We start from the raw sequence: 57,671 nt of genomic DNA on the forward strand, positions 1-57,671 counted from the left end.
GACGAGGACGGAAACCCGACCAACATCGACCTAACCGCGGCCGTGGAGGCCGTGGAGACCGTCACGACTCTGGTGGACAATGGCGATGGAACACTGAGCTATACAGACGAGGACGGAAACCCGACCAACATCGATCTAACCGCGGCCGTGGAGGCCGTGGAGACCGTTACGACTCTGGTGGACAATGGCGATGGAACCTTTGCTTATGCGAATGAGAACAATGTAAGTACAAATTTTAATACTACTGCTAAGCCAATAATTGTAACAACCGATGAGAGTTTCGATATTGATGTATCCCATTATACTATAATTTTAAACGATACTAACCCTCCTAGTACAGACTTAAACGTTGATATTGTCAACCTTCCTGCAGCTAATGACACTAGTATCGATTTTGGAAAAATTTTTATAATAAAAAATAATAGGCAGATTGATGTAAATATTAATATTGAAAACTCAGTCACGCAACCTGACTTTATATTAAATGGAGGAACAAATGAAGCCCTTTGGATCCAAACGGATGGGAATAACTGGTACCAAATCAACTAATGAAACCCCTCCTCCACATAGCGTTTTTGTTATCGGTCAGCTTTGGGTTGGCCCAAAGCGGTCTGTACAACAGCGGCAACTTCAGCGTGCACAACAATGCCAACATTGGTCTGCACACCGATTTTATAAACGATGCCAACTTTGACCAAACCAATGGACTGGTCGGTTTTTATGGTAACCGTGCCATCATTGTTTCCGGGAGCATTCCCCCAACCCTTTGGGACACGGAGATTATGATGGACAGCAACGTGTTTTTACAAAATCCCGTCATGGTCCGGAACAACGTCAATTTTATTGATGGCAATTTCCTGACTCCGACCAACATACCTGCGGTGAACCTCAGTTTTATGGACCAAGGTTTTTTCACCGGAGAAAGCGATGCATCCAAAGTAACGGGCTTTGCCGCCATTAACAACCGCGATGTATTTTCGTTCCCCGTGGGCGACCCGGAGCAGCTACGACCTTTAACATTAAACTCACAAAGCACCACACCTTTGGCCGTATGCGCCTATTTTTTTGAGGACCCCTCCGCTCCTTCCTCTATTTTGGAAAGTTTTGACACCGAAGAAAAAGTACAGGACATCGGAACTGTTACCGATCGCGAATTCTGGGTCTTACAAAGCGATGTGCCCGCACGAGTGACCATTTCGTGGAACACGAGGAGTGCTTTGGGCACCATTCCCAATGCCACTTTGGAATCCATTATTGTGGTGGGATGGAGCAAATCGTCCAACCAATGGGTGATTATCGGCAACGCTGCGATTAGTGGTGACCTTACACAGGGTTTTGTTACTTCCGAAACCTTTGTGCCCAGCAATTATGCGGCCATTACCTTTGGTACCATTCCCCTGCCCACGGATACCTTTGCCGTGGAAAACCCCACCTTGGGCAACTACTTTTTGAGTCCAAATGGCGATGGCACCAACGATTTTTTGGTGATTGACGGCATGGAGGAATCACCGAACAACAGTTTGCGTATTTTTAACCGATACGGACAAAAGGTTTTTGAGAAAGTAAACTACACCAACGATTTTTACGGCCTTGCCAACACGGGAACCTTGATCACCAACCAAGCTTCAGGTCTGCCCGAAGGTGTTTATTTTTACCTGGTCACCTTGGATGATCTGGAACTGGAGTATTCCGGTTTCCTTTTCTTGGACCGATAGCAGTCACCTTATTTCATTTCTACTTGAATACAAAAACTCACTTATTTGGATTCCCATTTTCATGGGAATGACGACTTCAAACCCCTACAATGACATCGGGGAATGCTTTTTCAATTAAAAATACTTCTTAACTTGGTGAAAAATCTGAAAAAAAGTGGTGTGACCAAGAGTTTCCATTCTAAGGTTGCCATTCTGAATGTATCGTAGCGAAATGAAGAATCTTTTTGATTCCCGTGAGATTCCGCTCTTTGATTTCGACAGCGCTCAATCTTACAGTTCGGAGTGGTAGGTTTTTAAATTAATTGGAACCTGGGCAGCATCCATAAAAATTACATCAATGAAAAGAAGGACTTTTATTAAAACTGCTTCTGCATCAGGCCTGGCCTGTACCATCCCTCCCATTTTACCCGATTTTTATGGCCCGGATTACTCCACGGCCGAGCTTATGGGCAAAGCGGATATTGAACTCTTTGGCGAGGGCATCAATTTAAAGGAAGAGGCGTACAAGTCCTTTTTGGAAATGAAAAAAGCGGCCTATTCCGATGGTTTTGACATTAAAATAGTATCCAGTTTCAGGGATTTTTACCATCAAGAGCGCATTTGGGAGCGCAAATATCTAAGCTATACCGAAGAAGGTATGGCCCCTTTGGAGGCTATTGACAAGATTATTGAATATTCCACCATTCCGGGAACGAGCAGGCACCATTGGGGCACCGACATCGATATTATCGATGGGTTCCCCAAAGTATCGGGCGATGTGCTGGATTCCGAAAAATTTGAGACGGGCGGTCCTTTTGAAGGACTCAAGCTTTGGCTGGACGAAAACTCGACAAAATACGGCTTCTATCTTGTCTACACCAACAATCCCAGAAGAAGAGGGTTTAAGTACGAGCCCTGGCATTACAGTTATGCGCCCATATCCATTCCCATGCTAACGGCCTACCGTAAGCTCAACATTTTAAAGTTGATGCAACAAGAAAGGTTTCTGGGCAAAGAACATTTTACCGCTGGTTTTATAAGAACCTACGTTCAGGACAATATCTTGGACATAAACCCTGTACTGCTATAACGGTTTTTTTGTATCTTCAACTTACCAGTACACTAGCCCATGAGAATCGGAAGAGGAAGTTGGAGGATACGCATCCTGATCGGTTTGGCCATTGTTGCTTTTGCCTTTATTCGTAGGTGCAGCAACCAAGAAGAAAATCCCTATACCGGTAGAACCCAGAACATAGACATGACCACGGAACAGGAGATTGCCATTGGGCTGCAAGCTGCTCCGGAAATGGCGCAGCAGCACGGGGGGCTCTATCCGGACGAGCGTATGCAGGCTTTGGTGGACGCCGTGGGTAACAAACTGGTGCAAAATAGTGTGGCCAAGGAAACCCCTTATCAATACGAATTTCATCTTTTGGCGGACGACCGCACCATCAATGCCTTTGCGCTGCCCGGCGGACAGATTTTCATCACTTATGCCCTGTTCTCCCAACTCAACGAACCACAACTTGCCGGTGTCTTGGGCCATGAAATCGGCCATGTGATCGGCAGACATTCTGCCGAACGCATAGCCGAAAGCAATTTTTGGCAAACCTTGGCCACGGGCGCTTCGGTCGGTGGCGATATGGGCGGTTTGGTTGCGGGCATCGGCCAAAACACCCTTTTAACCAATGGCAGGGGCGACGAATTGGAGAGTGATGAACTCGGCGTATTATTTATGATAGCGTCCGGGTACGACCCCAATGAGATGATAGCGGTCATGAAAGTATTGAAAGCGGCCGCAGGACCCAACAGGGTTCCCGAGTTCCAAAGTACCCACCCCGACCCCGAAAACCGTATTGAAAAGATAAAGGAAGCCATCGAAAAATATTCAGGTCGATAGAATTGGTGGTTTATCGATAAAAAAAGGAGATTGGCTTAATTTCCGTACCTTTGGGTAAACGGCCCAAATCCTACTAAGTTTCTCTTAATCTTTTTGTTATGCAATAAAAAGAGAGAACATATGGGAACACTATTACATTTTAAAGACCTCTATTTAGAGGCATTTGACGATTGCAAACCTAGCTTTGTAGTGCTCTTTTTAAAAGGGTATTCTATATTTTGCGGGGTCATGCTTGTTATGGCCCTATATGCATTTTTGTACCGGGCTTTTACCGGCTTTGAATTTTAAGTCAAGAGGGCCATACTCTTTTGCAAGAACACTAATATATGAAATGAAAAAGGGCCCATCCATTGGATGCGCCCTTTTTCATTGGAATAAACTCCCTTTCTATTTTTTCATAGCAGCTTCCAACACGGCCTGTGCCTCAGTGGCGTTGGACAATTTGGCATATTTCATGGCGGTCATACCCCCGTCGCAACGTTTTTTAAGGTCTGCCCCATGATCGATAAGTACTTGTAATACTTCGACCTTGTTGTAACGGGCCGCGTAATGGATAGGTGCCTTGCCCAAAGATTTTTGGTTGACGTCCTCTCCAAGTTCAATGAATTTTTTAACCGTCTCTACATCGCCCTGCATTACAGCCTTGCAAAAACTGCTGAGCTCATCCGGGCTTACCATTTCAATGGAGGTTCCAAAATCGTTTGTTTTTAGTTCGTTGGCAGAAACGCCGCTTAGGGCCAACAAGCAAACTGTGGCCACTGTAAAAATTGTTTTTTTCATGATGAATTGTTTTTGATTAATGAATTTACTTCTCATAAAAATAGACTTATCAAAACATGTGATGTTACACGATTAACAGTTAAATAACGAAACTTTAACAATCTTTCAATTTTGTCGTAAAATTATTAACAAGTTCATAATTAGAATTTTAACAAAAAACTAGGGCATCCAACCAGATCACTTTATTTTTGTGGTACAATATTTCACTATGAACAAAAAGGTTATTCTCATGATTTTGGATGGTTGGGGAAAATCCCCAGATCCAAAGGTTTCGGCAATTGAAAAGGCCAACACTCCATTTATCGATTCACTATACACAAAATACCCAGATGCCGATCTGCACACCGACGGAATGAACGTTGGATTGCCCGAGGGACAGATGGGAAACAGTGAGGTAGGGCACATGAACCTTGGCGCGGGAAGAATCGTGTACCAGGATCTGGCCAAGATCAACAAAGCCGTAAAAGAAGACACCTTAAAAAAAGAAAAAGTACTCCAAGATGCTTTTGAATATGCCAAGGCAAACCATAAACCGGTCCACTTTTTAGGCTTGGTGAGCGATGGTGGGGTGCATAGCCACATCGACCACTTAAAGGCCTTGATCAAAGCCGCCGACGAAAGCGGTGTGGAAAATGCTTTTGTACACGCTTTTACCGATGGTCGGGATGTAGACCCAAAAAGTGGTAAAGGCTTTTTGGTGGATCTTGATAATTACTGCTCCGACAAGAAGACCAAATTGGCCACAGTTATTGGCAGGTATTACGCCATGGACCGTGACAAAAGATGGGAGCGTGTAAAAATGGCCTATGATGTTGTCGTAAATGCAGCAGGAGAAAAAATACAGCATATTGGTGAGGCCATGCAAAAAAGTTATGATGACGGTGTTACGGATGAATTCATCAAACCCTTGGTTTTAACCGATGCCAATAATGAGCCCCTTGCCAAAATCCAAGATGGGGATGTTATTGTTTTCTTCAATTTTAGAACAGATCGTGGCCGTGAGCTGACCCAAGCCTTGAGCCAGCAGGATTTCCATGAGCAGAACATGCACAAAATGGATTTGTACTATGTTACCATGACGAATTATGATGATTCTTTCAAAGGAATCAAAATCATATTCAACAAAGAGAACATAAAAGATACCCTGGGTGAGACCCTTGCCAAAAATGGTAAGAAGCAAATCCGCATCGCCGAAACCGAAAAGTATCCGCACGTTACCTTTTTCTTCAATGGGGGCCGCGAAGAACCTTTTGAGGGAGAACAGCGTATTCTTTGCCCGTCACCCAAAGTAGCCACCTACGACCTTCAACCCGAAATGAGCGCTTACGACATTCGCGATGCCATTGTCCCTGAATTAAAGAAAGGGGAAGCGGACTTTGTATGCCTCAATTTTGCCAATCCCGATATGGTCGGGCACACCGGGGTTATGGAGGCTGCCATAAAAGCCTGTGAAACCGTTGACCAATGTGCCAAAGATGTGATAACCGCTGGACTGGAAAACGGCTATTCCACCATAGTGATTGCAGATCATGGAAACTGCGACACCATGATCAACCCAGATGGTAGCCCCAACACGGCGCATACCACCAACCCGGTTCCGCTTATTTTGGTGGACAACGACATAAAAGAGGTAAAAAGCGGCGTTTTGGGCGATATCGCTCCTACCATTCTTAAATTATTGGGCGTTCCCCAACCCGAATTAATGACGCAAAAACCATTGGTGTAGACAAACATTCCTTAAAATCCCCAGAATCAATTTATCTTTGCGGCTATGATTCATGTAAAAACAGCTGAAGAAATTGAGTTGATGCGCGAGAGCGCTTTGGTGGTATCCAAAACTTTGGGCCTCTTGGCCAAGGAAATAAAGCCCGGGGCCAGTCCATTGAAATTGGATAAAATGGCCGAAGAATTTATTCGGGAACAGGGAGCCGTACCCGGTTTTTTGGGGATGTACGATTTTCCGAACACCTTAAATTGGAGTCCAAATGCCCAAGTGGTACATGGTATACCAGGCAGTGAACCCTTAAAGGAGGGCGACATTGTTTCCGTGGATTGTGGAGCCGTTAAAAATGGTTTCCACGGAGACCATGCCTATACTTTTGAAGTGGGTGAAGTTGCTGAAGAAACCAAAAAACTGCTCAAGGTTACCAAAGAATCGCTTTATATAGGCATAAGGGAGTTTAAACTGGGTAATCGCGTAGGCGATGTAGGCTATGCCATTCAAAAATATACAGAAGACCATGGGTACGGCGTGGTACGCGAATTGGTAGGTCACGGTCTGGGCCGAGAGCTCCACGAGGATCCACAAATGCCCAACTACGGCAAAAGAGGCCGTGGCAAAAAGTTTGTAAACGGTATGGTTGTCGCCATAGAACCCATGATCAACATGGGCACAAAACGCATAAAACAATTAAAGGATGGTTGGACCATACTTACTGCCGATGGCAAACCAAGTGCACACTTTGAACACGATGTAGCCCTTGTGGAGGGTAAACCTGAACTACTATCCACCTACCAATATATTTATGATGCCCTGGGGATTACCAGCGACGAAGAGGATGAGTTCCGTAGTAAGAAATTGGTGCTTTAAATAAGTTCTGATGTAAATTCGTCAATTCGGGTGATTTTTGGGAGTGAAACGTTCAAAAGTTTTATCGAGAATTTGAAAAGCGGCCCTCAATCCACAGTTCTCGATACTTTTTCCTGAAGGAAAAAACCCGAACTGACCTATTGTTTGACTCAATAGGCAGTCTAGGTGTACAACAGGCATTAATCATTTTATCCGTGTCAAAAATATTTAAATACTTCCTTAATCTAATTCCCAGACCCTTACTTATCCGATTAAGTTATTGGGTACGCCCGTTGATTGCCTTTTCCCTAAAGGGAAGCTCATATACCGACCCGATTGACGGTAAATCATTCAGGAAATTTTTGCCTTATGGTTATGAGGCCCCGAGGGAAAATGTACTCTCCCCTTCTACCCTTTCGTTGGAAAGGCATCGATTACTGTGGCTGTACCTGAAAAACGAAACGGATTTCTTCACTAAACCGTTAAAGTTGCTTCACTTTGCCCCGGAACAAGCCTTTTACAAACGCTTTAAAAAGTTGAATAATTTGGAATACACCACAACGGACCTCAATTCACCTTTGGCTGATGTAAGGGCTGATATCTGCAACTTACCTTTTGATGACAATACCTTCGACGTGATTTTATGCAACCACGTCTTGGAACATATTCCCGATCACACCAAGGCCATGCAAGAACTCTATCGCATCATGAAACCTGGAGGATGGGGCATATTTCAAATTCCACAGGACTTGAATCGGGAAAAAACCTTTGAGGATGATTCCATTACCGATAAAAAAGAAAGAGCACGCATTTTTGGGCAGTATGATCATGTCCGGATATACGGACGGGATTATTTTGACAAGCTTCGCAGTATTGGATTTGTGGTTGAAGAGGTGGATTACACCAAAAAAATCCCAAAGGAAACGGTTGAAAAGTACAGATTGGCGAAAGGTGAAATTATTCCAGTGGTCAGGAAATGATCAATTCTTGACCAAAGCCCCAAAACCCGGCGTAAAAAACTCCTGTGTCTGCCCATTTTCATCCAAATAGATGATGTAGGCTTCCAACTCCCCATGATTTTCAAGCACTTGTTTGGAATCTTCCAGGTCCATCACCATAAAGGTTGTTGCAAACGCATCGGCAACAGCACAGGTCTTTGCCACAACACTTGTGGCCAGTACATTGGAATTTTTGGTGTATCCTGTCTTAGGGTCTATGGTATGCACATACTTTTCCCCTGTTTCAGGGTCTACCCTAAATTTTCGGTAATTGCCAGATGAGGCCATCGCTACATCTTTCAAGGAAACTATCTGTTTTAGCTGACGACCGGTTTCCGCCTGCGGATCATCTATACCAACGGACCATTGTTTCCCCGAATCAAGGTTGGTTCCCTTGGCGAGAACCTCCCCACCAACTTCCACCAAATAGTTTTTGATGCCCTTTTCATCCAGCATGGCCCCCAATCGGTCTATGGCATACCCTTTGGCCACGGCATTAAAATCAAAACGGATGGACGGATGGGCCTTTGTAATGGTATTATCTGCGTTCAATTGTACCTTTTCCCATCCTACGTAACCCAATAAGCTATCCACACGTAGGCTATCAAGCTCCAACTGCTCGCCCGGGCCAAATCCCCAAGCATTGGCCAAAACACCCACAGTGGGGTCAAAATAGCCATTTGAAGCTTTGTGAACCTTACTTGAAACTTCAAATACCTCTTTGAACATATCATCCACGACAATAGTGGAGTCACCCGCATTGATCTTGGAAATATCGGATGAGGGAATATAAGTGGACATGGATTGGTTCAGCACTTGAAAAACAGAGTCTATCTCCTGTTGATAGTCCAACTCCCCATCAGCAATGTAAATGATGGAATAGGTGGTCCCCAATGCATTGCCCCAATTCTGGTTTTTGACGTGTTCCTTTGGCGTACAGTTTAAAAAAAGTACGACCAATCCTAAAAACAATACTTTATACTTCATTTATATTTCAATTAAACCTTGATAGTCCACCACATATTCTTCATCCAAATACAACGGTTCGGTCCTGTCCACGGCATTGGAGAGTCCGACACCAGCAAAATAGGTTCTGGCCTCGAATTTCTCCGCGTGATTCTTTACGGTACGCATCAATTCTTCATCATACTCCCTTGGGTTTAGGGGGAATTCCACATTCCTAACCACTATAAAATGCAACACCTTTTCCTTTAGGCACACATACTGCGGGTTTTTCTTGAGCTTACTGTTAATGGCCATAAATTCAAAACCATCGGCCTCAAGCTCGCGCCCCACAATGTTCATGGCCAAGTTGTGCAGTTCCTGTTCTTTTAATTCTCTTCCCATAGCTAACAAAAAAACCGATGCATGAGCATCGGTTTGGTTTTATTCCTACCTCTCGACAATGCTCGAGGTGATAATCAATTTCTGGTTCTATCCTCCAAAGTCGTCGAACCTGATATTCTCATCTGGAATACCAAAATCCTCTCCCATTTTCTGTACGGCTTTGTTCATCAAAGGTGGTCCACAGAAATATAGTTCTATATCCTCTGGCGTTTCATGATGGTTCAAATAGTTATCGATAACACAGTTGTGAATAAACCCAACAAAACCATCCCCTTCTTCATCATGGATGTCTTTCTTCACCTTCCAATTGTCCTCTTCCAGCGGTTCTGAAAGTGCCATGTAAAACTTGAAGTTGGGGAATTCTTTTTCCAATTGCTTGAAATGGTCGATGTAGAACAACTCCCTTTTGGAACGTCCTCCATACCAATAGGTAACTTTTCTATCGGTTTTCAAAGTTCTGAACAAGTGGTACAAGTGCGAACGCATTGGAGCCATTCCGGCACCACCTCCTACGTATAGCATTTCGGCATCGGATTCATTGATGAAGAACTCACCAAATGGACCTGAAATGGTCACGGGGTCGCCTTTTTTCAAACTGAAAATATAAGAAGAGGCAATACCTGGATTTACGTCCATCCATCCGTTCTTGGAACGGTCCCATGGTGGGGTGGCAATACGGACGTTCAACATAATCTCCCTTCCTTCTGCAGGGTAAGAAGCCATGGAATATGCCCTTTCCTCGGTTTCGGGATTTTTCATGACCAATGGCCATAGGTTGAATTTGTCCCACTCCGCTTGAAATTTGTCCGGAGTTTCGTGCTCCTCTGGGTGGGCTGTAATATCGATATCGGAATATTTTACCTCACATGGTGGAATTTCAATCTGGATGTATCCGCCTGCTTTGTAATTCATTTCCTCTGGAATCTCAACAACAAACTCCTTGATAAAAGAGGCCACGTTATAGTTACGCACCACTTTGGCATTCCATTTTTTAATACCGAACACCTCTTCGGGAATGGTAATTTCCATATCCTGTTTTACCTTGACCTGACAGGCCAAACGAGCGCCCTCGCTCAACTCCTTTTTGGAAAAGTGCGGGGTTTCGGTAGGCAATGCTTCGCCTCCACCTGAAAGTACGTGGCATTCGCACTGAATACAGGTTCCACCTCCACCACAAGCGGATGGGAGGAATATTTTTTGGTTACCCAGGGTGGACAACAGGGAGCCTCCCGAGCCTACCTCCAACTCCTTTTCACCATTAATGGTAATCGTTACAGGACCGGATGGGGATAGTTTCTCCTTAGTGAACAGCAATAGCGCCACTAAGACTAACAACAAAACAAGAAATGCTACTACGGTAATTAGAATAGTACCCCCGGTACTTGCGGCTAATATCATCTTCTATCTGTTTATGGCTTCGTTATAAGAGACTGCTTCTTCCTTATCCTCAATCTCTTTTTTAATTTCTTTTTCTTCTTGGACTTCTTGGGCCTCAACGGTTGTGCTTTGGGTTTCCTCTGGTGGTTCGTTGTCTCCTGTGAGCATGCCTCCAAAGCTTTGGAACCCGATTCCCATTAAGCCTGTGATTATAAAAGTGATTCCCAAACCTCGCAGTGGCGCGGGCACGTTCGAATATCTGATCTTTTCGCGAATGGCCGCAATGGTCAAAATAGCCAAGAACCATCCAATCCCCGAGCTTACCCCATAATTCAAGGCCAACCCAATATTAGGGATATCCCTTGTCTGCATAAACAAGGAACCCCCCAAGATGGCACAGTTCACCGCAATCAAAGGCAAGAAAATACCCAAGGAGTTGTACAGTGATGGCGAAAATTTCTCTACCACGATCTCCACCAACTGCACCATTGTGGCAATGGTTGCAATAAATAGAATGAACGATAGGAAACTAAGGTCGTAATCGGCGTATTCCGGGCCTAACCAAACCAAGGCTCCATCTTGCAGCAAATATTTATCCAACAACCAGTTTAAGGGCACGGTAACGCCCAACACGAATATTACGGCAGCTCCCAATCCTACAGCTGTAGAAACCTTTTTGGATACGGCCAAGTAGGAACACATTCCCAAAAAGACCGCAAACACCATATTGTCTACGAAGATTGATCTAAAAAATAGTTCTAAATGCTCTAACATGCTTCCTTAGTTTATGCTTCTTCAATTAATGCTCTATTTCTGGAGCGTTGCACCCAAATAATGATTCCCACAACAATCAATGCCGCAGGTGGTATGATCATAAATCCATTGTTTTCGTAACCGATGGAGTACAATCCAGTTTTTGCGATGGGATCCCCCAATACTTTGAACCCGAAAAGTGTTCCAGAACCAAGGAGTTCCCTAAAGAACCCTACTATGACCAGAATGATCCCATATCCTAGAGCGTTCCCTATTCCATCAAGAAAAGCTCTGCGGGGACCGTTTCCTAATGCAAAAGCCTCAAAACGTCCCATAATGATACAGTTGGTGATAATAAGGCCGATAAATACCGATAGGGTCTTACTTAGGTCGTAGGCAAAAGCCTTTAATACTTGATCCACAATAATAACCAAGGCGGCAACCACGACCAACTGTACAATGATCCTGATTTTTGATGGGATGATATTTCGTATGAGCGAAATTACCACGTTACCCACTCCCATTACAAACAATACGGATATTGCCATTACCACCGAAGCTTTTAGCTCCGCGGTAATTGCCAAGGCGGAACAGATACCCAATACTTGAATGGTGATAGGGTTGTTATCCGCTAACGGGTCTTTTATCAGATTTGCATCTTTTTTTGATAGTAGCGCCATATTAATTGGATCTAATGGTTTGTAAATAGGGTTTGTAAAGCTTCAGGCTCTCTTTGATCATTGCGGTTACCCCATTACCGGTAATGGTAGCACCTGCCAAAGCATCTACTGCGTTATCTTCTTTATTGTTGTTCAATGGATCGTTGTTCCCTTTTGCTACATTAACACCTGCATAGGTATTGCCGTCCATAACGGATTCCCCCTTGAAGTCGTCCATAAAAAAACGTTGGTTAATATTGGAACCCAGTCCAGGGGTTTCTCCCTTATGATCAAAAAAGACGCCTTTTATTTCCATGTTCTCATCCAAGGAAATATATCCCCAGATCGCATCCCAAAGTCCTTTACCGTACATGGGGATGATATAGAATTTTTCCCCGTCCTTTTCACCGATCAACAAGGGAAGTTCTGCGTCCTCCCCATTCTTGGCTTTTGCTATTTCTTTCTGTACATCGATTAGGTAAGCATTCTCTTTTTCCACTGCTTCGGAACCTTTCAATACCAACTGGGAAGTTATGAATTTGGAAAATTGCTCTTCAACTGTAGTCGTTGGTACAAAGGAAACATCTCCATCGCCCTCATTTTGATCGACCCCCATGGCATAAAGGATGTTTTGTTGCTTTTCGAAGCGTTCGTTCTCATCAATCCTTGGTTTAAGGCCAGATGCAACAAAAGCCAGTAGCGATCCCACAACAACAACCATTAAGACCGCAAAGATTACAGTGTAGCTATTTTTTTCTGTATTGATTGCCATAATTAAGCTGTTTCCGTTTTTAATGAATCAACCTCATCCGATGTTTTTGGATATATGGTCGCTGTCTTAAATCGTTTCAATCTCTTTCTAATGTTGCCCCTTACCACGTAGTGGTCAATGGTAGGTGCGAATACGTTCATCAACAAGATGGCCAAGAACACACCTTCTGGATATCCTGGGTTGAACACCCGGATCATTACGGACAGGAACCCGATAAAGAATCCGTAGTACCATTTTCCTTTATTGGTCTGAGCACCTGTAACAGGGTCCGTGGCCATAAATACAATACCGAAGGCCAAACCTCCCACCAACAAATGTTGCCAGTAAGGGAAACTCATCAAGGCATAGAACTTACTGTACTCGGGCAACCAACCGGCATCTACAATGCCATTGAATATAAGCCCCATAACCAGAGCACCTACAACGGAACTTACCATAATTCTCCACGAGGCAATTTTTGAGAAAACCAAGAAAAGCCCCCCCAATATGATCAACAGGGTCGATGTTTCCCCAACGGAGCCGGGGATAAATCCGTAGAACATATCGGCCAGTGAATAACTATAGTCCGACCCTTGGGCCAATGAGCCAAGGATGGTTTCCCCTGAAATGGCATCTGCGGTTCCAGCTCTTTCCACAGCTTCGTGGACCCATACTTTATCCCCGCTCATCCATGTTGGATAGGCGAAGAACAAGAATGCGCGTATGGTCAGGGCAGGGTTCAATATATTCATTCCGGTACCACCGAAAACTTCTTTACCGATAACGACACCAAAGGCCACGGCGATGGTCAACATCCAAAGTGGGGTGTCAACGGGCACGATCAATGGAACCAACATACCTGTCACCAAATAACCCTCTTCCACTTCATGGCCCTTGATTACAGCGAACAAAAATTCGATGGCCAAACCAACACCGTAGGATACGATCACCAAAGGTAAAATGGTGGTGATCCCCACCAAAAAGTTATCCCATGTCAAAAAGTGTTCAAACAGATCAAAGCTCTCAGGAAAACCATTGATGGCGGAGTAATGTTGATACCCTGCATTGAACATTCCAAACAGCAAACAAGGCACCAAGGCCATGATCACCGTGTTCATGGTACGTTTTAAATCATCCGCGGCTCGAACATGCGACCCGGAATGGGTTGTTTCGTTCGGTGTATAGAGAAAAGTATGCAGTGCATTAAAGGCAGGGGCCATTTTTTTGCCCTGATACTTAAGTTTTAACTGATGTAATTTTTCTTTCATGCCCATATTATCCAAGTTCTTTTTGCAACAAATCCAATCCTTCCCTGATTATTTGTTGGTGCGGTTGTTTTGATATGCATATGAATTCCGTCAAGGAGAAATCCTCGGGAGCCACTTCGTAGAGTCCCAATTGCTCCATTTCATCCAAATCCTTTACCATACAGGCCTTCAAAAGTTGAAGTGGGTATATGTCCAGAGGAAAAACCTCTTCGTACCTGCCCGTTACCACAAAAGCCCTGTGCTCTCCATTGGTATTGGTGTCCAAATCATATTTTTTGTTGGGCTGTAGCCAAGAAAAGGTCAATGCCCTTGTAGACGAAATTTTATTGAACACTGGCTTGTTCCACCCAAAAAATTCGTAATCGTCCCCTTCTGGAATGGCGGTAACCGTATTATTGTAAAAACCAAGATGTCCCTCAGTACTGGTTTTAGTACCTGTAAGCACATCCCCGTTTATCAACCTAAACCTATCTTCCTTTACACCACTTGCATATAAAAAAGTGGATATTTCGGCTCCGATTTTGGTCTTATAGTATTTTGGCTCCTTGATAACAGACCCTGCCAATGCCACAATGCGCTCCGCATTGAACTTACCTGTCAACAACAGCTCACCCAACATCACAAGGTCCTGTGGGGACAACGTCCAGACCACTTCACCTTTGTTCACGGGGTCAATCTTATTGATTTGCGTACCCACCAAGCCCGCTGGATGGGGGCCGGAGATTTTGTGCAGTTCTATTCCTTTAATATCATTGAAAGGCGATCTGCTCGATTTACCGACAGACACATGGATTTTACCCGGTGTAAGCTTGCTAAGACCCATTATCGCTGCTTGAATCTCCTGTTCCTTGTCCTTTAGGACAAAGTCTGGGTCCGCTGCCAATGGCGCCGTAGCGTATGCCGAAACAAATATCGCTTTTGGGGTTGCACTTGGGTCGGCAATTACATCATAAGGTCTTTGTTTAATGAACGGCCATCCTCCACACTGTAAAAGGTAGGATTTAATGGCCTCACCATCTGCCGTATCCAAATCCGGCACCTTATTTATAACATAATTTTGCTCTTTGTCAGCAAGAATCTTTAATGTCAAGATTCTTCTTCTTGCCCCCCTAACAATTTTCACAAGCTCTCCGCTTACCGGGGAAACAAAGTGCATGTCTTCGTTGTTCTTGTTATAAAAGAGGGGTTCGCCCGCTTTTATATCTTCCCCTTGTTTTATCAACATTTTTGGAGTGATTCCGTGGAAATCATCTAGGTTTAGGGCGTATACGTTACTGGTAACAGCTTTGGAAATAGTCTGCTCTGCCGCCCCGACGAGGTTGATGTTCAACCCCTTTCTAATCCGGATGTCTTTAGACATATTGTTGTAGACCTTTTGTTATCAAAATCGGACGCAAATTTAGCACTAAAAGGATTGTTTTCATAATAATTAACCATAAAATTGGGTTTATGCCGAGCTTAATTCCCCAGGCATACTTTTTGTTTACCTTTACCCTAAAATTATGCCCTTGATGCGTTTTACCTTCATATTGTCTCTTTTAGGTTTGATTACCACTCCGGCTTTTGGACAGGTTATGGAAGAGGTAAATCCACCGGAAAACATAAAATCAGTGGTTTTTAAAGGTCCTACCGAAGATCAATTTCCTGTGATACGGCTCGGGGAATCAATGACTTTGGAGTTCGATGACCTCACCGCCAACGAACAGGATTACTATTATAGGATTGTCCATTGCGATTACGATTGGACCCCTTCCCAGTTACTAAAATCCCAATACATATCCGGGGCGGACAACCAACGGATTATTGACTACGAAAACAGCTATACCACCCTGCAGCCCTATTCCAATTACCGGCTCACCATCCCCAACAACAATGTTAAATTAACCGTGAGCGGCAATTTTGTTCTGGAGATCTACAACAGTTATGGCGATCTCCAATTCTCTAGAAGGTTTGTGGTATATCGGGATGCCGTTTCCGTTGCAGGCGCAGTAAAAAGGTCCCGGGATTTCAACTTCATCAATACAAAGCAGGTGGTACAGTTTACTATCAACACAGCTTCCTTTAACGTGGTCAACCCAAAAAAGGAGGTAAAAGTAGCCATCATACAAAACCATCATTGGCCCACGGCATTATACAACATTAAACCCCAATTCACTATCGGTACGGAGCTGGTTTACAAATACAACGAGGAAACCAGTTTTTTTGGCGGCAACGAATACCTAAACTTCGACACCAAGGATCTTCGCTCCCCCAACTTTGCCATATCCAATATTGAAATGAGGGATGTGTACCACCATTATTTGTTCACCAACGAATACCGGTACGACAAAGAATACACCTACTTTCCTGACATTAATGGCGATTTTGTTGTTAGGACGCTTCAAGGGGAGGATGTTTCCAGAGAGGCCGAATATTCCAAGGTCCATTTTAGCCTGCCCTACACCAACCAAATAGGCCTCGATAATGTTTATGTGATCGGAAAGTTCAACAATTATGCACTCGGCGATGGGAACAGGATGACGTTCAACGAATCAACCGGGAAGTTTGAAGCCACTTTGATGATGAAACAGGGCTTTTACAATTATAAGTATGTTGTACAAAGGGAAGATGGTACAATTGAACCCAACCTGGTGAGCGGCAACTTCCACTTTACGGAGAACAACTACTTGATCTTGGTTTATTACAGAGATTTTGGGGACATGTACGATAGTATAATAGGTATAGGGTCCGTAAACTCAAGGAATATCAGTAATTAATTATCTTTAGCCCTAAATCCTTAAAAAAGGTATGGCGAAAAAAGATGGTTTGATCACCAAAGGTCGCTACGAACTAAAGTTTAGGGGCGTAAAATGTCTTAACTGCGGGCACCCGCTCGACATAAGCGACAAGTACTGCCCTAATTGCTCACAGGCCAACAGTACCAAGAAATTAACCCTCAAAGACTTTATCGACGAGTTTTTCTCGGGCCTGATCAATTACGATTCCAGGCTAATAAAATCACTCTCGGCCCTTTTACTTAGACCCGGAAGGATTACAAAGGACTACGTAAATGGCAAAAGGATAACCTACACCAACCCTTTCCGGTTTTTGTTGAGTTTGGCCTTTATCTATTTTTTGATGTTCGCCTACAATTCCAATTTCACCAATCTGGATGAAGCAGCCAAAAATTTTGACGGCAACATTTATGATGGCTCCCCATTTAAATTCGATATGGACTCCGGAGATCTTGAAGTAGACAGCGTTGTCCTCGAAAAGCAATCCAAAAAGGCACAAAGAGCCCTGGATTCCTTAAAAAAGGTAAATCCCGGGGTTTTGGTCGGTATGCAAAAATTTGATTCGATTAAAGCGGTAGACCCCGAACTTTCCCAGCAATTGAAATACTTGGATTCTTTGGGTGTTTTTGTGAACGGGGCACAACAAAAAGTAAAAAAGAAAGACTCCTTTATGGACGCCGACCCAACGGGCTACTTTAAAAATCTCGAAAAAGAATCGGGCATAGGTGGGTTTTCCAAAAAAGTAGAGTTTTTTAGGCATGTGATCAAAAAAGACACCCTTTTTAACTTTGAAGAAGCTGAAACCAGATACAACATAGGCAAAACCTGGACCAATAGAATGGCATTTAACTCCGCAAACAGTATTTTAAGGGCAATAAGGGAACCGGGGAGCTGGGTAAATAGAACCATATCCAAACTTCCTTTCGTCATATTTTTCTTTATGCCGGTGTTCACAGTCTTCATTTGGTTGGTTTACATCAGAAAAAATTATACCTACACCGATCATCTTATTTTTAGTTTCCACAATCAGTCCCTCTTGTTTATCTTGCTCATCCTTAGCCTCACATTGGATACCATATTCAATATAAACAGCTCAGGAATCTTTCTGTTGATTTTTGCCATATACCTGTATAAGGCCATGCGAAAATTCTATGGACAAGGAAGATTTAAAACCATTGTGAAATACATCTTTCTGAACACGGTATTTATGATTCTGGCCTTTTTTACGATCATAGTCACGTTTGCGGGAAGCGGTTTAACCTATTGACAGTTATGTTTACACAGGTAACAAAAGGAATTAAAATATCGGTACGCACTTCTTTCGAAGGAACCTTCTTTAAAAACTATAAGGTACATTATGCATTTGGGTACACCATAACCATAGAGAACCTTAGCAAGGACACCGTTCAGCTCACCGCCAGGCACTGGGATGTATTTGATGCCCTCAAGGACATGGAGACCATTGACGGAGAAGGTGTAATTGGCAGAAAACCCGTTATAAAACCGGGTAAATCGCACACCTACAGCTCAGGCTGTCTCTTGGCGTCACCCGTAGGGGCCATGCGCGGCCATTATCGTATGGTCAACTTTACCAATTCAGAAGAATTCGAGGTCGAGATCCCCACATTTAAGTTTGCAGCGCCCTTTGCCATAAACTAATTGGCGTCATTTTATTTTCGGTTTCTGTTTCATTACCTTTGATAGAATTGTACAACTCTAAAAAAACATTTCTATGGGAAAAGGATTTTTTCAAGTTCCAACTGCATACAACGAACCTGTACTGAGCTATGCTCCGGGTTCACCTGAACGAGAAGAAGTACTAAAACAATATAAAGCGTTTTATAATGACAATGTGGACATTCCACTTTACATTGGAAGCGAGGAAATAAAAACGGGCAATACCCGACCATTATCCCCTCCCCACGACCACAAACATGTAATTGGGCAATACCACCTTGCTGAGAAGGCACACGTGGAAAAGGCCATCGCCAATTGTTTGGAGGCCAGGGATGCTTGGGCCAATTTGACCTGGGAACAACGCTGTGCCATTTTTTTAAAGGCCGCCGAACTGATTGCCGGACCTTACCGCCAAAAAATGAACGCTGCCACCATGTTGGCCCAGTCCAAAAATATTTATCAGGCCGAGATCGATTCTGCCTGTGAGATCGTGGACTTTCTGCGCTTCAACGTAGAATATATGTCCCAGATATACAACGAACAACCGGAATCTTCCGAAGGAGTATGGAATCGCGTGGAATACCGTCCCTTGGAAGGCTTTGTATACGCCATAACCCCGTTCAACTTCACGGCCATTGCAGGGAATCTTCCCACCAGTGCCGCTATGATGGGCAACGTGGTGGTATGGAAACCTAGTGACAGCCAAATTTATTCCGCAAAAGTGATTGTTGATGTGCTCAAGGAAGCTGGACTGCCCGATGGGGTAATCAACGTAGTTTACGGAGACCCGGTCATGATTTCGGATACGGTGTTGGACAGCCCTGATTTTTCAGGAATCCATTTTACCGGTTCTACCCATGTTTTCAAGAATCTTTGGAAACAGATCGGAAACAATATCCACAAGTACAAAACTTACCCCAGGATCGTTGGCGAAACGGGCGGAAAGGATTTTATAATTGCCCACCCAACAGCAAAGCCCCAACAGGTGGCCACCGCCATCAGCAGGGGCGCTTTTGAGTTCCAAGGGCAAAAATGCAGTGCGGCCTCCAGAGTATATCTGCCCAAATCCACTGCCGATGAAATTTTGGAGTTGGTAAAAAAAGACATTGCCTCCTTTAATAAACCAGGTTCCCCAGAGGACATGGGTAATTTTATTACAGCTGTGATCCACGAGGGCTCTTTTGATAAATTGGCCAAATATATTGACAAGGCAAAAGCCGATAATGATGCTGAAATAATCGCAGGGGGTAATTATGATAAATCCGAAGGGTATTTTATAGAGCCCACGGTAATATTGACCACGAACCCACAGTACGAGACCATGTACACAGAACTTTTTGGTCCCGTGGTCACCATTTACGTTTATGAGGACAAGGATTGGAGCGAGACTTTGAAGTTAGTGGATGGAACATCGGAGTATGGCTTAACGGGAGCTGTACTGTCCGGAGACCGTTATTCCATTGACGAGGCCACGAAAGCTTTGCAGAATGCCGCAGGGAACTTTTACATTAACGACAAGCCCACCGGAGCCGTTGTGGGACAACAGCCTTTTGGCGGCGCAAGGGCATCGGGAACCAATGACAAGGCGGGGTCCATGCAGAACCTTCTAAGATGGGTTTCCCCTAGATTGATCAAGGAAACTTTTGTTACTCCCGAGGATTATAGATATCCATTTTTGGGATAAAACAAAAAACACCTATTTTAAAGGCCGTCATTACAACATGACGGCTTTTTTGTTTAACCTAACTTATTTAACCCATGCCCAGACCCTATATTTTGGCAGAAACCAACTGGAAACATTTAAAAGACGAATCTATTGACCTTGCTATATTGCCTTGGGGCGCTACCGAAGCACACAACTACCACCTCCCCTATGCAACCGATGTTATCGAGGGAACGTCCATTGCCGAAGCCTCCGCCAAGATTGCTTGGGAACAGGGCAGCAAAGTAATTGTGCTTCCTACGATTCCGTTTGGGGTAAATACGGGTCAACCGGATATTTACTTGGACATGAACCTGAATCCAAGCACGCAATTTGCCATTCTAAAAGATATTCTCACAGTTTTGAATCGTCAGGGCATAAAAAAATTTATGATCCTAAATAGTCATGGCGGCAACAATTGGAAAGCCATTATCAGGGAGTTGGGGCTACTTTTTCCCGATATGTTCCTTTGCGTTACCAATTGGTTCAACCTTGGAAATGAATCAGGGGTTTTTGACAAGCCCGGCGATCACGCCGGTGAGATGGAAACCAGCCTTATTCTTCACCTAACGCCAGAACTGGTATTGCCCAAAGAAGAATGGGGCGATGGAAAAGAATTCAAAAACAAGATTAAGGCCTTTTCCGAAGGATGGGCTTGGACAGAACGTCCTTGGTCAAAAATAAGCGAGGATACCGGTGTAGGCGACCCCAGCAAGGCCAGCAAGGAGAAAGGCGAGGTGTTCTTTAACCTTATCTGTGCCAAAATGGGACAACTTTTTGTTGATATTGCCGAAGCCGACACAAACGACCTTTACCAATAAAATGGGCCATAAACGCAAGTTCCGAGTCTTCTTTTTGATTCCACCTGAGGTACAACTTTTGGATTTTTCCGGTCCTGCTCACTTATTTTATGAAGCGAAAGAGTATGGAGCTGACTTCGAAACTCATTATTTAAGTTTGGACAAGAATTTACACCAGTTGTCAAGCGCAGGTATATCCATGGGTAATTTGGAATATTTTGGGCTTCATCAACTAAATAAAGAAGACCTTTTGTTTATTCCAGGTTTGGAATCTCATTTATTACTATCCCAACAGTTCAAAGAAAAACACTCTTTATTCTTTGAATGGCTCAAAACGCAAAACCAAACCGGTGCTAAAATCTGTTCGGTCTGCACGGGAGCCTACCTTATGGGAATGACCGGTATTTTAGATGAAAAGGAATGCACTACACATTGGAAGTACATTGAAGATTTTAAGAATAGATTCTCCAAGGCCATAGTCCTGTCCGATCGATTGATTGTAAAAGATGGAAATATCTACTCAAGTGCCGGCGTTTCGTCGGGCATAGATTTAGCACTTTATATTATTGAAGAACTCTTGGGACCGGTTTTTGCCTCTAAAATCGCCAAAGAAGTGGTCATTTATTCGCGACGTACTCCAAAAGACCCACAGTTAAGCGTTTATCTGCGCTATCGGAATCATTTGGATAATAGGATCCATGTGGTTCAGGATTTGTTGTCACAGAATCTCGAGAACAAAGTAAAGGTGGAAACCCTTGCGGAAATGGTTCACATGAGCCGCAGGAACCTTACTAGACTATTCAAAAACACCACTGGGACAACTATTGGGGATTATTTAAACCAATTGCGCGCCGAACGTGCAACAGAACTACTTTCCAATGGCTCAAAAGTGAGTGTCGCCGCACAAGCCTGTGGCCTTAAAAGTAGCAACCAATTAAGAGCTTTATTAAAAAAGAATCCAGAGATAATTTCCAAAAATTAAGAACAAGACTGTCCCTATACTGCGCACAATTGTCCTTTCAGAATGCTGGTGACCTTTCTAATTTTGACCGAATCATCAATCTTGGAAAAATGAAACAGTTAACACTTATCATATTTTGCCTTATCTCCGTAATGACCATGGCCCAAAATAACACAGAATACAATACCAAGTATATATGTCCACCATGCGACAGCAGCTGCGATGACATAACCCATGATTCACCCGGCGTTTGCCCTCATTGCAACATGCCTTTGGTAAAAAAAGAAATGTCCAAAACCATTGCCTTTTACCTTCAAGATGGTGTGGAGGTTTTGGATTTTTCTGGACCTATGGAAGTTTTTAGCTATGCCGGTTACCGGGTATTTACGGTTTCTGCAACAAAGGACCACATCAAATCACAAGGTATTTTAACCGTGGTGCCGGACTATAGCATTGAAGATGCACCTAAAGCTGATATTTTGGCTTTTTTTGGCGGAAACTCCCAAGCGGCTTCCCAAAATAAGAATGTTATTGATTGGGTTAAAAACCAAGAAGACATCAATTATTATTTTTCGGTTTGTACAGGAGCGTTCGTACTCGCAGAAGCTGGTATTCTTGATGGAAAAATCGCAACAACCTTTCACAATGCACTCTACGATTTAGAAAACAATTACCCAAAAATAGATGTCCGAAAAAATGTGAGGTATGTTGACAATGGAAATGTGATTACCACAGCAGGAATTTCCGCCGGTATAGATGGTGCTTTGCATTTAGTTGCCAAACTTCAAGGCATCAATGCGGCCAAACGTACTGCCTACTACATAGAGTATGATAACTGGGATATGGGCAATGGGCTCCTATTATCGGAATCAAATCCATACACCAACCAAAAGCATGAAGACTTTTTTAAGGATTTCGAGGGCATTTATCAATACAAAAATGACACTACCTTCAATTTAAAATATGACAGGAGCCAAGGAAATTTATTGGCAGAAATCGACCATATGTTTTACCCTATATATCATGAAACCGATGATCTTTTCTCTGACGTAAGCAGTGAATATGTAGGGTTTATAAGAAATCCTTCCGGGGACATAATAGGCTACCAGCTGGAGAAAAATGGTAAAATATTCAAGAAACTCGATTAATCCAGAACTTAAGAAAATATACACTTACCGATCTTATATCCAACTAATTAAAACGAGATTAGTCAATAAATAGACAATTTATATGTAAAATTAACGTTAACTAATTGTAAATTAAACGTAATCTACTTAATTTTATATTACTAAATCAGTTAGTTATGACAGTTAACATCAATGCATGGGTGAAATCGGCGATTAAAAAGTATGGGCAATTATGGCAATATGCCAAGGACTACGCCAGAAAGTGTAGATTGGTATACAAAAGAATGTACAGTATTTAATTTAACCCTTGAACTTCTGGGGTAAGTACACTACTTTTTTAGTCTCAAAGAAATCCTCTTCAAAATACTCGTTTAAGTCAAAGATCTGAACGGTTTCATAACCCTTCAATTCTTCCGTAAGGTCACCGCCTTTAAGGTAAAGTATGCCATTTTTACGCTGATGGGCGGAATCCTTTTTAATCTTCCCTTTGGTCCAGTGCACAAATGTTGGCATCGCAGCCACTGCCCTGCTTACAATAAAATCATATTGTCCGGGAATTTCCTCCACACGGGAATGATGGGCTTCAACATTCTTCAATCCAAGCCCTTCCACGACTTCATTGACAACTTTTATTTTTTTGCCGATTGCATCAACAAGGGTAAATTTTACGTTTGGAAATAATATGGCCAAGGGAATGCCCGGAAAGCCTCCGCCCGTACCCACATCCAAGATATGGGCACCTTCGTTGAACACCTGAACCTTTGCAATGCCCACAGAATGAAGAACATGGCGCAAATAGAGCTCATCTATATCTTTTCTGGAAACCACGTTGATCTTCTGGTTCCAGTCTTGGTACAACGCCTCCAACTTTATAAACCGTTGCCTTTGCTCGTCGTTGAGTGTCGTAAAATATTTAAAGATGAGTTCCGCTTTCATGTTCCAAACATTAATTTTGTAAAATTAATACTTTTACAGACCTTAACACCGTTCTAACAAAACGTTGTGACTCTAAAAAAGCAATTTAGTTACCTTTGTAAAAATAATTTTTATGGATAATAATACCATCCGGTTTTCAAGAAGAGATTCCGCACAATTTTTCAGGACACTCAACAAGAGAGTAAACGAATACTTCAAAGAAAACAACCTCAAGAAAACCGGAAACTGGAAACTTCACTTGAAAACCATTGTGATGTTTGCCATTTTTCTGACCCCCTACTTTTTAATATTGACCTTAAACCTGCCTTTCTGGGGCTATCTGCTACTTTCCATCACCATGGGTGTAGGAATGGCCGGGGTGGGAATGAACGTAATGCACGATGGAAACCATGGCGCTTACTCCAACAAAAAATGGGTGAACAAGCTAATGGGAAGCAGCATCTACATTTTGGCCGGCAACGTTTACAACTGGCAAGTTCAGCACAATGTACTGCACCATACGTACACAAACATACACGAACACGACGAGGACATGGAAGCTGGAAGAATCTTAAGATTCTCCAAACATGCCGAATGGAGAAAACATCATAAATTCCAACATTACTATTCCATTTTGCTATATGGCCTATTGACCTTTAATTGGGCAATAACCACGGATTTCCAACAAATGTACCGTTATATGAAGCGGAAATTGAGCTACGGAAAACTACCTAATCCAGTAATCAACTGGAGTACATTGGTTATAACAAAAGTGATCTATATTACCATTTGGATTGTTCTCCCGTTGATTTTTGTCGATATTGCCTGGTGGCAAGTATTGCTTGGGTTCTTTATCATGCACTACGTTGCAGGAGTGATCCTGAGTGTGGTTTTCCAATTGGCACACATTGTGGACCACGCAGAAACCCCTTTACCGGACGAGGAAGGAAACATGAAGAACACTTGGGCCATTCACCAATTGTTCACCACCGTGAATTTTGGCACTAAAAACAGAATTGTAAACTGGTTTACCGGGGGATTGAACCATCAGGTGGAGCATCATATCTTCCCAAACATCAGCCACATACATTACACAAATATTTCCAAAATTGTGAAACAGACTGCTCGGGAGTTCAATTTGCCTTATCACGAATATAAAACTACCAGAAAAGCTATAATTTCGCACTTCAAACACTTAAAGGAGCTAGGTAAAAAACCTACGCTTCAATATCAGTAAAAACGAAGTACCAATGAGCAACCACTTATCTGACAGGATCAAGAACATGTCCACGTCAGCAACTTTGGCCATGGCTGCCAAAGCACGGGAATTACGAAATGAAGGAAAGGATATTATAGGTTTGAGCTTGGGGGAACCCGACTTCAATATTCCTGATTTTATCAAAGATGCCGCAAAGCAGGCCATCGACGAGAATTATAGCAGCTACACCCCTGTTGATGGGTATGCAGAGCTAAAAACAGCGATTTCAAACAAATTCAAAAGAGATAACGACCTTGATTATGGTTTGAACCAAATTGTGGTATCCACTGGAGCGAAGCAATCGCTGTTTAATGTGGCCATGGTGGTTCTTAACCCAGGCGATGAAGTAATTCTCCCAGCTCCGTATTGGGTCAGTTACAGCGACATCGTAAAATTGGCCGAAGGTGTGCCCGTAGAGGTTCTCACTCAAATCGACACCGATTTTAAGATGACACCAGCGCAATTGGAGGCTGCCATAACCCCAAAAACAAGAATGATCTGGTTCAGCTCACCATGCAACCCCAGTGGTTCGGTGTACAGCAAGGAAGAATTGGAAGGTTTGGCCAAGGTATTGAAAAAACACCCCGATATTTATGTGGTTTCGGATGAAATCTACGAGCATATCAATTTTGCAGGCGGCCACGTAAGCATTGCCGGCATTGATGGCATGTACGACAGGACCATTACCGTAAACGGCGTATCCAAAGCTTTTGCCATGACGGGATGGCGTATCGGGTATATCGGCGCACCGGAGTGGATAGCTAAAGGCTGTACCAAATTACAAGGACAGGTGACCAGTGGTGCCAACGCCATTGCGCAGCGTGCCGTAATCACCGCATTGGAGGCCCCAGTGAGCAAGATCCAATTTATGATCGACAAGTTCCATGAAAGAAGGGACCTCGTACTTGGACTTTTGGGAGAGATAGAAGGATTTAACCTCAACGTGCCCGAGGGTGCATTTTATGTGTTCCCCGATATTTCGGCATTCTTTGGAAAAACCTTGAACGGTGTTACCATTAACAACGCTTCAGATTTTTCACTATACTTGTTGGAGCATGCCAACGTGGCCACGGTTACCGGGGAAGCTTTCGGAAATCCTAATTGCATTCGTATATCCTACGCAGCATCGGAAAAAGAATTGAAAGAGGCCATTGCCCGAATTAAGGCCGTGCTTTAAAAATATGAAGATGTCATACTGAAGCTGTTTCAGTATCCCACCATAAATCGACTAAAACCTCTTGTTTACTTCAAGAGGTTTTTTTATTAGGTCTTTTTCCAGAAATATGGGGTAAGCAAAATCAGTACAGTGAACAGCTCCAACCGGCCCAAAAGCATTAAAAAACTACACCACCATTTACCTGCCGCAGGAAGGCTGTTATAATTGCTGACCGGGTTTAAACTGCCCAAAGCGGGGCCTACATTACCCAGCGAAGAAGCAGCCCCCCCAACGGCCGATACAAAGTCCAATCCCAAGAGGCCCAGCACCAACGAACCTATAATAAAGAGCAGCATATACAGTACAAAAAAAGCTATCACATTGTAAACAATATGCTCTGTAACCGTTTTTTGATTGTAGCGAACAGGTATGATGGCATTTGGGTGCAAGGTCCTCTTAAATTCCAAAATACCGTTTTTGATGATCAATAAGTGTCGCATAACCTTGATTCCTCCCGCTGTTGAACCCGCCGAGCCTCCGAGGAACATTAAACCAAAAAAGAAAACGGTCAAAAATGGGGTCCATGAGGTAAAATCCGCAGAAACAAATCCCGTTGTTGTAATCACTGCAACCACCTGAAACAAACCATGCCTAACGGTGCTTTCCACTTCTCCCAGTACCATAGGGTGAAAATCGGATACGGGCACATCTGCCCTAAAATAAATACCCAAGGCAACAACAATGGTAAAGATCACCACAAAACCAAGGTAGTACTTGAACTCTTCATCCTTTAGGATGCGTTGCACCTTTCCTGTTAATGCAAAATAGCTGAGCACGAAATTGCTTCCTGCCAAAAACATGAAAAGAATTACAATGTATTGAATCAAAGGTTGATCGTTCCAAAAGGCCAAGCTCGCATTTTTGGTGGAAAACCCTCCTGTTGACATAGTGGCCAGTGCATGATTGATGGCATCGAAAAAAGACATTCCAGCAAACTTTAGCAGCAAGGCCTCCAGCACTGTATATCCAAAATAAATCAACCAAAGCCTCTTAGCCGTATCGGTAATTCTTGGGTGAAGTTTATCCCCTCCGGGCCCGGGCGCTTCTGCGGCGAACAATTGCATGCCACCAATACCCAAAAGTGGTAAAATGGCAATGGCAAGTACAATAATTCCCATACCCCCGATCCAATGGGTAAGGCTCCGCCAGAGCAAAATTCCTTCGGGCAAGGCTTCTATATCATCCAATATTGAAGCTCCCGTAGTGGTGTAACCCGACATGGTTTCAAAAAAAGCATCGGTAATGGAGGGTATTGCTCCGGAAAAAAGATAGGGCAACATCCCAGAAATAGACATTACGATCCATCCGAATGTCACCACGATATATCCTTCTTTTTTTTGGACCTCCTTTTTATGGCCCCGTGTGTAGAACATGGCCATCATCCCAAAAAGCATGGTCACAATGGCGGCCAACATAATTTCCATGGTGGCACCATCTTTATATATGCCACTGGCAAGTGCTGCCAAAAGCATAAAAGAGCCATTGCAAAGCAACAAAAGCCCCATAATATGAATAATGATCCGTGTATTGAGCTTCATTATAGGAACAACTTTTCTATCCTTGGTATGGCTTTGGGCAAGCAGCAGACCACTACCTTGTCCCCTTTGGCAATCCTAAAATCACCCAACGCAATAACTCCCTCTCCGTTTCGGATAACACCACCGATACTTGCCTCTCTAGGGAAATTAAGATCCCTGATCAACTCACCATTTACCAAGGATGTAGCCTTTACTTCAAACTCTAAAATTTCGGCATTTAAATTGTTGAGACGGGTCAAGGCGAGCACCTCCCCTTTCCGGATATACCTAAAAATGCTGTTTGCGGCAAGGAGCTTCTTATTGATCAAGGTATCCACACCAATGGATTGGGACAATTGGAAGTAGTCCATATTCTCGACCAAGGCTATGGTTTTCTTGATTTTTTTGCTCTTGGCCACCAAACAGGACATTATATTGGTCTCGGAATTTCCCGTAACGGCAATAAAGGCGTCCATGGATTCCAGATTTTCTTCCTCCAACAGCTCTACATTGCGCCCGTCCCCATTTATTACAAGGGCATGGGGCAATTCATCCGCAATGTCAAATGCCTTTTCCTTGTTTTTTTCAATAAGTTTTACATTGAATTTTTTGTTGCAGAGATCCCTTGCCGTTTTATACCCCACTTTACTGCCTCCGAGAATCATCACATTTTTAATTTCCTGTTTTTGCATTCCGGAAAGCTTGTACAGTTCTTCCACTCCCTTATCCGAGGTAATGAAATACACCTGATCGCCTTCTTTAAAAACGGTATCACCCCTTGGAATCAAAGTAAATTGAGTTCCTTTTCGCTGCAATGCGATGGGCATAAAATTGAGTTCTGGAAAAATTCGAGCTGCCTCCTTCACCATCTTCCCTACAAATGGTGCGGTTTTGGGCAGTATTACCCCGAACATGGTGAGCAGTCCTCCTTCAAATTGATAGGTATCGTTAAAGGCGGATTGATTGAGCATCAACTGGATCTCCATAGCCGCCAAGCGCTCCGGTGAAATCAATTCATCAATACCCAATTCCTCAAACTTGATAATATCCCGATTGTCCATGAATTCCGTATTGGAAATTCTGGCCATGGTACGTTTGCAGCCCAATTGTTTTGCAAGCACACAAAGGGTCAGGTTGGTAGTTTCCGATGCTGTTACCGCGATTACCAGATCGGAGCCGTCGACTTGCGCATCTTGCAATACTTGGATAGATGTAGCATCGCCCCGAAGTACTCGAATATCCAAATGGTTATCGGCATAGGACAGTCTTTCCTTATCGGTATCGATCAAAGTGATCTCCTGTGCTTCATAGGACAATAATTTGGCCAAATGAAACCCGACTTCACCAGCACCTGCAATAATGATTCTCATTGATTGGAATAGGATGTGTTCTCAAATAACCTCAGCTTGCACGTTGCAAACAATATCAGGAATGGTATGCTATACGTAAACTCCATACTTTTAACCAAATACGGAAAATAAATCCCTTTGGAGGGCAAAATTACATAAATAATTTTGTCTTCATCCCTTAAGCTAAGTTGTATATTTGCCACCAAATTTAAGCGATGTCGAAAAAGGTGACGCCCTATAGAGAATCTGAGCTTGGCAAAAAGGACCAAGTAAGGCAAATGTTCGATAATATATCTGGAAATTACGACGGCCTTAACCGTGTTATTTCCTTTGGAACCGATGTTAAATGGCGTAAGCGCATCGTGGCTTTTTTAAAGGACAAATCCCCAAATTCAATTTTGGACATTGCCACCGGCACAGGTGATCTTGCCATTGCCATGGCAAAGACCGGGGCCAAAAAAATTGTCGGTCTGGACCTATCTCCCGGCATGTTGGAAGTGGGCAAAACCAAAATATCCAATAAAAAATTACAGGATACCATTGAAATGGTGGTTGGAGACAGCGAAAACCTACCTTTTCAAGACAATTCCTTTGATGCGATCACCGTGGCCTTTGGGGTGAGGAATTTTGAAGATCTGGATAAAGGGCTGGAAGAAATTTATCGTGTACTAAAACCAAAGGGACATTTTGTAGTTCTAGAAACTTCCGTCCCCACCAAGACCCCTTTTAAACAAGGATATAAAATATATACAAAGTATGTTTTGCCCACTATAGGCAAACTTTTTTCCAAGGACAGATCGGCTTACAGATATTTGAGTGAATCGGCATCTGTTTTCCCTCATGGTGAGGCTTTCAACAATATTTTGAGGAAAATCGGGTTTATAGGAGTAGAGAACAAACCACAAACCATGGGTGTCGCATCCATTTATGTCGCTTCAAAATAGATTAATGAAAAATCTCCTTATCCTTTTTGGACTTCTAGCAGTAACAAACACCCCTGCCATTGCCCAATTTGGCGGCGACCTGATTTTAAATCTTCAGAACGAGGATAAGAAATTTTTGAACTGGGGATATTATCTGGGGTTTAACCAATACGACTTTCAATTTGAATACAAGGATGATATTGGCAAAGATATATTGGTGGACAAAAGTTTTGGTTTTAATGTGGGATTGATCGGAGAACTTAGAATAAATGAGTTTTTGGATGCCCGTTTTGAACCCGGCCTGCTCTACACTTCCAGAATCCTTGGTTTCCCGGGCTTTACTTCCCAAGTCGATGCGCTGCGCGAAGTGCGTTCGACCTATATAAGGTTCCCTTTACTGATAAAGGCCAGTACCCGAAGAATTGGAAACTGGAAACCATTTATTGTGGGCGGAGTGTATACTTCCATCAATTTGGGAAGCAATGAGGATAGCCTAGATGATAACAGTAGTGGACAATTCAGAATGAAACAAAATGTGTATGGGTATGAATTGGGTTTTGGAATTGATTTTTACACCGAATACTTTAAGTTCACACCATCTATCCGAGGTGTTTTTGCCCTTACCGATGAATTGGTTCCGGATGAGGACCCCAACAGTCCTTGGACCGGGAACATCAACGCAATGCGCACCCGGGGAATCTTCATCAATTTTACGTTTGAATAGTAAGATTCAAATTCCAAAAGACAGCACTCGACTACTGACTTCTGACTTCCAACTCCTGATTCAAAATGCAATAACCAGTAACGGAGTGACGGTATGCAATAAGTTCTGCCAAGTTCAAGTTCCAAAAACTACCTTCGTATTTCATTCAACAAAATGGCGGTTGCCGTGGCTACGTTCAAACTTTCGGCAGTGGCAGCACCAAATTGGGGAATGGAAATTCTTTTGGTGATAAATTGACCCACTTTGTCAGAAATGCCGTTGGCTTCGTTGCCCATTACCAAAACTCCCCTTTTCGCCAAATCGGCTCTATAAATGGTTTCGCCATCCATAAAAGCACCGTAAACGGGAAGCTCTGTTTTTCGCAAATAATCTTCCAAATCAACATAAACAATGTTCACCCGAGCAATGGAACCCATGGTGGCCTGTAATACTTTGGGGTTATAGCAATCTACCGTGTCCGGCGAACAGACGAGCTGTGTTATACCAAACCAATCACAAAGCCGGATAATGGTTCCTAAATTACCGGGGTCCCTAACGGCATCCAGCACCAAGATCCAATCATCATCAATGGCTTTATGGGATTCGGTCATATAAAAAACCCCCAACACGCCATTTGGGCGGGTCAGGCTGCTCATTTGCTTCAAAACTTTGGAGGAAACCACGTCGGCACCTTTAAATTTCCCCATCAATACAGCATCATCAACAAAAACTTTAAATGGCTTTACTCCCGCCTGCAGTAATTCATTCACTACCTTTTCTCCTTCAACAACAAAGAGTCGATGTTGAGATCGGTACTTTTTTTGCTTTAGGCTAACAACTAGTTTAATTTGGTTTTTTGTAACCATCTAAATCGTGTATTTTTGGCTTCTATGAATGGTTCTTTTGGTGTAACGTGCAACTGGGCAAAAATAGGATTATTGTTGCTTTTGCTTAGCATTTTGGGTTGCAATACCTTAAAAAAGGTTGGGGAGGATGAATTATTGCTCACCAAAAACACCATTTTGGTCGATGATGAAAAAATAAGCAGCAGCGAAATAAAAGGACTTATCTCACAGAAACCCAACAGCAATGTTTTGGGATACCGGCTAAAACTCAATCTTTATAACCTAGCCAAGGAAAACCCCGATTCATCATTCCAGGATTGGCTGCACCGAAAAGAAAAAAGGGAAAAACGACTTAACAATTTGCTTTCCGAGAAGCAGGTAAACAGATTGAGCGAATCATTTCTGGTAAAAGGATATAGTGAGTTTTTGAAGAGAATTGGAGAACCCCCTGTTATTATTGACACTTCAGAGACCAATAAATCTCTCAAAAAACTGGAATCCTATTACAATAGCAAAGGGTATTTTAACAACACGGGGGAATATCAAATAATGGATAGCAAAAAAAAGAGAAAGGCAAGTATTGAGTATAACATCACCCTGAATAAGCCTTACATTGTGGACACCATACAAAAAAACATTACCTCCCCAGAGTTGGATTCCATATACCAGAATGCAATTGGGCAAAGTTTTGTTAGACAGGGTGAACAATTTGATTTGGACAAATTTACCATGGAGCGGGAGCGATTAACAAGCTTGTTTAGAAATTCGGGGGTATATAATTTCCAGGAAAGCTCCATCAACTACAGTATTCTGCGGGATACTACCCTTGCTTCGGACGACCAGCTCATGGATGTGCAATTGAACATTAAAAAATTTAGGAGCTCGAACGATAGTACGGATACCAACATGCCGTACAAGGTGGCTCGCCACAAACAAATCAACATTTACGCAGATTACGATATAAACGGAGGCATGGATACTTTACAGCGTATTCAACACGAAAACTACAACATCTATTACAATGGCAAGCTCCGCTACCGCCCCAAAGCATTGGCCGATGCCATTTTCTTTGAAAAAGATAGTGTTTACCGGGATTTGGACAGAATAAGAACCTACAGGCAGATCACCAACCTGAACACCTTTAAGTACCCCAGTATTGAGTTTATACCGGATTCCACACAAACGGAACTGGAAACCAACATCTACTTGGCCGCCAAGCCCAAATACTCTTTAAACCTAAATTTTGATGTCACCCACTCCAACATTCAACAAGTGGGCACCGCCTTTAGTACTTCGGTGATCACACGGAATGTCTTTGGAGGTGCAGAAACTTTGAATATTTCGGCAAGGGGATCCATTGGTTTGTTGAGCGATGCCTCCCTATCGGATGAAACATTCACCTCCGAGCTCGGAGGGGATATCAACATTACATTCCCACGAATCTGGCTGCCCTTCAATACAGAGCGTATCATACCCTATTATATGCTCCCACAAAGCCGATTGTCCGCAGGTACCAACTTTCAACGGAACATCGGTTTGGACAAACAGTCCCTGAACTCCATTTTATCCTATAACTGGTCGCCTTCCGAACGGTTAAAAAACAATATTGAACTTATTAATGTGGAGTTTGTACGCAATGTAAACACGAACAATTTCTACAATGTATACCGAAATACCTTTTCCAATTTGGACGATATCGCCGATCAATTTCAGGACAACCCTGAATATTCCTCCTATTTTGATCCCATTCTGGAAGAAGGTGAAGAACCAAAGCTGAGCATACCAGATGGAGCAAACCGATTTGCCCAAGATGTATTGAGCGGTTCAATTCCAGTAAGCCCAGAAGAGAAACAGGAAGTAAATAGCATTGAGGAAAGACGAAGAAGGTTAACAGAGGACAACCTAATTTTTGCCAGTAATTTCACCCATACCAAAAACAGTAAATCAGGTATCAACGACCTTGATTTCTATCAGTATCGTATAAAACTCGAAAGTGCCGGTGCCATGCTCTCATTGCTCACCAATGCAATACCTTTCAACAATAATACCAACGGACAGCACCTTGTCTTCAGCGTTCCTTTCTCCCAATACCTAAAAACCGAGTTCGATTATATACGCCATTGGAGTATTGGAGGAGGACAGGTAATCGCCTTTAGGAGCTTCTCCGGCCTGGCAATTCCCTATGGCAATTCCGACAACGTGCCCTTTGTTCGCAGCTACTTTGCAGGTGGGTCCAACGACAACCGCGCCTGGAACGCTTACGAGCTTGGACCTGGCAGTACGGACAACATCAACGATTTTAACGAGGCCAACCTAAAACTGGCCCTAAACCTTGAATATAGGTTCCCCATTGCCGGCGATGTAAAGGGTGCCCTTTTTGCGGACGCAGGCAATATTTGGAATGTATTCGACAACGAAACAAACCCCGACGCCATATTTAGCGGGTTCGCCTCTCTAGGGGACATTGCATTGGGAACCGGCCTTGGGCTTCGATACGATTTTACCTATTTTGTTTTTAGGTTGGATGTAGGGTTCAAAACGTACAATCCAGCCAAAATCGGGCCCGATCGTTGGTTCGATGGATACAGCTTCAAACAGGCCGTCTTCAACATAGGGATCAATTATCCTTTCTAGAGGAAATATTTTATTACTTTTGTTTCCTATTTAATTTGAAACCAATATAACTATGTCCCACAATATCAAGCCCGGTGTTGCAACCGGTGATGAAGTACAGGCAATTTTCAACCACGCAAAAGAGAACGGATATGCACTTCCTGCCGTAAACGTAATCGGTTCAGACAGTATCAATGCCGTAATGGAAACCGCCGCAACATTGAACGCTCCCGTAATCATCCAATTTTCCAACGGAGGGGCCCAGTTCAATGCAGGAAAAGGACTTTCCAATGAAGACCAGAAAGCCGCAATCCTTGGTGGTGTTGCAGGCGCTAAACACGTTCACCAATTGGCCGAGGCCTACGGAGCAACCGTAATTCTGCATACAGACCACTGTGCCAAAAAATTGTTGCCTTGGATCGATGGACTTTTGGACGCTAGTGAAAAGCATTACAAGGAAACCGGAAAATCATTGTTCAGTTCACACATGATCGATCTTTCCGAAGAACCACTTGAAGAAAACATTGAAATCTGCAAAGAATACCTAGAGCGCATGAGCAAAATGGATATGACTTTGGAGATTGAATTGGGAATCACCGGAGGCGAGGAAGATGGTGTGGACAATACGGATGTTGACGATTCCAAATTGTATACCCAGCCAGAAGAAGTGGCCTTTGCTTACGAAGAACTTTCAAAAGTAAGCCCAAGATTTACCATTGCTGCCGCATTTGGCAACGTACACGGGGTATACAAGCCAGGTAACGTAAAGTTGACCCCAAAAATCCTTAAGAACTCCCAAGAGTTTATCACCGAGAAATACGGTGTAGAGCACAACCATATCGACTTTGTATTCCACGGAGGTTCAGGTTCCACTTTGGAAGAAATCAGGGAAGCCATCGGTTACGGGGTCATCAAAATGAACATTGATACCGATTTGCAATACGCATTTTTGGAAGGTGTTCGTGATTACATCCAAGGAAAAAAGGATTATCTACAAACACAGATAGGTAACCCTGATGGCGATGACCAACCCAATAAAAAATACTACGATCCCCGAGTTTGGCTGCGAGAAGGAGAAAAAACCTTTATGGCCCGTTTGAAAAAAGCCTTCGAGGATTTGAACAATGTAAACACCCTGTAGCCTTTGTCTAACTAAATATTGATTGCATGTCGTCTTGGTTTAAAAGAAAGGAAAAAGGAATACAAACAGCTACCGAGGAGAAAAAAGACACCCCAAAGGGGTTGTGGTACAAATCCCCCACTGGTAAGATTGTAGAGGCCGAGGATTTGGCAAAAAACTTCTACGTAAGTCCGGAAGATGATTATCACGTTCGAATTGGCAGTAAGGAATATTTTGAAATCCTTTTTGATGACAACAAGTTCCGTGAACTTGATACAAAAATGACGTCCAAAGACCCATTAAAGTTTGTGGATACAAAAAAATATTCCGATCGTTTAAAGGCTGCCCAGAAAAAAACAGGTTTAAAAGACGCGGTGAGAACTGCAGTTGGCAAGTCCCAAGGAAAGGATATTGTTGTAGCCTGCATGGACTTTGCCTTTATAGGAGGTTCCATGGGAAGTGTGGTTGGCGAAAAAATATCGCGCGCCATTGATGTGGCCAAAAGGAAAAAAGTGCCATTTGTGATGATTTCCAAATCTGGCGGGGCCCGTATGATGGAAGCCGCCCTATCCCTGATGCAATTGGCAAAAACATCAGCAAAATTGGCCCAATTGGCCGATGCAAAAATACCGTACATTTCATTGTGTACGGACCCTACAACAGGTGGCACAACAGCTTCCTATGCCATGTTGGGTGACATTAACATTGCTGAACCCGGTGCTTTAATAGGATTTGCCGGACCAAGGGTTGTAAAGGACACTACCGGGAAAGACCTTCCCGATGGTTTCCAAACGGCCGAATTTTTGAAAGAACACGGTTTCTTGGATTTCATTACCCATCGCAGGGATCTGAAGAAAAAAATCAATCTCTATATCGATTTGATTACCAATCAACCTGTAAGAAATTAAAAAAGGCCCCGAATTCGGGGCTTTTTTGTTTTACAAAGAGAAAGTCCGGTTTATAGCAACCTTAAAAGTTTGACCGATAAGCCCTTTGATTTCAAAAAAACGCTTACCTTTGCACGCTGATCGTAGATTGATCAATACATAAAAATCATTTAAATAATATTGGAATGTATTTAACAAAAGAAGTAAAGGCCGAGATTTTTAAAAAACACGGCGGCTCTGAGAGCAACACCGGTTCCACGGAAGGACAAATTGCTTTGTTCACACACCGTATCAACCACTTAACCGGACACCTTAAAAGGAACCACAAAGATTACAACACCGAGCGTTCTTTGGTGGCATTGGTAGGTAAAAGACGTAGTCTTTTGGATTACCTTAAGAAAAAAGACATTGAAAAATATCGTTCCTTGATCAAGGAATTGAATATTAGAAAATAAAAACAAAAAGGGGAGGCTTAGGCTTCCCCTTTGTTTTGGTTGAACTCGTTTCAACCGCATAAAAGTCCCAGCTTTACACTGGGCAAACACAAAAAGCTACAAATAGTTTTTCATTGGTCAAGTGCTCCCAAGCACACAACAACAACACAACCCGACCGCCCGGATGGCGGTAGACCCAATGTTTAACAACCTGACCATAATTGGTTGGGTAAGATTAATTTTATGATTTCAAAGACATTCAAAGAGGTCATAGACCTCGGTGACGGTAGGGAGATTTCTATCGAAACCGGAAAACTGGCAAAACAGGCCCATGGCTCTGTTGTTGTCCAATCTGGCAAGTGTATGCTATTGTGTACAGTTGTCTCCAATTACAAAGCTTCGGACGTGGACTTTTTACCACTTACCGTGGATTATCGCGAAAAATTTGCCGCCGCAGGACGTTATCCAGGTGGTTTCTTTAAAAGAGAGGCAAGACCTAGCGACGGCGAAGTATTGACCATGCGTTTGGTGGACAGGGTACTGAGACCATTGTTCCCTAAGGATTACCACTCCGAAACACAGGTGATGATCCAGTTGATGTCGCATGACGAGGACGTTATGCCCGACGCCATGGCCGGATTGGCTGCTTCGGCCGCCATTCAACTTTCGGATTTCCCGTTCGAATGTGCCATATCGGAAGTTCGTGTGGGCAGGGTGAACGGTGAGTTCGTCATCAACCCGACCAGAGCACAATTAAAGGAGTCCGACATCGACATGATGATCGGTGCCTCCGCAGATTCCGTGATGATGGTGGAAGGTGAAATGGACGAAATTTCCGAAGAGGAAATGGTGGAAGCCATCAAATTTGCCCACGAAGCCATTAAGGTACAGTGTGCCGCACAGATAAAATTGGCTGAAGCTTTCGGCAAAAAAGAGGTCCGTGAGTACGAACTGGAAGCTGAAGACGAAGAACTTCAGAAAAAAATCCACGACATGGCCTACGACAAGGTATATGAAGTGGCCAAAGCAGGTTCTTCCAAAAAAGAACGAAGCGAGGCATTTGCCGCTATCAAAGAAGAAATCAAAGCATCTTTTTCCGAAGAAGAATTGGAAGAAATCGGCGATTTGATTTCCAAATACTACCATAAAGCAGAAAAAGAAGCTGTTAGAAACCTAACATTGGAAGAAGGACTTCGTTTGGACGGTCGTAAAACCACAGATGTTCGACCTATCTGGTGCGAAATCGATTATTTGCCCTCCGTACATGGTTCCGCCATCTTTACCCGTGGCGAAACTCAAGCTTTGGCAACAGTTACTTTGGGAACCTCAAGAGAGGCCAACCAAATAGACATGCCATCTTACGAAGGTGAAGAAACATTCTATTTGCACTACAACTTCCCTCCTTTCTCAACTGGTGAAGCACGACCCATTCGTGGTACATCCCGTAGAGAGGTAGGACACGGTAACTTGGCACAACGTGCGCTAAAAGGTATGATTCCCGAGGATTGTCCTTACACGGTCCGGGTGGTTTCCGAAGTATTGGAATCCAACGGTTCCTCATCCATGGCAACCGTATGCTCCGGTACCATGGCCTTGATGGATGCCGGTGTTCAATTGAAAAAACCCGTTTCCGGTATTGCCATGGGATTGATCACTGATATGGAGACCGGTAAATATGCCGTACTATCCGATATTTTGGGTGACGAAGATCACTTGGGCGACATGGACTTTAAGGTAACCGGTACCGCAGATGGCATCACTGCTTGTCAAATGGACATCAAAGTAAAAGGACTTTCTTATGAAATCCTGGTAAAAGCTTTGATGCAAGCCAAAGATGGCAGAATGCACATTTTGGGCAAACTTACCGAAACCATTGCCGAGCCTAGAGCAGAGGTTAAGTCCTATGCTCCAAAAATTGTTACCAGAGTTATTCCAGGTGAATTTATTGGTGCACTTATCGGTAAAGGCGGGGAAGTGATCCAAGAACTTCAAAAAACAACCAATACCACAATTGTCATCAACGAAGACCCAGATACCGAAGAAGGTATTGTGGAAATTCTTGGTACAGACCAGAATGGTATCGATGCCGTATTGGCCAAGATAGATTCCCTAATGTTTAAACCAGAAGTGGGAAGTGTTTATGAGGTCAAAGTGATCAAAATGCTTGACTTTGGCGCTGTGGTAGAATATACCGAGGCACCAGGGAACGAAGTATTGCTTCACGTATCCGAATTGGCATGGGAACGTACCGAAAATGTATCCGATGTGGTAAATATGGGAGATGTGTTTGATGTGAAATACTTCGGACTAGACCCAAGAACCAGAAAGGAAAAGGTATCGAGAAAAGCCTTGTTGCCAAAACCTGAAGGGTATCAAGAACGTCCTCCCCGCAACGATAGAGGTGGTGACCGCAGAGGTGGTGGCGGAGACCGTAGAGGTGGCAACCGCGATAGAAAACCAAGAAGGGATAGAGATTAAAACTTCTTTGTTTTGGCATATAAAAGCCCCGAGCAATTGCTCGGGGCTTTCTTTTTAAAAAAAATGTAACCAAAATGTAACCTTTTAGTTTTTTCAACGTATAACCTAATGAGCTCCGGTTCACAAATTTAATTTGAAGGGATTTTTTAGATGAGACAGTTAAAGATTACAAAACAGGTTACCAATAGGGAAACCGCGTCGTTGGACAAGTATTTGCAGGAAATTGGCAAGGTAGATCTTATTACCGCCGATGAGGAAGTGGAGTTGGCACAGCGAATAAAAGCGGGAGACCAAATAGCCTTGGAAAAATTAACCAAAGCCAATCTTAGGTTCGTGGTTTCTGTGGCAAAACAGTACCAAAACCAAGGGTTGACACTTCCGGATTTGATCAATGAAGGAAATTTGGGACTTATCAAGGCCGCACAACGTTTTGATGAAACCCGTGGATTTAAATTTATTTCTTACGCCGTTTGGTGGATTCGCCAGTCCATTCTTCAGGCATTGGCCGAGCAGTCCCGTATTGTTCGTTTGCCCTTGAACAAGATCGGTTCCATCAACAAGATCAACAAAACATTTGCTTTCTTGGAGCAAGCGCACGAGCGCCCACCATCCGCAGAGGAAATTGCCAAAGAATTGGACATGACCGTGGAAGATGTGAAGCAATCCTTGAAAAACTCAGGTCGCCATGTATCCATGGATGCCCCCTTGATTGATGGTGAGGATTCCAACCTTTACGATGTATTGCGTAGTGGTGAATCCCCTAACCCGGACAAGGAACTTTTGCACGATTCCCTTCGCACCGAAATCGAGCGTGCATTGGAGACCCTTACCCCCCGTGAAGCTGATGTAATCAGACTTTACTTTGGTTTGGCCGGGCAACATTCCATGACCTTGGAAGAGATTGGTGAAACTTTTGACCTTACCAGGGAAAGGGTTCGTCAAATCAAGGAAAAAGCCATCCGTAGATTAAAACACACTTCCAGAAGTAAGATTTTAAAGACATATTTGGGATAAAGTGTAAAAAAAAACGCCATAAATTACAGTTAAACTATCCTTAAATTTGATTTTTGGCAGGAAAGTTGTAATTTAGTAAGATATAACAGTTTATCATGACTGTTCGTTTTTTGATTGATGAATAAACTCCGGCTGATTACCGGAGTTTTTTTCGTTTATGGATGATGGTAATTGGCTAACTTTGTACTATGAACAAATCAATGATTGCCCCTTCGCTCCTGGCTTCCGACTTTGCCAATCTTCAACAAGAAATAGAAATGGTGAACCAAAGTGATGCCGATTGGTTTCATTTGGATGTTATGGATGGTGTTTTTGTTCCGAACATATCCTTTGGGATGCCTGTGATAGAAGCCATCGCCAAGCATGCCAAAAAACCGTTGGACACCCACCTCATGATTGTTGACCCAGACCGATACATCAAAGCCTTTGGCGATTTGGGCGTAAACCATTTGACCGTTCATTACGAAGCATGTCCCCATTTGCACAGAACCCTGCAAGCTATAAAAGTTGAAGGGATGAAGGCTGGGGTGGCCATCAACCCGCACACTTCCATAAAACTATTGGAAGACACCATACAGGATATTGACATTGTAATCGTAATGAGCGTAAATCCGGGCTTTGGAGGTCAATCTTTTATTGAGAACACCTATCAAAAAGTGGCCGACCTCAAAGAATTGATAAATCGTAAAAATGCGAAAACCTTGATTGAGATTGATGGGGGCGTTAATGCAGGTAATGCCAAAAAATTAATCCATCATGGTGCGGACGTTTTGGTCGCTGGCAGTTTTGTTTTTAAAAGTGCCAACCCAGCCAAAACCATTAAAAAATTAAAAGAAGAAATAGCATAATGCAGGAATTTGATGTTGTCATCATAGGAGGCGGCCCTATTGGGATCGCCTGTGGTTTGGAAGCAAAAAAACAAGGGCTTTCCTATGTCATTATTGAAAAAGGGCCCATTGTAAATTCGCTGTTCAACTATCCTGTAAACATGCAGTTTTTCTCATCATCCGAAAAGTTGGAGATAGACGGGATTCCCTTCATTAGCAAAGAGGCCAAGCCCAAACGTAACGAGGCCTTGGAGTATTACCGAAGAATCGTGACCTCGAATCAATTGAACATTCATCTTTTTGAAAAGGTCATCGACACCGAAAAGCAAGGGGATATTTTTTCTGTAAGAACCGATAAAGATGAGTATAGGGCCAAAAACGTAGTGGTGGCCACGGGATTTTACGACTTGCCCAACAACATGAATGTCCCCGGTGAAGATTTACCCAAAGTATCCCATTATTACAAAGACCCTCACTTTTACGCCAGTCAAAAATTGGTGGTGGTCGGCGCAAGTAATTCGGCCATAGATGCCGCCTTGGAGTGTTGGCGCAAAGGTGCCGAGGTAAGTTTGGTGATCCGAGGCCCAGAGGTGGGGCCTCGAGTAAAATATTGGGTTCGCCCCGATATCATCAACCGAATTGAGGAAGGCAGCATTCAAGCCTTTTACAATTCCACGGTCAAGGAGATCAAACCAAACGAAATCATCATCAATACCCCAGAAGGTGAAGTTACCATGGAAAACGATTTTGTATTGGCCCTAACAGGGTACATGCCCAACTTTGCCTTTTTGGAAAAACTCGGCATACAACTTTCCAACGACCCAAAAAGATTGCCCACCTACGACCCGGAAACCATGGAGACCAATATTGATGGATTGTTTTTGGCAGGAGTAATCTGTGGCGGTATGGAAACCCACAAATGGTTTATCGAAAACTCCCGGATTCATGCCCCTATTATTATGAGGACCGTAAAAAATAAATTACAATTGGCAGAAAAGAAGTCTTAATCCAAAAATCATTACCATGGGCTTTTACACCTTTGAAGCAGAACGATTGGACGGCACCTTGGAGTCCATGGAAAAGTACAAGGGCAAAACCGTTGTTGTGGTCAATACAGCCAGTAAATGTGGGTTAACACCACAATACGAAGGGCTGGAGGCACTCTACAAAGAGTACAAAGAAAAGGGACTGGTTATTTTGGGATTTCCCTGCAATCAATTTGGAAACCAAGAACCCGGCAATGCCGATGATATTCAGGAATTTTGCCAAGTGAACTATGGCGTTGGTTTTCCCATGTTTGCCAAAATCGATGTCAACGGTAGGAGTGCCCATCCAATTTTCAAGTACCTCAAATCGGAATTAGGCAGTTTGTTGGGAGGAAAAATTAAATGGAACTTCACCAAATTTGTGATTGATAAAACGGGAAAGCCTGTAAAAAGATTTGGATCTACGAAACAGCCAGAAGCCATGGAAAGCTACCTTAAAAGCATACTCTAAAACTTTAATTGCGCCTGTAAGGCACCTGTTTGTTTGAGCATGGCCCTGCCATCCTTAAAACTTAAATAAGAATGTCCCGCCCTTTTGTTAAGGATGCTGATTTCGCACAACATGCCCCAATGCCGGGCAACTTCTCGCCAAGCCCATAACAATGAGTGTTTGGGGTCGTAAATATGGGTAGCCTCCCCCCCTGCACCATTCACCTCGATAATGCTAAAGTTTTTTCCTTGACAAAGCTCCTCGAAAGAGTTGTAAAGTACATCCAATCTACCGTAATGGAAACCGTTCATCTGGGAACATACCTTATCAATGGTTTGCACTAAATCATCATTGATTTTATGGCTTATGTCCACAAACTTGGCCCCTCGGGTATGGCTTCCGTAGGGTACTAGAACAAATTCTTCTCCCAAATCCAAAATCTGTTGAAGCCGGTCACCAAACTTTTGTTCCAACACCTTTAATTGTAGATGGCTTCGTGGGTTCTTTTTGATAAGCTGCACCATTGTACTTGTACCATCACCCGTAATGGACAAAAATTCCTTGGAAACGATCCCGGTAATTTTGCCCTGTTTTTCCCCTGGTTTGCTAACATAGAATATGCCCACTTCTTTTTGATATGGAATAAGTTCCTGCACCAAAAAATGGGAAGGGCTCCAACGCGCATAGTTCTGGAACTCATCTTTATCATGAATTTTTTCAACACCAAAGGCTTTCATACCAATATCGGGCTTTGCAATAAATGGAAAGTCGATGCCCGTAGACAAAACATGCCCCAAGACCGATTTAGCAACCCCATCCTTCCCAATAAATAGGGTTTTGGGAATAAATTGATCGGGAATCATATTATAGATATCCATTTTGGATACCATGGCCATGCCCCCGTTCTTCATTCCAGGGTTGGCTGCATTGAAAAAGAAAATGGACCGTGCTTTAATCGAAAAAAACAACCAAACGGGAAACATGGGATAATAAATCATCCAAAAAGGCCAATACTCCCAATGGGTTATCCGATGCCATATCAGTTTAAGGGAGCCCATGATTGTTAAATAGTAAGTTGACTTGGCGAAAATGGTATTTCAAAAAATTTATCGTTCAACAAATCCAAATGACGCATCACAATTTCCCTGTCATCCAAAACAGCCTGGGTTACGCTAAAGGTCTTTAATCCGGATTCGCGATCAATGATAAAACCGTTCTCAAAATCATCATGGCTGTTTGAATGAAAATCGATTACCTCGGGGGCTGTTACCTCCAAATTATCATCCATAAACTTTTGAAACAAGTTGCTCCTGTGTTCGATCACTTGATCGTTGTAAAGTGTGGCAGAGGACCAAATATGGTTTTTAGTTTTATCCAAAGGCCTAAAATATTTCTGATGGCCATCCCACCTGAACTCCAACAACCTGGTGGTGAAGAGGACCAAAGTGAAGGGTTCAATATGGTACAACTCCGTCGTTAAAAGCAAATCAAAGGGGTTTTTGGAAGAAATCACATCCAAAAGCACCAATCCCCGACTTTTGGAGTAATTCCCCGTAGGTGCGTGGTTTACAAAACCTCCATTGAGTAAAACGGCCACCGAACCGTTTTCGTTCAGGGCAAACCAGCTACCCCCAGCTTTTGCGTCCTTTGGAAAGAGAACTTTAACCGAACCTATGGTTTCTTCCCTGGGTTCCATCGCCAAAGGTCGAGAGACATGCTCATCACGGTTCGAGGTGATGATATATTGCCCGCCCCTAGAAATAAAGCTTACTGTGCACATGCTCTTCTATATTGTATGGTAGAGGGCGCCACTCCAAAAGATGCTGGAATTTCTTGGGTGGAAAAGTGTCTAATCCCCACTTTGATCAATGCCTGATGGTGAATCGTATGTTCCAAATTGTACATAACCTCTCTAAAATAATTTGAATCGAGTTGATTCTCCTCACCACCCAGTTCATAGTTCACCTTGATTGCCTTATTTGGTTTCTCCAAATGCTCTTGGATAAAGGTCAACCGTTCCAGGGCAAGCACCAAATCCTCTTCAATCTTTAGATTGCGCTCCCTTCGATCGTATGAAACATTGGCAATATCGTATCCTTTGATCAAACAAAGGTAAAGCTCGATAATATGCCTTGTGTGCTGACCTATGCTGGCGTTGGAAAGGATTTTACAAGACTGGGAATAACAATCTTTGGGCAACTCCGACAGCACTTTTTTGAACTGCTCCAAGGTTTCCAAGGAAGATTTGAACATGGCGTTTGGTTATTTGGTTTCGGATTATTGATGAAATTGAGTATAAGATAGAAAGAATATTCAAATTTTTATTTTCTCCCAGTTTTTATCCGCTTGGGATTTGGGTTTGTTCAGGGATCCGTTCGGCCAAAATTGCAATGTGTTGTTTTTGCCCTGATTGTAAAATAGATAAAGTTTGCCATTCCTTATTTTATACGTTTCTGGATTTACATCGACCTTTTTGGCAGTTATGGCAACCGCGTAGGTGCAATAGGCAAAAAAGCATCGGGGTTGGCAACAAACGACTCCAAATTTGTCCTGTTCAAAAACTTGTACTTTACCCATCAAACACTTGGGCAAACTCTTCTTTCCCTTCTCGTGGATTCTTGTCAAAATAGGAAACCACATCATAACCATTGGCTGCGTAGCCCTTTTTTGTATTGTAATCTATGCTTTGGGAATAGCTCCAAGCACCAAACACTAAAAAAAGAACTACTAAAATTTTGTACATATCATCTAATTGGTCATCCAAAATAAAGTGGAAAGCATCCTAAATCGATTGGTTTAGTCAAGAACCAAGGCGATTCCTTTCAATTTAGATTGTAATTCATCGAGGTTTTTTGAATTACATCTAATCATTGTTAGTTCCCAGAGGTTAATGGTACTAATGACATACCTTGAACGTTTATTGTTTATACCAAAATTATGATTCCGTCTTCCCAAAGGACGGTTTCCATAAAACCTACTTTATGCGCCAGATAATCCCACAAATATGGGTATATGTTTTATTACTGTCCCCCCTTGTTTCCAAGGCACAATTTGATCAAACTGACTTTAATGGCGAAGCTATTTCGCTTCGCTCCGAAACAACTGTTTTATTGGCAGGTCAAAAGGAATACAGTTTTGATGAAATCAGAAACAATCCGAATCTGGAGTTTGTCCCCCTATCGAGCTTAAAGGAAAACCTTGGTTTTTCCAACGACCATTACTGGATGACATTTAGCTTGGAAAACAGGTCATCAAAGTTTAAACAGTATTATCTGGAAACCGCACGGCCCATTACGGATATTGTCAATTTATATCTTGTGGATGGCAACGGCAAGGTGGAGCAACAATACAGTGGCGATAAAATGCCGTTTGCCTCCAAAACCATACAGCATAGGAAATCAATTTTTGACATTGGGCTTGAACCCAACCAAAAAATACAGGGATATATCCACCTAAAAAGCGATGGAGAGGTCGTGATGTTACCGATGCGATTGTACCCAGAGACCAATTTTTTTGTCCTAACCTATAAAGAGCAGGTGTTTTACGGTTTCTTTTATGGCATTTTGATCTTGGCCTGTCTCATTTATCTATTTTTCTTCTTTGCCTTAAAAGATAAGGCATTTGTTTACTATGCCCTTTACGTCCTATTTATTGCCTTGATGCAATTTTCCTTGGATGGGTTTTTCCACCAATATCTCACACCACAGGGCGGTTGGCTCTCCAATAGGGCGGTATTGCTCACTGCCTTTGTATCCCTGTTCTTTTTTGGAAGGTATGGCGACACCTTTCTCGGCTTAAAGAAAAACAGCCCCCTATTGCATAAAACAAACAAGTTTTTTGGTTTTGCCATAATGGTCGGGGTAGCTGCGCTGGCCCTAAGTCCATCTTTCGAATACTGCTATCCGCTTGCCAACGCCATTGGAATTTTGGTACTATTACATATGATAGCATCTATTGTAGTAATGAAGCTAAAAAAGATCAAGGTAGACCCTTATTTTATCATTGGTATCTCCTTTTTGGTCTTAGGATTTATCGTGTTTATTCTCAACAACTTCAACACCATCCCAAATTCATTCTTTACCGACAACGGGGCAAAATTCGGTATTGGCTTGGAGATTGTCTTTCTATCCATTTCCATGATCAACAGGATTCGTGACCTTAGGATGGAAAATGAACAAAATCAAATGCTGGCCCTTCAACGAGCGGAGGATATGAACGAAATAAAATCATCCTTCCTCTCCAATATTAGCCACGAACTTCGGACACCGCTCAACTTGATTATGGGTGTCGCAACCTCACTGCAGGAGAATAAGGAAAAAGAAAATCTGGAAGAGAAGTGTAAAATGCTATTGAGCTCCTCAAAAAACTTATTGGGGTACATTGAGGATATACTGGATTTTACTGAAATTGAAAAAGGCGATCAAGACTTAAAAGAGGTTTCCTTCAATCTAAAATCAACCCTATCCAAGGTTATCAACCTACAAGAAAAAAAGGCCAAGGCCAAAGGTTTGGACTTCAATACCTCAATCTCAAGTGCTATACCAACACAAATTGTCGGAGACAAAGGGAAGCTCGTCCAGATCCTTAATCATACCCTGGACAACGCCATTAAGTTCACCAATCAAGGGAGCGTGGCCATTGATATCGATTGCAAAAAAGATAATGACCGTGCCATCTTAAGTTTTACAATAAAGGATACGGGCATTGGCATCTCCAAAGAAAAGATGAGTACCATATATGAATCCTTTACCAAAAAATCCTTTAGGGATAAACGGGAATTCAGTGGTTTGGGATTAGGCCTGTACATCGTAAAAACGTATGTTGACCTACAAAAAGGAACCGTCAACCTTAAAAACAATGCAAACCAAGGTACTATTTGTGAATTAAGTCTAGGTTTTGAGATTGACGAAGACCAAGCCCTGGCAAGCGAAAAATCAACAACAGCCCCATCCGATATTACTATGGAAACTGGTAACATCCTTTATGTAGAGGACAATAAAATGAACCAGACCGTGGTGAAACTACTGTTCAAAAAGAATTGGGGCAATGCAAAGCTTACGATAGCCAACCACGGAAAAGAAGCACTGGAAATAATGAAGGAAAAGCATTTTGATCTTATTTTGATGGATTTGCAAATGCCAGAAATGGATGGATTTGAAACAACATCAATCATAAGGAACGGGGAAGCTGACTGCGACCCCCAGATTCCCATAATTGTGCTTACCGCGGACAATACCAGCCAAACAAGAAAGAAAATTTTTGAACTAGGCGCCAACGACCTTGTAACCAAACCGGTAAATGGTCCCCTTCTCTTTGCTAAAATGAGCAAGAACGCACCAACCAAAAAAATCAGTAACGTTGCTTGATTTAGACCCGACACAGAAGATATTGTGTCCGTTGTGACCCAGGAAGGATTCGAACCCCATCCGCTAGCCCCTAAGTTTATTGACTTATGCCTTGCCTATGTTGAGTAACTAACCGAATTACAGACCACTATGAGCAATCTCCTTTCGTATAAGCCAAAATTAATCAATAATAATCAAATAGGGTTAAATATCTATCCACGTAAACTGTTAATCGTTTAGTTGAACTTTGGGCATCGTATGGTTTAACTGCCAAGAATAGGTTTTTGGTTAAGAAACAGGACTGGTGCTTTTCTGCTATTAAATTCCGATTACGTATGAAGTTATGGATTTTATGTGTTTTACAAATATTTATGAAGGTGGCTTGCATCGGAAAATCCCCAGTTAAGTGCTACGGTCTCTTGGGTCAGATTAGAATTTTTTAGCTGAAAAGAGGCTCCCTTTACTCGATATTGCAATGCAAAATCAGAAAAGGTCGAACCCATTAGATCTTTGAACAAAGCCGTGAATTTAGTTACGGACATGCGGCAGGCCAAAGCTGCCTCTTTGGTGGTTATGAGCCTTTTTTCTTCAAAAATCAAGCGTAAGGCTCCTTGAATGAAGACTCTATGCCCATGATTTGATTTTTGCAAGGGAACTTTCCATTCTTCCATGAGGGAAAGCAACAATTCAAATAAATATATTTTGGCCCAGTCCGCATCATATTTTTTGGAAAACCTTTGTTGGACTTTTTTTGCCAGATTCTTTATTTCGTCCTTCAAATTTGCTGCTGTCCTAGGTCTATCCATTGGTGGAACCATAAATGTTGAAGTCATATCCCTATCTAAAAAAAGTGTGGTTGCCAAATATCTTGGGTCGATAACAAATACAGCCACCTCACAAGGTGCCTCCAGTATTTCAAAACCATGTGGTTCCCACATATTGCAAAACCAAACCTCCCCTGGCCCTATTTCTATATCGTATCCTAGGTAGGAGCGTTTCATTTTACCTTTCAATACTACTCCCAGTTCGAATTCATAATGCATGTCAAACCAACCTTCTTCCCTGTTTTCATGCCTGTTCAACAAGATTTGGATGGGCTTGTTATCGTCAAGTTCAAAATAAAAGCGTTTAAAATCATCTATCTGTGCTCCTTTTATCATATCCTTTCATGATTTTACAAAAAATATGAAGTAATTTACAAAAAGACACATATAAGAATTGACCATATTTGAAATTAAACTTCAATCAAGGCAATTACAATTTGTTCTTGGGAATGAGTTTATCACTACTGATTAGAAACTCGGACACACAGTAAACCGGAAAATCGAGGTTGTTTTTTGAACGGATTTATTAGTTAGGCACATCTGGTTTATTAACAATCAAATGGAGCATTTCTTAATTATGAATTTTTATGGAACATTTTGATGCCATCGTTATAGGGTCGGGAATATCTGGGGGCTGGGCCGCCAAAGAACTTTGCGAACAAGGTCTAAAAACACTGGTACTGGAAAGGGGTAGGGATGTAGAACATATCAAAGATTACCCTACCATGACCATGAACCCTTGGGATTTTGAACACAGGGGGCAAATGACTAAAAAGTTCCAAGAAGAAAATCCGCTAATTACCAAAGCATCTGGATTTGGCGAAGACACGGCCCATTTTTTTATAAAGGATGTGGACCACCCCTATGTGCAGGAAAAACCATTCGACTGGATACGAGGGTATCAAGTTGGCGGCAAATCCCTGATTTGGGGAAGGGCCTGTCAACGTTGGAGCGATTACGAGTTCAAAGCACCTGAAAAGTACAATTATGGGATAGGTTGGCCCATTGATTATAATGATATTGCCCCATGGTACTCCCATGTGGAGAAATTCATTGGCGTATGTGGTAATAAGGATGGTATTGAGTCCATGCCAGATGGGGAATTTTTGCCCCCCTTCGAACTGAACTGCGTTGAGGAACACATGAAAAGTACACTCGAAGAACATTTCCCTGGAAGATATTTGGTTCAAGGAAGATGGGCACATCTCAGTGAACCAGAACAAACCCATTTGGACCAAGGTAGGGGCAAGTGCCTTTGTCGCAACAAGTGTATGAGAGGATGTCCGTTCGGAGGGTACTTCAGTTCTAACACCTCCACATTGCCCTGGGCCGAAAAAACAGAAAACCTTACGATAAGACCCTTTTCAGTGGTACATTCCATCGTTTATGATGAAGATTCGGGAAAGGCTTCAGGTGTCAAGGTCATTGACACCAACACCAAAGAAGAGTTTATCTTCAGTGCCAGAATTATTTTTGTCAACGCATCGGCACTCAATTCCAATTTGATTTTACTCAACTCCAAATCAAATCGTTTTCCCAATGGTCTGGGCAACGATTATGACTTATTGGGAAGATATATTGGGTTTCATATTTATAGGGCAGGTGCAGGCGGAAAAATCAGCGGATATGAGGACAAATATTATTATGGTTCAAGACCATCCGAATGTATTATTGCCAATTATCGTAATCTAAAGGAACAGGATACCGATTTTCTTGGTGGATATACCATTTTTACAGGAGCTTATCGGAACAGGGCCGAAGAAATCCCAGACGAAACACCTCAACTTGGTGCAGCTTTTAAGCATAAACTAAGTAAACCTGGAAACTGGCAAATCTATATGTACATGCAGGGCGAAACTATCCCAAAAGCATCAAACAGAGTTTACTTGAGTCCAGATAAGACAGATGATTGGGGTATTCCTTTGCTAGTCACAGATGTTGGTTATGATGAAAATGATGAGAAAATGATCAATGATTTTCTTGTGGAAAGTCGTCGCATGCTTGAAAAAATAGGTTGTACCAATATAGTTACACAGGACAACAACCAGGCTCCTGGGTTGGATATCCATGAAATGGGGGGTGTACGAATGGGAAAAGACCCCAAGACCTCTCTTTTGAATGAATACAACCAGATGCATGGATGCAAAAATGTATTTGTGACCGATGGCGCTTGTATGACCAGTACGGGCAATCAAAGTCCATCCATTTTGTATATGGCACTTACAGCGCGGGCGGCAACCTATGCAGCAGCCCAGTTTAAAAAAGGTTTACTATAATAAATTTAGAATATGGACAAAAAAGTCGGAGTGGGACTCGTCGGTTCTCAATTCATATCAAGTATACATGCCGATGCCTTGAGCAGGGTATCGGATGCAGAGATTTTAGCGGTAATGTCACCAACAAAAGGCCATGCCGAAAACTTTGCCAAAAAGTTCAACATTCCCAATCATTTTACCGATTTGGATGAAATGCTGGCAATGCCACAAATAGATATGGTGGTCATTGGCGCACCCAACTATCTGCATTGCGATATTACTTTAAAAATAGCAAAGGCAGGCAAACATGTAGTGGTTGAAAAGCCCTTGTGCATGAACCTTAAGGAAGCCGATTCGATGATCGATGCCTGCAAACAGGCCAATGTCAAGCTCATGTATGCCGAAGAACTTTGTTTTGCTCCCAAATATGTTCGTTTAAAGGCTTTGTTGGACGAAGGGGCCCTTGGAGACCCCGTACTTTTTAAACAATCCGAAAAACACGACGGGCCCCATGCCGACCACTTTTGGGATATTGAACGTTCTGGAGGTGGAGTAACCATGGACATGGGCTGCCATGCCATCCAATTCTTTAGATGGTTGCATCCCAAAAAAAATATAAAATCGGTGTATGCACAAATGATGACCAGTGTGCACGGCGATAAAACAGAAGGTGAGGACAACTCCATTATTATTCTGGAGTTCGAAGATGGTGTAACGGCTGTCATGGAAGAAAGTTGGACCAAACTTGGTGGTATGGACGACAAGGCCGAAATACATGGCTCTGAAGGGGTTGCCTATGCAGATATACTCCAAGGCAACTCCATCCAAACATACAGCAGCAAAGGAGTGGGCTATGCGGTGGAAAAGGCGGGGAACACCATTGGATGGAGCTACACGATGTTTGAAGAGAGTTGGAACTATGGCTTTCCGCAGGAATTTGAACATTTTGTGGATTGTGTCAAAAATGACAAAAAACCCTTGGTGACAGGGGAAGACGGTAAAGCTGTACTGGAAGTGATACTTGCTGCCTATGAATCGGCGGGCACAGGAAAAAAAGTGCAGCTTCCCTTCAAGTCAAATGTGGACAAACCCTATAAATTGTGGAAGAAGGTAAAGTAGTTACATTCTTGTTATTCTAAACAAATCAAAAACATGGAAAGAAGAAATGCCTTAAAACTTACGGCCACCATTCTGGGAGGAAGTGTCATAGGAGCCCAATTCTTTTTGTCGGGCTGTGTTGTGCCCCCCAAGAAAAGGTCTGAAATGGTGACCAATGACGATGTTCACTTTCTTGATGAAATAGGCGAAACCATTCTTCCTGACACAGACGAGTCCCCTGGGGCAAAGGCAGCTCATATTGGAGCATTTATGAAAACAATCGTAAATGACTGTTATAGCAAAGGTGAAGCCTTAATCTTTATCAGTGGTTTGGATAAAATCGAGGAAAGATCCATTGATGGATTTCGAGAATCATTTCTCTCTTTATCGAATGAAAAAAAACTAAATCTACTTACCCAATTTGATGAGGAGGCCAAAAAAGCCACATCTTTGGAGAAGCCCCATTTTTTCACCATGCTCAAAGAGCTTACCGTTTGGGGTTATTTTACTTCTGAGATTGGTGCGACCCAAGCCCTTCGTTACAATCCAGTTCCCGGTAGATTTGAAGGCTGCATTCCCTATACAGATGAAAGCGCTTGGATATCATGAACAACCAATTCTTTGAAGACTATGAAGCGATGAGCGCACATGCGGGCCATATTGTACTCTCAGAACTTAAAAGGAAAGAAAACCTTCGTATTTGTGCAGCTACCGGAAACTCCCCGACAGGGACCTACGAGTTTTTGGCAAGGCAATATTTGAATCGGCCAGAGCTTTTCAAAAAGCTCCATATTGTAAAATTGGATGAATGGGGCGGGCTGCCCGATACACACCCAGGCTCTTGTGAGTATTATTTACAGGAACACCTTCTAAGTCCCTTACATATTCCCAATGATCGATACACTGGTTTTATCACCAACCCACAAAATGCTTCGAAAGAATGTAAAAGGATTCAACAAAAGATTGAAAATGATGGTTTAATCGATTTGTGTATTTTGGGATTGGGGAAGAACGGACATATTGGCTTTAATGAGCCTGATCACCACTTGCAGCCATTTTGCCATGTGGCTCAACTTTCGGAGGCATCACAAAGGCATGGTATGGTCAAGGATTTGGATATAAAACCATCGTTCGGAATGACGCTGGGTATGCAAAACATCCTCTCTGCCAAAAGAATAATCCTCTTGATTTATGGAACGGGCAAAGAAGAAGTACGCTCCAAACTGAAGAAAAAAAACATAACTACCCAATTGCCTGCTACTTTCTTATGGCTTCACCCCAAGGTTGATTGTTTGCAAGTAAAAAGTACCTAGTGGCCCATGAAGGGTTTGGATTGAATCGTTTATTTGAACTTTGTTTCAACTTCAGTTATTAATAGTTACACGTATTTAATCCATTTTAATTGCCTAACAAATGCTCCGAACAAACGAATTTTACCTGCGAAAGTCAAATACCAAGTGTCTTTAATATAGTCAATTACAACCTTATTCGGTTAACACTTTCAAAATAAAATTTTACTAACCGAATTACAAACCAAAAAAGGTCAAATCAAACCATATCATATGATAGCTCAAAAAAGTCAAAACCTTGCAAATCAAAAAGATATGCAAGGTTTTATTTAAACTTAAAAAGTGACCCAGGGAGGATTCGAACCCCCAACCCTCAGAGCCGAAATCTGATATTCTATCCAGTTGAACTACTGGGCCATTTACTATTTATTATGAACTCAATTTTGCTTTGACGATGGCAGAAATGGTCTTCCCGTCGGCCTGTCCGGCCAATTTTTTGGAAACAATTCCCATTACCTTGCCCATGTCTTTCATACCCGAAGCACCAACAGAGTCAATAGCCATTACAACTACTTTTTCTATTTCTTCTTCGGTAAGTTGCTCTGGCAAAAACTTTTCGATAACGGCCACTTGTGCCAGTTCGGGTTCCGCCAAGTCCCCACGGCCCTGTTCTTGGTAAATCGCCGCACTGTCCTTGCGTTGCTTTACCAATTTTTGAACCAGTTTAATTTCGTCTTCCTCGGACAATTCAGCACCACCACCCTTATCGGTCTTTGCCAACAAGATAGCAGACTTAACTGCTCGCAATGATTCCAAGGCAACGGTATCTTTTGCCTTCATCGCGGCCTTCATTTCTGTCATCACCTTTTCTTGCAAACCCATGTGTTCTGATTTAGTTCGCGAAGATAAAAAATAAACCCGTAAGTTTCGCTACTTCCGGGTTTATGCTTTCCATTTAAATGGACATTAATTTAAACACTACTAATCAACATTATCGTGCAAAAAAGAGTTGTTGGAACGCAATTGCAAATCATCATTGCTGTCCTCACCCAATGATGTTCTTGACACCTTTTGCTCCCTTGGAACATCGTTTAGGTCCACTCCTTGGCGTTTGTATGCCGGCTCTTTTTCAATATCGTCTATACTGTTCCTATTATTCTGGAACTTGTAGTTGAAGTTTTTCAACTTTCTTCTGCGCTCATCTGCACGATCCTTCAAAATATCGCTGATGGAACTGTTCATTGGGTCCAGATTATTGATGGTATCTTCGTTTTGTCCAGAACCTTCAATTTTTCCTTCAGCCTTTTTTACGGTTTTCCTCTCAAAAACAAGTTCGTTCTCCACCAGTTTTGGCTCATGGGTTTCCGCTTTGGATTTGGCCCCTGTCAATTTGTTTTCCAACTCCATGTACTCTTGTAGGTCGTATCGGGTCTCACCTTCTTTCTTATATTCCAAAACGGGCTTAACCTCCACATAATCGTTCACTTCCACATCCCCGATACCATCATCCAAGTTAAAGGTTACCGTATGTTCTTTTTCCTCCTCTTCCTCTTCAGGTTGACTGTTCAAGGGCATATCAAAGCTTAAGGTGAACTGGTCCTCACTGCTCTTAGGAGATACTTCTTCAGCATCTTCTACATCAATATTGTTGATTACATTTTTAGCTTCAATGATCACAAAATCATCCTCTACCGGTTCGGCAACCACTTCCTCGTAAAACACATTGAAGTTTCGGATATAGTTGGTCGTTGGGATCAATTCTGGATTCTTGGCCTGCATTTTTGGGGAGGCGTCTTCTTTTCCATCCTCCATATCCAATGTATGCTTCACTACCGTTGGTTCTGGCTCAGGTGCTGGTTCTGGTTCTGGTTCAGCAACCGTTCTTTTTTCCGCTTTAACTTGCTGTACCGATGTAGCTTCGGGAGTTAGGTCTTGTTCTGCTGTTTGCTCATCTTCCAAGGTGTAAAATACCTTTTTGGACTCCGTATTTACAATATTATCCTGCTGATCCACATTAAAACCTGTGGCAATCACCGTTACAGCAATGGCTTCACCTAGATTTTCATCTTCACCTACCCCCATAATGATGTTGGCTCCATGACCGGCCTCAATCTGGATATGATCGTTGATTTCCCCGATTTCGTCAATGGTGATCTCTTGGGAACCGGAAACAATGAGCAACAATACGTTTTTGGCTCCATTGATTTTGTTATCGTTCAGCAATGGGGAATCCAATGCCTTCATAATGGCTTCGGTAGCCCTTGCCGAGCCTGAAGCTGCCGCCGACCCCATAATGGCCGTTCCGCTATTGGAAAGTACGGTCTTGGCATCCCTAAGGTCAATATTCTGTGTGTAGTGGTGGGTAATTACCTCTGCGATACCTCTTGCCGCAGTGGCCAATACCTCATCCGCCTTAGAGAAACCGGCCTTAAACCCAAGATTACCGTATACTTCCCTAAGTTTGTTGTTGTTGATTACAATTAATGAATCCACGTTGGCACGCAGTTTCTCGATCCCAATCTGGGCCTGTTTGTTACGCATGGCACCTTCAAACTGGAAAGGCATGGTAACAATGCCTACCGTAAGAACATCCATTTCCTTGGCTATCTTAGCAATAACAGGGGCTGCTCCAGTACCGGTCCCCCCGCCCATTCCTGCGGTAATGAATGCCATTTTGGTGTTGTTGTCCAGCATAGCCTTTAAATCTTCCATGCTTTCCAAGGCTGCCTGCTCTCCAACCTCGGGGTTGGCTCCCGCACCCAATCCTTCGGTAAGGGTTACCCCCAATTGAATTTTGTTGGATACCGGGCTGTTTTGCAAGGCCTGTGCATCGGTGTTGCAGATTACAAAATCCACTCCATTGATACCGGCCTGAAACATGTGATTGATAGCGTTGCTTCCTCCACCGCCTACGCCGATAACTTTAATTACGTTGCTTTTGTTCTTGGGCAAATCAAAAGCTATGTTGTCAAATTCAGTGTTCTTACTCATGACAGTTTTGTGTTTCTCTTATGAGGTTATTATTCTGCATTGTCCAAAAAGTCCTTCAACTTTTCTGACCATTTGTCAAAAATGGATTTTCTCTCCGTATGCGGAGCCCCATTTGTTTTGGCTCCCATATCGTGTTCTTGGCCTACCAAAACCTCTTCTTCGTGCATCTCTTCTTGATCCACTATGCGGTTTTTCTTTTTGGCCTCCAAGGAATTCATAAGCAATCCAACAGCAGTTGCGTATAATGGACTGGCAACTTCCTCATCGGAGTCACCTGCAAGGTGCTCATTGGGGTAGCCGATTCTTGTATCCATACCGGTAATGTATTCCACCAATTGCTTTAAATGCTTCAGTTGGCTTCCCCCTCCGGTAAGGACAATTCCTGCGATCAATTTTTTCTTTTGTTCCTCGTGCCCATAGTTCTTAATCTCCACATACACTTGTTCCACAATCTCCACGACACGGGCGTGAATGATCTTGGAAAGGTTTTTTAAGGTGATTTCTTTGGGTTCACGGCCCCTTAACCCAGGAATGGACACAATTTCGTTGTCCTTGTTCTCTCCCGGCCAAGCGGAACCAAATTTTATCTTTAACAACTCAGCTTGCTTCTCGATGATGGAGCAGCCTTCTTTGATGTCTTCCGTTATCACGTTGCCTCCAAATGGAATGACGGAGGTATGACGGATGATTCCATCCTTGAAAATGGCAAGGTCTGTGGTTCCACCTCCTATATCGATCAAAGCAACACCGGCTTCTTTTTCTTCCTGACTCAACACTGCATCGGCCGAGGCCAAGGGTTCCAAAGTGATGTTTCCTAAATCCAATCCGGCACTTTTGATGCATCTCCCGATATTTTTTATGGATGACACCTGCCCCACCACCACATGAAAGTTGGCTTCCAATCGACCGCCGTACATGCCCACGGGTTCCTTGATCTCGGATTGCCCGTCCACTTTGTACTCCTGTGGCAATACATGGATAATTTCCTCACCGGGAAGCATCACCAATTTGTACACTTGGTTGCACAGTTTGTCCAGATCTTCATTATCAATTACCTCTTCGGAATTGGGTCGGGTTATGTAATCGCTGTGGTGCAGGCTTCGAATATGCTGACCCGCAATACCCACAACCACGGAACCGATTTTTAGGCCCGAATT

Annotated in this window: 54 protein-coding genes, 1 tRNA gene and 1 pseudogene (1 of these 56 cut by a window edge); 34 read left to right on the forward strand and 22 right to left on the reverse strand. The window is 42.9% G+C overall.

Annotated elements, in window-relative coordinates:
• The 5 genes and pseudogenes from VM932_RS07805 to VM932_RS07825 all read left to right on the forward strand — a co-directional run.
• A pseudogene (locus VM932_RS07805) lies at positions 1-549 on the forward strand (hypothetical protein); the annotation flags it as partial.
• Positions 549-1,715, forward strand: coding sequence for a T9SS type B sorting domain-containing protein (locus tag VM932_RS07810; protein WP_326278239.1), 1,167 nt, complete (start codon positions 549-551; stop codon positions 1,713-1,715). The pseudogene VM932_RS07805 and the gene VM932_RS07810, both read left to right, overlap by 1 nt.
• A 337-nt stretch (positions 1,716-2,052) precedes the next feature.
• Positions 2,053-2,784, forward strand: a complete 732-nt coding sequence (locus VM932_RS07815) for a M15 family metallopeptidase (protein WP_326278240.1) — start codon at positions 2,053-2,055, stop codon at positions 2,782-2,784.
• Between the two features lie 39 nt (positions 2,785-2,823).
• A complete protein-coding gene (locus tag VM932_RS07820) occupies positions 2,824-3,594 on the forward strand; it encodes a M48 family metalloprotease (RefSeq protein WP_326278241.1) in 771 nt (256 codons plus the stop codon).
• 120 nt (positions 3,595-3,714) lie between these two features.
• The gene (locus VM932_RS07825) at positions 3,715-3,882 is read left to right on the forward strand and encodes a DUF6747 family protein (RefSeq protein ID WP_293167619.1); all 168 of its coding nucleotides are present in this window, start codon (positions 3,715-3,717) and stop codon (positions 3,880-3,882) included.
• A 99-nt stretch (positions 3,883-3,981) separates the two neighbouring features.
• Here the strand turns inward: VM932_RS07825 and VM932_RS07830 are convergent, their stop codons facing one another.
• On the reverse strand, positions 3,982-4,374 hold the full coding sequence (locus VM932_RS07830) for an ankyrin repeat domain-containing protein (protein WP_326278243.1): 393 nt from the start codon (positions 4,372-4,374) through the stop codon (positions 3,982-3,984).
• 208 nt (positions 4,375-4,582) lie between these two features.
• Between VM932_RS07830 and gpmI the strand changes: the two genes are divergently transcribed.
• From gpmI to VM932_RS07845, 3 genes are all read left to right on the forward strand, one after another.
• A complete protein-coding gene (gene gpmI / locus VM932_RS07835; RefSeq protein ID WP_326278244.1) occupies positions 4,583-6,100 on the forward strand; it encodes a 2,3-bisphosphoglycerate-independent phosphoglycerate mutase in 1,518 nt (505 codons plus the stop codon).
• Between the two features lie 45 nt (positions 6,101-6,145).
• The gene (gene map, locus VM932_RS07840; protein WP_326278245.1) at positions 6,146-6,964 is read left to right on the forward strand and encodes a type I methionyl aminopeptidase; all 819 of its coding nucleotides are present in this window, start codon (positions 6,146-6,148) and stop codon (positions 6,962-6,964) included.
• A gap of 194 nt (positions 6,965-7,158) precedes the next feature.
• A complete protein-coding gene (locus VM932_RS07845) occupies positions 7,159-7,923 on the forward strand; it encodes a class I SAM-dependent methyltransferase (protein ID WP_326278246.1) in 765 nt (254 codons plus the stop codon).
• On the opposite strand, the gene VM932_RS07850 is transcribed toward VM932_RS07845, so the two are convergent.
• From VM932_RS07850 to VM932_RS07885, 8 genes are all read right to left on the reverse strand, one after another.
• Positions 7,924-8,928 carry an FAD:protein FMN transferase gene (locus VM932_RS07850; protein WP_326278247.1) on the reverse strand — a complete coding sequence of 335 codons (1,005 nt, stop codon included), beginning with the start codon at positions 8,926-8,928 and terminating at the stop codon, positions 7,924-7,926.
• Positions 8,929-9,288, reverse strand: coding sequence for a Na(+)-translocating NADH-quinone reductase subunit F (locus tag VM932_RS07855; protein WP_326278248.1), 360 nt, complete (start codon positions 9,286-9,288; stop codon positions 8,929-8,931). It lies immediately after the preceding gene.
• 87 nt (positions 9,289-9,375) lie between these two features.
• Positions 9,376-10,686 carry an NADH:ubiquinone reductase (Na(+)-transporting) subunit F gene (nqrF, locus tag VM932_RS07860; protein WP_326278249.1) on the reverse strand — a complete coding sequence of 437 codons (1,311 nt, stop codon included), beginning with the start codon at positions 10,684-10,686 and terminating at the stop codon, positions 9,376-9,378.
• A gap of 3 nt (positions 10,687-10,689) precedes the next feature.
• Positions 10,690-11,439 carry an NADH:ubiquinone reductase (Na(+)-transporting) subunit E gene (gene nqrE, locus VM932_RS07865; protein WP_326278250.1) on the reverse strand — a complete coding sequence of 250 codons (750 nt, stop codon included), beginning with the start codon at positions 11,437-11,439 and terminating at the stop codon, positions 10,690-10,692.
• Between the two features lie 11 nt (positions 11,440-11,450).
• Positions 11,451-12,098: an NADH:ubiquinone reductase (Na(+)-transporting) subunit D gene (locus VM932_RS07870; RefSeq protein ID WP_326278251.1), complete on the reverse strand. Its 648-nt coding sequence runs from the start codon at positions 12,096-12,098 to the stop codon at positions 11,451-11,453.
• A 1-nt stretch (position 12,099) separates the two neighbouring features.
• Positions 12,100-12,849 (reverse strand): Na(+)-translocating NADH-quinone reductase subunit C, encoded by a 750-nt coding sequence (locus tag VM932_RS07875; RefSeq protein WP_326278252.1) that lies wholly within the window; start codon positions 12,847-12,849, stop codon positions 12,100-12,102.
• Between the two features lie 2 nt (positions 12,850-12,851).
• Positions 12,852-14,102, reverse strand: coding sequence for an NADH:ubiquinone reductase (Na(+)-transporting) subunit B (locus VM932_RS07880; RefSeq protein WP_326278253.1), 1,251 nt, complete (start codon positions 14,100-14,102; stop codon positions 12,852-12,854).
• Position 14,103: 1 nt separating this feature from the next.
• Complete coding sequence (locus VM932_RS07885; RefSeq protein ID WP_326278254.1) at positions 14,104-15,456, reverse strand: Na(+)-translocating NADH-quinone reductase subunit A; 1,353 nt, start codon at positions 15,454-15,456, stop codon at positions 14,104-14,106.
• A 151-nt stretch (positions 15,457-15,607) separates the two neighbouring features.
• On the opposite strand from VM932_RS07885, the gene VM932_RS07890 reads away from it, so the two are divergent.
• From VM932_RS07890 to VM932_RS07925, 8 genes are all read left to right on the forward strand, one after another.
• Positions 15,608-16,852: a type IX secretion system plug protein gene (locus VM932_RS07890; RefSeq protein ID WP_326278255.1), complete on the forward strand. Its 1,245-nt coding sequence runs from the start codon at positions 15,608-15,610 to the stop codon at positions 16,850-16,852.
• Positions 16,853-16,883: 31 nt separating this feature from the next.
• Positions 16,884-18,137, forward strand: a complete 1,254-nt coding sequence (locus VM932_RS07895; protein ID WP_326278256.1) for a DUF3667 domain-containing protein — start codon at positions 16,884-16,886, stop codon at positions 18,135-18,137.
• A gap of 5 nt (positions 18,138-18,142) precedes the next feature.
• Complete coding sequence (apaG, locus tag VM932_RS07900; protein WP_326278257.1) at positions 18,143-18,529, forward strand: Co2+/Mg2+ efflux protein ApaG; 387 nt, start codon at positions 18,143-18,145, stop codon at positions 18,527-18,529.
• A 73-nt stretch (positions 18,530-18,602) separates the two neighbouring features.
• Positions 18,603-20,231 carry an L-glutamate gamma-semialdehyde dehydrogenase gene (gene pruA / locus VM932_RS07905; protein WP_326278258.1) on the forward strand — a complete coding sequence of 543 codons (1,629 nt, stop codon included), beginning with the start codon at positions 18,603-18,605 and terminating at the stop codon, positions 20,229-20,231.
• A gap of 74 nt (positions 20,232-20,305) precedes the next feature.
• Positions 20,306-21,070 (forward strand): creatininase family protein, encoded by a 765-nt coding sequence (locus VM932_RS07910; protein WP_326278259.1) that lies wholly within the window; start codon positions 20,306-20,308, stop codon positions 21,068-21,070.
• A 1-nt stretch (position 21,071) separates the two neighbouring features.
• A complete protein-coding gene (locus VM932_RS07915) occupies positions 21,072-22,031 on the forward strand; it encodes a GlxA family transcriptional regulator (RefSeq protein WP_326278260.1) in 960 nt (319 codons plus the stop codon).
• 89 nt (positions 22,032-22,120) lie between these two features.
• On the forward strand, positions 22,121-23,158 hold the full coding sequence (locus VM932_RS07920) for a DJ-1/PfpI family protein (protein WP_326278262.1): 1,038 nt from the start codon (positions 22,121-22,123) through the stop codon (positions 23,156-23,158).
• Positions 23,159-23,313: 155 nt separating this feature from the next.
• The gene (locus VM932_RS07925) at positions 23,314-23,436 is read left to right on the forward strand and encodes a hypothetical protein (protein ID WP_326278263.1); all 123 of its coding nucleotides are present in this window, start codon (positions 23,314-23,316) and stop codon (positions 23,434-23,436) included.
• Position 23,437: 1 nt separating this feature from the next.
• Here VM932_RS07925 and rsmG read toward each other — a convergent pair whose 3' ends face one another.
• Positions 23,438-24,073, reverse strand: a complete 636-nt coding sequence (gene rsmG, locus VM932_RS07930) for a 16S rRNA (guanine(527)-N(7))-methyltransferase RsmG (RefSeq protein WP_326278264.1) — start codon at positions 24,071-24,073, stop codon at positions 23,438-23,440.
• Between the two features lie 112 nt (positions 24,074-24,185).
• Here rsmG and VM932_RS07935 point away from each other — a divergent pair, with 112 nt between their 5' ends.
• Entirely contained in the window at positions 24,186-25,289 is a 1,104-nt protein-coding gene (locus VM932_RS07935) for a fatty acid desaturase family protein (RefSeq protein ID WP_326278266.1), read from the forward strand.
• A 13-nt stretch (positions 25,290-25,302) separates the two neighbouring features.
• Positions 25,303-26,487, forward strand: a complete 1,185-nt coding sequence (locus VM932_RS07940; protein ID WP_326278267.1) for a pyridoxal phosphate-dependent aminotransferase — start codon at positions 25,303-25,305, stop codon at positions 26,485-26,487.
• Between the two features lie 86 nt (positions 26,488-26,573).
• Here the strand turns inward: VM932_RS07940 and VM932_RS07945 are convergent, their stop codons facing one another.
• Positions 26,574-28,064 (reverse strand): TrkH family potassium uptake protein, encoded by a 1,491-nt coding sequence (locus VM932_RS07945; RefSeq protein ID WP_326278268.1) that lies wholly within the window; start codon positions 28,062-28,064, stop codon positions 26,574-26,576.
• Positions 28,064-29,413, reverse strand: a complete 1,350-nt coding sequence (gene trkA, locus VM932_RS07950; protein ID WP_326278270.1) for a Trk system potassium transporter TrkA — start codon at positions 29,411-29,413, stop codon at positions 28,064-28,066. Before trkA ends, VM932_RS07945 begins: the two co-directional genes overlap by 1 nt.
• Positions 29,414-29,607: 194 nt before the next feature.
• On the opposite strand from trkA, the gene ubiE reads away from it, so the two are divergent.
• The gene (ubiE, locus tag VM932_RS07955) at positions 29,608-30,336 is read left to right on the forward strand and encodes a bifunctional demethylmenaquinone methyltransferase/2-methoxy-6-polyprenyl-1,4-benzoquinol methylase UbiE (protein WP_326278272.1); all 729 of its coding nucleotides are present in this window, start codon (positions 29,608-29,610) and stop codon (positions 30,334-30,336) included.
• Positions 30,337-30,340: 4 nt separating this feature from the next.
• Entirely contained in the window at positions 30,341-31,039 is a 699-nt protein-coding gene (gene porT / locus VM932_RS07960; protein ID WP_326278274.1) for a type IX secretion/gliding motility protein PorT/SprT, read from the forward strand.
• Positions 31,040-31,167: 128 nt separating this feature from the next.
• Here the strand turns inward: porT and VM932_RS07965 are convergent, their stop codons facing one another.
• Positions 31,168-31,884, reverse strand: a complete 717-nt coding sequence (locus VM932_RS07965; RefSeq protein WP_326278275.1) for a TrmH family RNA methyltransferase — start codon at positions 31,882-31,884, stop codon at positions 31,168-31,170.
• Positions 31,885-31,908: 24 nt separating this feature from the next.
• Between VM932_RS07965 and tamL the strand changes: the two genes are divergently transcribed.
• The 9 genes from tamL to VM932_RS08010 all read left to right on the forward strand — a co-directional run bounded on the left by tamL (position 31,909) and on the right by VM932_RS08010 (position 42,733).
• Positions 31,909-34,497: a translocation and assembly module lipoprotein TamL gene (gene tamL, locus VM932_RS07970; protein ID WP_326278377.1), complete on the forward strand. Its 2,589-nt coding sequence runs from the start codon at positions 31,909-31,911 to the stop codon at positions 34,495-34,497.
• Between the two features lie 52 nt (positions 34,498-34,549).
• Complete coding sequence (gene fbaA, locus VM932_RS07975; RefSeq protein WP_326278276.1) at positions 34,550-35,617, forward strand: class II fructose-bisphosphate aldolase; 1,068 nt, start codon at positions 34,550-34,552, stop codon at positions 35,615-35,617.
• Positions 35,618-35,643: 26 nt separating this feature from the next.
• A complete protein-coding gene (gene accD / locus VM932_RS07980) occupies positions 35,644-36,504 on the forward strand; it encodes an acetyl-CoA carboxylase, carboxyltransferase subunit beta (RefSeq protein WP_326278277.1) in 861 nt (286 codons plus the stop codon).
• A gap of 164 nt (positions 36,505-36,668) precedes the next feature.
• Positions 36,669-36,938 (forward strand): 30S ribosomal protein S15, encoded by a 270-nt coding sequence (gene rpsO / locus VM932_RS07985; protein ID WP_293167671.1) that lies wholly within the window; start codon positions 36,669-36,671, stop codon positions 36,936-36,938.
• A gap of 222 nt (positions 36,939-37,160) precedes the next feature.
• Complete coding sequence (locus VM932_RS07990; protein WP_326278278.1) at positions 37,161-39,395, forward strand: polyribonucleotide nucleotidyltransferase; 2,235 nt, start codon at positions 37,161-37,163, stop codon at positions 39,393-39,395.
• Between the two features lie 150 nt (positions 39,396-39,545).
• Positions 39,546-40,409 (forward strand): sigma-70 family RNA polymerase sigma factor, encoded by an 864-nt coding sequence (locus tag VM932_RS07995; protein ID WP_014033356.1) that lies wholly within the window; start codon positions 39,546-39,548, stop codon positions 40,407-40,409.
• Positions 40,410-40,597: 188 nt separating this feature from the next.
• Positions 40,598-41,257, forward strand: a complete 660-nt coding sequence (gene rpe / locus VM932_RS08000) for a ribulose-phosphate 3-epimerase (RefSeq protein ID WP_326278279.1) — start codon at positions 40,598-40,600, stop codon at positions 41,255-41,257.
• Positions 41,257-42,243 (forward strand): YpdA family putative bacillithiol disulfide reductase, encoded by a 987-nt coding sequence (locus tag VM932_RS08005; protein ID WP_326278280.1) that lies wholly within the window; start codon positions 41,257-41,259, stop codon positions 42,241-42,243. The genes rpe and VM932_RS08005 overlap by 1 nt, the downstream gene beginning before the upstream one ends.
• Positions 42,244-42,259: 16 nt before the next feature.
• A complete protein-coding gene (locus VM932_RS08010; protein WP_326278281.1) occupies positions 42,260-42,733 on the forward strand; it encodes a glutathione peroxidase in 474 nt (157 codons plus the stop codon).
• Here the strand turns inward: VM932_RS08010 and VM932_RS08015 are convergent.
• From VM932_RS08015 to VM932_RS08030, 4 genes are all read right to left on the reverse strand, one after another.
• Complete coding sequence (locus VM932_RS08015; RefSeq protein ID WP_326278283.1) at positions 42,730-43,770, reverse strand: D-alanine--D-alanine ligase; 1,041 nt, start codon at positions 43,768-43,770, stop codon at positions 42,730-42,732. The genes VM932_RS08010 and VM932_RS08015 overlap by 4 nt on opposite strands.
• 5 nt (positions 43,771-43,775) lie before the next feature.
• Entirely contained in the window at positions 43,776-44,492 is a 717-nt protein-coding gene (locus VM932_RS08020) for an NRDE family protein (RefSeq protein WP_326278284.1), read from the reverse strand.
• Positions 44,480-44,965 (reverse strand): DinB family protein, encoded by a 486-nt coding sequence (locus tag VM932_RS08025; RefSeq protein ID WP_326278285.1) that lies wholly within the window; start codon positions 44,963-44,965, stop codon positions 44,480-44,482. The genes VM932_RS08020 and VM932_RS08025 overlap by 13 nt, the downstream gene beginning before the upstream one ends.
• A gap of 316 nt (positions 44,966-45,281) precedes the next feature.
• Positions 45,282-45,455 carry a hypothetical protein gene (locus VM932_RS08030; RefSeq protein WP_326278286.1) on the reverse strand — a complete coding sequence of 58 codons (174 nt, stop codon included), beginning with the start codon at positions 45,453-45,455 and terminating at the stop codon, positions 45,282-45,284.
• A 238-nt stretch (positions 45,456-45,693) separates the two neighbouring features.
• Between VM932_RS08030 and VM932_RS08035 the strand changes: the two genes are divergently transcribed.
• Positions 45,694-48,078 (forward strand): hybrid sensor histidine kinase/response regulator, encoded by a 2,385-nt coding sequence (locus VM932_RS08035; protein WP_326278287.1) that lies wholly within the window; start codon positions 45,694-45,696, stop codon positions 48,076-48,078.
• Between the two features lie 338 nt (positions 48,079-48,416).
• On the opposite strand, the gene VM932_RS08040 is transcribed toward VM932_RS08035, so the two are convergent.
• Positions 48,417-49,217, reverse strand: coding sequence for a helix-turn-helix domain-containing protein (locus tag VM932_RS08040; protein ID WP_326278288.1), 801 nt, complete (start codon positions 49,215-49,217; stop codon positions 48,417-48,419).
• A gap of 251 nt (positions 49,218-49,468) precedes the next feature.
• Between VM932_RS08040 and VM932_RS08045 the strand changes: the two genes are divergently transcribed.
• The 4 genes from VM932_RS08045 to VM932_RS08060 are packed head-to-tail and all read left to right on the forward strand — an operon-like array spanning position 49,469 to position 53,547.
• Positions 49,469-51,157, forward strand: coding sequence for a GMC family oxidoreductase (locus VM932_RS08045; protein ID WP_326278289.1), 1,689 nt, complete (start codon positions 49,469-49,471; stop codon positions 51,155-51,157).
• Positions 51,158-51,169: 12 nt separating this feature from the next.
• Positions 51,170-52,255 carry a Gfo/Idh/MocA family protein gene (locus VM932_RS08050; RefSeq protein WP_326278290.1) on the forward strand — a complete coding sequence of 362 codons (1,086 nt, stop codon included), beginning with the start codon at positions 51,170-51,172 and terminating at the stop codon, positions 52,253-52,255.
• Positions 52,256-52,288: 33 nt separating this feature from the next.
• Entirely contained in the window at positions 52,289-52,843 is a 555-nt protein-coding gene (locus VM932_RS08055) for a gluconate 2-dehydrogenase subunit 3 family protein (RefSeq protein ID WP_326278291.1), read from the forward strand.
• Positions 52,840-53,547 carry a galactosamine-6-phosphate isomerase gene (locus tag VM932_RS08060; protein ID WP_326278292.1) on the forward strand — a complete coding sequence of 236 codons (708 nt, stop codon included), beginning with the start codon at positions 52,840-52,842 and terminating at the stop codon, positions 53,545-53,547. Before VM932_RS08055 ends, VM932_RS08060 begins: the two co-directional genes overlap by 4 nt.
• Positions 53,548-53,866: 319 nt before the next feature.
• Here the strand turns inward: VM932_RS08060 and VM932_RS08065 are convergent.
• From VM932_RS08065 to ftsA, 4 genes are all read right to left on the reverse strand, one after another.
• Positions 53,867-53,940 (reverse strand) — tRNA-Arg (locus VM932_RS08065).
• 12 nt (positions 53,941-53,952) lie between these two features.
• Positions 53,953-54,405, reverse strand: coding sequence for a GatB/YqeY domain-containing protein (locus VM932_RS08070; protein WP_326278293.1), 453 nt, complete (start codon positions 54,403-54,405; stop codon positions 53,953-53,955).
• A 99-nt stretch (positions 54,406-54,504) separates the two neighbouring features.
• Positions 54,505-56,514, reverse strand: coding sequence for a cell division protein FtsZ (ftsZ, locus tag VM932_RS08075; protein ID WP_326278294.1), 2,010 nt, complete (start codon positions 56,512-56,514; stop codon positions 54,505-54,507).
• 29 nt (positions 56,515-56,543) lie between these two features.
• Positions 56,544-57,671 carry the 3' portion of a cell division protein FtsA gene (gene ftsA / locus VM932_RS08080; RefSeq protein ID WP_326278295.1) on the reverse strand. The gene runs 201 nt beyond the window's last position, so only the last 1,128 of its 1,329 coding nucleotides appear in the window; its start codon lies off the right edge, out of view; the stop codon is at positions 56,544-56,546.

It is taken from the genome of Flagellimonas halotolerans (assembly GCF_035818535.1).
Lineage (GTDB): Bacteria > Bacteroidota > Bacteroidia > Flavobacteriales > Flavobacteriaceae > Flagellimonas > Flagellimonas halotolerans.

Coding starts and splice junctions, on each gene's coding strand:
- VM932_RS08045 (WP_326278289.1), top strand. CDS start 49,469: ATGGAACATTTTGATGCCATCGTTATAGGGTCGGGAATATCTGGGGGC.
- VM932_RS08005 (WP_326278280.1), top strand. CDS start 41,257: ATGCAGGAATTTGATGTTGTCATCATAGGAGGCGGCCCTATTGGGATC.
- VM932_RS07825 (WP_293167619.1), top strand. CDS start 3,715: ATGGGAACACTATTACATTTTAAAGACCTCTATTTAGAGGCATTTGAC.
- VM932_RS07965 (WP_326278275.1), bottom strand. CDS start 31,884: ATGGTTACAAAAAACCAAATTAAACTAGTTGTTAGCCTAAAGCAAAAA.
- VM932_RS07990 (WP_326278278.1), top strand. CDS start 37,161: ATGATTTCAAAGACATTCAAAGAGGTCATAGACCTCGGTGACGGTAGG.
- VM932_RS07920 (WP_326278262.1), top strand. CDS start 22,121: ATGAAACAGTTAACACTTATCATATTTTGCCTTATCTCCGTAATGACC.
- VM932_RS07810 (WP_326278239.1), top strand. CDS start 549: ATGAAACCCCTCCTCCACATAGCGTTTTTGTTATCGGTCAGCTTTGGG.
- VM932_RS07875 (WP_326278252.1), bottom strand. CDS start 12,849: ATGGCAATCAATACAGAAAAAAATAGCTACACTGTAATCTTTGCGGTC.
- nqrF (WP_326278249.1), bottom strand. CDS start 10,686: ATGATATTAGCCGCAAGTACCGGGGGTACTATTCTAATTACCGTAGTA.
- map (WP_326278245.1), top strand. CDS start 6,146: ATGATTCATGTAAAAACAGCTGAAGAAATTGAGTTGATGCGCGAGAGC.
- rpsO (WP_293167671.1), top strand. CDS start 36,669: ATGTATTTAACAAAAGAAGTAAAGGCCGAGATTTTTAAAAAACACGGC.
- rpe (WP_326278279.1), top strand. CDS start 40,598: ATGAACAAATCAATGATTGCCCCTTCGCTCCTGGCTTCCGACTTTGCC.
- apaG (WP_326278257.1), top strand. CDS start 18,143: ATGTTTACACAGGTAACAAAAGGAATTAAAATATCGGTACGCACTTCT.
- VM932_RS07880 (WP_326278253.1), bottom strand. CDS start 14,102: ATGGGCATGAAAGAAAAATTACATCAGTTAAAACTTAAGTATCAGGGC.
- VM932_RS08035 (WP_326278287.1), top strand. CDS start 45,694: ATGCGCCAGATAATCCCACAAATATGGGTATATGTTTTATTACTGTCC.
- VM932_RS07915 (WP_326278260.1), top strand. CDS start 21,072: ATGGGCCATAAACGCAAGTTCCGAGTCTTCTTTTTGATTCCACCTGAG.
- VM932_RS07895 (WP_326278256.1), top strand. CDS start 16,884: ATGGCGAAAAAAGATGGTTTGATCACCAAAGGTCGCTACGAACTAAAG.
- VM932_RS07925 (WP_326278263.1), top strand. CDS start 23,314: ATGACAGTTAACATCAATGCATGGGTGAAATCGGCGATTAAAAAGTAT.
- trkA (WP_326278270.1), bottom strand. CDS start 29,413: ATGAGAATCATTATTGCAGGTGCTGGTGAAGTCGGGTTTCATTTGGCC.
- VM932_RS08010 (WP_326278281.1), top strand. CDS start 42,260: ATGGGCTTTTACACCTTTGAAGCAGAACGATTGGACGGCACCTTGGAG.
- VM932_RS08025 (WP_326278285.1), bottom strand. CDS start 44,965: ATGTTCAAATCTTCCTTGGAAACCTTGGAGCAGTTCAAAAAAGTGCTG.
- VM932_RS07885 (WP_326278254.1), bottom strand. CDS start 15,456: ATGTCTAAAGACATCCGGATTAGAAAGGGGTTGAACATCAACCTCGTC.
- VM932_RS08060 (WP_326278292.1), top strand. CDS start 52,840: ATGAACAACCAATTCTTTGAAGACTATGAAGCGATGAGCGCACATGCG.
- nqrE (WP_326278250.1), bottom strand. CDS start 11,439: ATGTTAGAGCATTTAGAACTATTTTTTAGATCAATCTTCGTAGACAAT.
- VM932_RS08055 (WP_326278291.1), top strand. CDS start 52,289: ATGGAAAGAAGAAATGCCTTAAAACTTACGGCCACCATTCTGGGAGGA.
- accD (WP_326278277.1), top strand. CDS start 35,644: ATGTCGTCTTGGTTTAAAAGAAAGGAAAAAGGAATACAAACAGCTACC.
- VM932_RS08050 (WP_326278290.1), top strand. CDS start 51,170: ATGGACAAAAAAGTCGGAGTGGGACTCGTCGGTTCTCAATTCATATCA.
- VM932_RS07820 (WP_326278241.1), top strand. CDS start 2,824: ATGAGAATCGGAAGAGGAAGTTGGAGGATACGCATCCTGATCGGTTTG.
- VM932_RS08070 (WP_326278293.1), bottom strand. CDS start 54,405: ATGGGTTTGCAAGAAAAGGTGATGACAGAAATGAAGGCCGCGATGAAG.
- VM932_RS07850 (WP_326278247.1), bottom strand. CDS start 8,928: ATGAAGTATAAAGTATTGTTTTTAGGATTGGTCGTACTTTTTTTAAAC.
- gpmI (WP_326278244.1), top strand. CDS start 4,583: ATGAACAAAAAGGTTATTCTCATGATTTTGGATGGTTGGGGAAAATCC.
- VM932_RS07855 (WP_326278248.1), bottom strand. CDS start 9,288: ATGGGAAGAGAATTAAAAGAACAGGAACTGCACAACTTGGCCATGAAC.
- ftsZ (WP_326278294.1), bottom strand. CDS start 56,514: ATGAGTAAGAACACTGAATTTGACAACATAGCTTTTGATTTGCCCAAG.
- VM932_RS07815 (WP_326278240.1), top strand. CDS start 2,053: ATGAAAAGAAGGACTTTTATTAAAACTGCTTCTGCATCAGGCCTGGCC.
- VM932_RS08030 (WP_326278286.1), bottom strand. CDS start 45,455: ATGTACAAAATTTTAGTAGTTCTTTTTTTAGTGTTTGGTGCTTGGAGC.
- VM932_RS07890 (WP_326278255.1), top strand. CDS start 15,608: ATGCGTTTTACCTTCATATTGTCTCTTTTAGGTTTGATTACCACTCCG.
- VM932_RS07830 (WP_326278243.1), bottom strand. CDS start 4,374: ATGAAAAAAACAATTTTTACAGTGGCCACAGTTTGCTTGTTGGCCCTA.
- VM932_RS07870 (WP_326278251.1), bottom strand. CDS start 12,098: ATGGCGCTACTATCAAAAAAAGATGCAAATCTGATAAAAGACCCGTTA.
- VM932_RS07945 (WP_326278268.1), bottom strand. CDS start 28,064: ATGAAGCTCAATACACGGATCATTATTCATATTATGGGGCTTTTGTTG.
- pruA (WP_326278258.1), top strand. CDS start 18,603: ATGGGAAAAGGATTTTTTCAAGTTCCAACTGCATACAACGAACCTGTA.
- VM932_RS08040 (WP_326278288.1), bottom strand. CDS start 49,217: ATGATAAAAGGAGCACAGATAGATGATTTTAAACGCTTTTATTTTGAA.
- VM932_RS08015 (WP_326278283.1), bottom strand. CDS start 43,770: ATGGGCTCCCTTAAACTGATATGGCATCGGATAACCCATTGGGAGTAT.
- VM932_RS07940 (WP_326278267.1), top strand. CDS start 25,303: ATGAGCAACCACTTATCTGACAGGATCAAGAACATGTCCACGTCAGCA.
- VM932_RS08020 (WP_326278284.1), bottom strand. CDS start 44,492: ATGTGCACAGTAAGCTTTATTTCTAGGGGCGGGCAATATATCATCACC.
- tamL (WP_326278377.1), top strand. CDS start 31,909: ATGAATGGTTCTTTTGGTGTAACGTGCAACTGGGCAAAAATAGGATTA.
- porT (WP_326278274.1), top strand. CDS start 30,341: ATGAAAAATCTCCTTATCCTTTTTGGACTTCTAGCAGTAACAAACACC.
- VM932_RS07910 (WP_326278259.1), top strand. CDS start 20,306: ATGCCCAGACCCTATATTTTGGCAGAAACCAACTGGAAACATTTAAAA.
- rsmG (WP_326278264.1), bottom strand. CDS start 24,073: ATGAAAGCGGAACTCATCTTTAAATATTTTACGACACTCAACGACGAG.
- fbaA (WP_326278276.1), top strand. CDS start 34,550: ATGTCCCACAATATCAAGCCCGGTGTTGCAACCGGTGATGAAGTACAG.
- ubiE (WP_326278272.1), top strand. CDS start 29,608: ATGTCGAAAAAGGTGACGCCCTATAGAGAATCTGAGCTTGGCAAAAAG.
- VM932_RS07935 (WP_326278266.1), top strand. CDS start 24,186: ATGGATAATAATACCATCCGGTTTTCAAGAAGAGATTCCGCACAATTT.
- VM932_RS07995 (WP_014033356.1), top strand. CDS start 39,546: ATGAGACAGTTAAAGATTACAAAACAGGTTACCAATAGGGAAACCGCG.